This is a genomic window from Thermanaerothrix daxensis (assembly GCF_001306145.1).
GTDB lineage: Bacteria > Chloroflexota > Anaerolineae > Anaerolineales > Anaerolineaceae > Thermanaerothrix > Thermanaerothrix daxensis.
Genome location: NZ_LGKO01000005.1, coordinates 227,576 through 285,246 on the forward strand (window position 1 = coordinate 227,576; position 57,671 = coordinate 285,246).

Here is a 57,671-nt window from a genome sequence, read left to right on the forward strand (position 1 = left end):
GCCCATGGTACTTGGATGAGTATTACCCCTGGTAAAGAATCCCATTATTTTCAAGGAGGCCTTTATGGATCTGCTTAACCTGTTCTGGCTCTTTCTGATGATTTCCTCGATCGCACCGTTGTTTCGCCAAAAGATCATCGAAACCAGTCGCCTGCAGTTAATGCGTAAACTAGAGGAAAAGCGCGGCTCACGCGTGATTGCCCTGATTCACCGCCAGGAAAGCATGTCGTTTTTGGGCTTTCCCATTGCGCGCTACATTGATATTCAGGATTCAGAGCAGATCCTGCGCGCGATAAAGATGACCGATGATAATGTACCGATTGACCTGATTCTGCATACACCGGGCGGGCTGGTGCTGGCGGCTGAACAAATTGCCAATGCGCTGGCCAAGCACCCGGCTAAGGTAACCGTTTTTGTCCCCCACTACGCCATGTCGGGCGGAACGTTGCTGGCGCTGGCAGCCGATGAGATCGTGATGGACGAAAACGCCGTTCTAGGGCCGGTAGATCCGCAATTGGGGAATTACCCCGCGGCTTCCATTCTTAAAGTCCTGGAAACCAAGGATCGCAACCAGATTGATGATGAAACCCTGATCCTGGCGGATATTTCGCAAAAGGCCATTCAGCAGGTGAAGGCCACCGTCAAGCGCATTGCCTGCTGCCACTATCCGGCAGAGGTGGCGGAGCGTCTGGCGGAGGAACTGGCAACCGGGCGCTGGACGCATGATTACCCGATCACGGTAGAAGAGGCGCGCGAACTGGGGCTAAAGGTGAGCACGGACATGCCGGCTGAGATTTATCAACTAATGAATCTCTATCCTCAAGCCGCCCAGCGTCGCCCTTCGGTGGAATATATTCCCATGCCCTATCCGACACGGCCGGGGGTACCGGGGCGTGCCCCACAGGGCAATCAGCACGGCTAGAAGATATTGATTTGGCTTTTGGAAGGAGGTCAGGATGAGCGAGGAGCAAGTTGCGGGAGTAGTGGACCTGAACCGGGCTCCGCCGGAGGTACTGGAACAATTGCCGGGGATTGGCCCGGCGCTGGCCAAGCGCATTGTGCAAGCGCGGCCATTTACGACGCCGGAGGACCTGGTGCGGGTCAGCGGCATCGGGTCGGTTTTGCTGGAGCGCCTGCGCCCCTATTTCACCGTCTCGCCCCCTGAAGCGGTGGGGGAAGGAGGTGAGGAGGAAGAGCCCCCTGCACCTCTGACGATGCCATCTGAGCGTGAAGTGGCCGTGAGTGAAGCGTCTGTGTCACCCTCCGAAGAGATTGCGGCGGATTTGGTGGGGCCTGGTGTTCAGGCCGAGGCGGCCGCTGGCCTCACTGAGCCTGAAAGCCCGCTGGAATCCGCGGAGATTGCCTCACCCGCTGTGCCGTCAGATGCGGGCGGGGGCGATGAAGGCATCCCTGCAGGCGCTGCCTCTCAGGAGACCAAACCAGAGGCGGCTTCACTTGCAAAACCCGAGGCTGAAAAACTGGTGACCCGCCGAGATCTGATTGCCTGGGTGGTGGGAGGCAATCTGATCACGCTGTTCCTGGCGCTGCTGCTGGCTTTGCTCTTTTTAGGCCTGGTCAACGGGACACTGCGTTTTGCCTCAATGGCGCAGTTTCGTCAGTTTCGGGCCGAGGTGGCAGTTTTGAGCGAGCGCGTGGACCGCCTGGAGGGTGATTTGGAGACGGTGCGCACGCGTGTAGAAGCGCTGGAAGGATTGAACGGCCGGGTTAGCGGGTTAGAGCGTGAAACGGCAGCCTTGAAGAGCACCCTTGACCAGGCACAGGCAGATATCCAGGCCATTCAGACGCTGGTTAAGGGGTTTGACCAGCGCCTGGCAGCGGTAGAGGCTACCAGCGCTCGTTTTGGGCGCTTTCTGGAGGGCTTGCGGCAATTGCTGAGCGAGACCCAGGCCCCAACGGAGGGAGGACCATGAGCGCAACGACCTCCCCTTCTCCGAATGGCGCCGGACGGGCTATTCGCGCGTTCTTGAAAGCCGTTTTGCGCTTGTTGCTGGTCATCTTGCTGGGGCTCATCCTGGGTGCCGGACTCTATGCAGGTGGAGTGCTGCTCTATCAGCGCGCCATTCTTCCAGCCGAGGAAAATACTGCCCGTTTGAACGCCTTGGAGACGGAACAGGCGGGCCGCTTTGCCCTGATCAGAGATCAACTGGCCACCCATGAGGCCAGGTTGCAGACCCAGCACGCAGTCGCTTATCAGATGGTCATGACAGCCACTCTCCAACTGGCCACCCAGTCCGCGCGTCTGGATGCCCTGGAAAAGCAGGCGGATTACACCGGGGAGTTGATCGGCGAACTGGAAGAGGATGTGGGTTGGCTACATACCCAGGTGGCGGCTCTAAACACGCCTCTGGCGACGTGGGAAGGGCGTCTGAGCACCCTGGAAGCCCAGGTTGCGCAAAGCCGTTCGCTGGTCTACGAGGTGCAGGCAATGCGCGCGGCTTTTCACGTACTGCGTGCTCGCCAATACCTGACCGCTGGTAATTACGGCCTGGCCCGGAGTGAGATCGTCCAGGCACGTGAATGGCTGGTCCGTTTGTGGGAGCAGGTGCCGGCGGAGCAACAAACCACCGTCCAGACCTGGCTCGAGCGATTGCAATTGGCCGAGGCCAACCTGCCCGACCTACCGGTGCTGGCAGCCGAGGACCTGGATATTGCCTGGCAGCTCCTCCTGGTGGGTTTACCGCCGCTGTATGCCACCCCCACACCCCTACACACATTTGCAGTCACCCCCGAGGCGATGCAGCCTTTGGGGACCGTCACTGCTGTGCCCACGACGATGACTCCAACGCCTTCAACGACACCAACACCCACCTCTGGCGCTGGGGCAACCCCGAGTCCCACCCCTTCACCTTCTCTTACACCTTCCCCGCGAGCACCTTGAGCACAAACCCATCCCCGGAGGTTCTCCGATGAACACAAATTCAGAGTCATTTGAAGAAGTTCCCACCACCCCAACTGAAGGGGTGCCCGGAGCCACCGCAGGCGGTGAAATTCCTGAGCCGGTGGCAGAAAAGCCGCAGCGCCGCTGGTGGCAAAAGGCGCTAACCTGGTTGTTAATCGTCTTGCTGGCTTTTGGGGCCGGTTTTGGTGTGGCTTTCTTTGCCCTGTATTTTCCCCTCCAACGCGAGGCGGCCAGCATGCGCAGTGAACTCAACACTCTGCGCCAGGATTACGAAAAGGCCAGTGCTGAGTTAGAGACCCTGCGCGCAGATTACCAGCGGGCGGAAGAAGCCTTGACGAGCGGGCAATTGGATATGGTGCTAAGCCGTTTGATCAGCAACGTCAGTTACGCCCGCCTGGCTCTGATTACCAAAGACAACCTGACCGCCCAGCAGGAATTGAGCGCTGCGGAGGCGCGTTTGAAGGACCTGGAACCGCTCCTGAACGATCCTCAAACGTTTCAGGCATTGCAGGAGCGCTTCAAAGTCATTCGCAACTCTCTTACCAGCAACCCGAATAAGGCATTGGAAGAACTCCGGTTGTTGAGCGAAAACCTGGCGCGCATTCGAATGCGCTAAAGCCTTGCCGCTCCATAGGACTCAATTGACCTAATCGGATGACCCTGGCTTGGCCAGGGTCATCCGCGTTTTCAGAAGGATTGTCAGGATTAAGGGGTTAATAGCGCAGGAAAGCGCCGATCATCCCTGCTTTTTCCAGTTCGGAGTTGCGGTGCACCACTTCTACATCTCCCCCGCCACGCATGACCCGGCTAACGGCGAAATCCACTGCATCCGCAATTTCATGCATTTCACCCCCACAGGCAGGGCAGGTGGTTTGCTGACGCGAGGTCAGATAGCCACATTGGCCACACCGGTAGGCAGACTGCCCAAAACCCTCTAAGATGACCAAGGTGCTCACACGGTCCTCGTTAACCGCCTGGAGGGTGTTTTCCAAACCGATCACCGCACCGCTGTTTTTAGCGGCTGCCGTGATAAGGTCTTTGATTAACTGGTTTTCACGCTTGGTTTCGAACTCCTGCCCAACTTGCATGGCTTTCGCCAGCACCTCTGCGTGGCTGGCTGTCATGTTCATGGGAAACGTCCCAACGATCAGGCTCTGCCAGGCCTTAGGGAGCAGGGAGCGAAAGAGCGCTACGTTATCCTCGGTTCCTCCAATGAGGATGCGGCGGACGCGATTTTGCTCAAAGAATGAGACAGCAAAATCCACCGCTTCCTTCATGTTGCGTTCTATCACCTCATCAACGTGCTTGGTGCGTCCGGCAACGCCCCCACGTGCACCGGGCAGGCTGGAAGCGCCGCCATGCTTGGTACGTTTGACCATTTCACCAACGATGCCCTCTTGCTCGCGCAATTCGCCCAGATGAAAGTGGAAGAGGCGGGCGCCTTGCTTATCCACCAGCACCACCCCGTAGCCACCGTAGGAATCCAGCAGGTCGGCCAGCACACGCACACTGGGACGGTCGCCAACGTGCACCAGGTCCCGCACGGGGACGGCCAGCGAGTAGGCGCGGAAGAATCCCTGCGGTTGACACGAAAAAACCACCACACCACGGCCGCTCCAGTCGTATTCCTGCATGATGTAGCGCTCTACGGCTTCCTCATCTTGCGGGAGGTTCACTTTCTTAAGCATGTTGCGCAGGCGCAACCGGTACGAGTCTTTATTTCCCAGGGTGGGATCGGTGCTGAGATAGACGCTCAACACGGGATGGGGTGAGGTGAATTTAATTAACTCCCGCACATCCTGATCGGTTAACATGGCATCCTCCTCATTAATGGGATTGGCACAACCGACAGAGCCAGTCAAAAGCCCCACTTCTGCTAGGGGCGTTTACCCAGTGTGACGCTCACCTCCTTTTCTTGATTATCGCGAAGGATGGTCAGAATGACCGTATCGCCAGGGCTTTTGTGCTTCATCAGATAACTGAGCAGATCGCTGAAAGTCTGGACGGGTTGATCATCAATGGCGATGATTAAATCGCCCCCAGCCGGAAGACCGGGAAAACGAGTGGCTTTGCTACCGCCCCGTAGCCCGGCACGGTCAGCCGGACCGCCGGGGGTAACCGAGACAATGTAGGCGCCGGTTTGGCGCGGCAAGCCCAGGGCTTCAATTTGCTCCAGGGTTAGCATCTCGCGGCTGGAGATGCCGAGATAGGGGTAATCGTAAGTCCCCTTTGCGATCAGCACCGGTACGACGCGCCGTACAATGTTGCTGGAGACGGCAAAACCAATTCCGCTGTTGACTAGCTCACCGGTGATGGTGGTGCCGGTGGTACGGATGGCGCGGTTGACGCCAATGACCTCGCCGGCCAGGTTCAACAAGGGACCTCCGGAATTGCCCGGGTTAATGGAGGCATCCGTCTGGATTACATCGCCGGCGCTGAAAAATGTCCCTCCTTCGGCCTGGCGCAGTGATTCCAGGGTACGCCCCTTAGCCGACACAATACCCAGTGTCATTGTACCGGTCAATCCAAAGGGATTGCCGATGGCCACGGCTGTTTGCCCAACGCGTACCTGGTCCGAATCCCCCAACGGCAGGGGGACCAGTACATCAGGTGGAACGTCCACTTTAATAACGGCTAAATCGGAGTCCAGATCTTCTCCAACGACTCGCGCCCGCACTTTCAGACCGGAAGCAAAGAAGACCTCCAGGCCGCTGGCGCCTTCGACCACGTGATAATTAGTGACAATATGCCCCTCACGGTCATAGACAAAGCCCGACCCCAGGCTTTCAATTTCACCATCGGTGGTGGTGGCAATAAAAACAACACCCGGCGCTACGCGTTCGTAGAGGTTGGCGAGGAGAACATCACGATCGGTAAGCGTCACGGGAAGTTCGGCCACCAGGGTTGGGGTGGCAATTGCGCCGGGTTGCGAAGGGGGGCGCACTTCGGTTGCCCGCGAGGCGGCTTGCAAGGTGGCGGTTGGGGCACCCGTGAGGCGCGGCAAGGTAGGGGTGAGGCTGCAGGCCAGCATGGCCAGCAGCATGATCCCAAGAATCGCTATCCAACCAAGTCGCTTCATTCTAATCATCGCTTTCCTCTCTACCCTCAGCCACCTCGGCGCAGTTGCTCGAATAGCGCGCGCTGCTGAGGGGTCAGGTTGCGTGGAATTTCTACCTTGACCTTGACGTAAAGATCGCCGCGTTTTTGGGGATTGCGCAGATTGGGCATGCCCCGGCCCGAGAGGCGGAATACCTGCCCGGGCTGCGTGCCCGGCGGGATGGTTAAGATCACATCGCCGCTCAGAGTGGGGACGGTGACCTGCCCGCCCAACACGGCAGTATAGAGGTCAATGGTCACCTCGGTGTAAAGGTCATCGTCCTTACGCTCAAAGCGCGGGTCGGGCAAGACCTCAATCACCAGGTAGAGGTCGGAGCGCTGACCATTCGGGCCAATGGGCCCCTGGCCAGCCAGACGCACTTTGGTGCCTGTGCGTGCACCGGGTGGGATCTTGCCTTCCAGGCGGCGGCCATCTACCTGAATAAGGCGGGTAGTGCCGTGGTACGCCTCTTCCAGAGTGATCTGCACTGGCTGCTCCACCGCTGGGGTGGTCTGGCGAGCACGCCGACCGGTGGTGCGGGTGGCTGTACCCGGCATCCCACCGAAGATGGCGCTGAAGAAATCTGAGAATCCACCCAGATCGCCAAAGAGATCGTCAAGGTCAATGCGCACTGTACGCGTGCCCACCGGACCCTGAGCGAACCACTCTTCCCAGTTGAAATCACCGGGAGCGCCGCTTTGTTGCCAGCGGAAATAGGATTCGCCCAGCGCGTCGTAGCGTTTGCGCTTCTCGGGATCGCCGAGGACCTCGTAGGCCTCGTTGATCTCTTTGAATTTCTCCTCCGCCGATTTATCACCCGGATTGCGATCCGGGTGGTATTTCATGGCCAGACGGCGGTAGGCTTTTTTGATTTCTTCTTCAGTGGCGTTGCGGTCAACACCGAGGATTTTGTAGTAGTCTTTGTACTCCATACCTTCATTTTATGTCCGCGAACTCCTGAAAGTCAAGGCTGCGCCAGTGGCCTCTTATAAAACGTTTATACGATTACATAACTAAATTGTAAAGCACTCGTAAGTTCGTGAGAGGTTAAGAGGCTCTCCTTTAGATTAATAATCATGCTATATTAAAAGCATGGCCCAGCCACGGGAATATCTGCTGGTTGTTGAACCCGACCCCCTGATTTGTGAGGTTGTCGGACGCCAGTCGCTGGAAGCAGCGGGCTATCGTGTTCAGTGTGTGCCGGAGGTCTCGGCGGCGATTGCTAAGGCTGTTCAGACGCTTCCGGATGTGATCTTGTGTGATCTGGTGCTGGAGGGGTTGAGCAGCAAGGATCTGCTGGTGGCACTGCACGCTCAGGGGTTAGATATCCCGGTGGTGCTGATTGCGCCTAAAGGAGCAGAAGGGGATTTGATTCAGAATTTTCGGTTGGGGGCTGTGGACTATTTGCTCTGGCCAGCCCGTGAGCCAGAGGTTCTGGCCGTAGTTGAACGGGTGCTCAAGCAGGTCCGTGAACGCCGTGCCCGAGAACAACTGGCGCAGGCCCTGCAGCGTACCAACCAGGAACTTCAGCAGCGCCTGGATGAACTCAACACGATTTTCAACATCGCCAGGGTGTTAACTTCACTGACCCATCAGGGCGTGTTATTTGAGCAGTTGTTGGAGCAATTGATCAAAGTGACTCGTTCAGACCTGGGGTGGGTCTTACTGAAGGATGAGGGGCGCAAGACATTGGTGCTGGCGGCAGGAAAACATCTGCCCGCTTCACTTATGGCGCAGCGCAACCATCCCTGGGAAGATGGGGTCAGCGGGTTGGTGGCCCTTTCAGGTGAATCGCTGATGCTTGCCGGTGAGCCGCTCAAGCGCTTTCGAATATCCACGTTGGGGCAGGCCGCCTTGATTGTGCCGATCAAGGCATCGCAGCAGGTTATTGGGATTGTGGTCCTGATGCGCAAGAAGGACGCGCCCTACCAGCCCGGCCAACAGCGCCTGGTGGAAGCCGTAGCCGATTTTGCCTCGATTTCGCTGGCAAATGTCCGCCTCTTTCGCACCCTGGAAGAACGGGTGCGTGTCCAGCAGGCTTTGATGGAGAATGCCGCTTTGCGCGTCCAGGTGATGAATCAGGCCCTGCAGCAGGTTCACCTGCAAATCCGAGAGCATGCCGAAGCGCAGAATCATGCCCTGGAGCAGTTGACCAAAGACCCGACGGCGCGTTGGAGTCCGACCCAACGCCAGGTTCTGACGGCCTGGCGTGAGAGCGTGGAGAGGTTATACCTCTTGGCAGATCTCATTCCCACCGGCCCGGAAGGGGCGCCCCCAGGATCTGCTCAACCCAAGGATTTCAATGGGCTGGTTGGTGAAGCCGTGCGTCACCTTAATCCGCTGGCTCAGCATCGCCATCAGGAGATCGCACTGGCGTATTCGACGCAACCCCTGCCGGTAGAAGGGGATGAAACCCTGTTACGATACATCCTGCACAGCCTGCTGGGGCTGGTAATGGGGTTGAGCGAAGATGGTCAGATTCGAGGGCGCACATATTTGCAAGATGAAATGGCTCATTTGGAACTGGAATGTCGGGCTGATCTGGATGAGGATCAGCGCCGGGTGCTCCAGAAGCAACCCTTTGAAGGGGTCTCCACGGCAAGACGTCGGTTTCCGGAAGAATTGGAGGCAGATTGGCGCCTGGTTTTGCAGATCTTAACCCAATGTCGGGGTAAAATGTGGTTAGAGTTTGTTACCCCGGAACAGTTGCGCTGGCATTTGACCTTTCCGCTTGTTCGAATTCAGGCGGTTTCGTCATTATCTCCCGCAAAGGCGACTGAGACATCATGACCCAGGTGAAGGATATCAACATTCTGGTAGCCACCTCCGACTCACAGGTTAACTACCTGCTGGAGCGGGTCTTGCAGGCTGCTGGTTATTCGGTGGCGATTTTCCAGGAGGAGGATAAGGTTTTTAACTACCTCAGCACCCATCCTACGGGGTTGGTGATTTTGTCTGACACCTTCAGGGGGAACAATCATCTGGATTTTGCGCGCAAATTGAGCCGGGACCATCCAGAAGTCCCCATCCTGCTCCTGGTAAAGAAGGATACGCCTGAACTGCTCAAAGAAGCCCTGCGCCTGGGAGTGAGCGATTATCTCAGTCTGCCCCTCAAATCGGAGGAAGTGCTGCGCGCGGTTGAAAACAACCTTTCACGGTCACAGCGACTGCGCGAATGGATGATGCTTGAGGCGCGCCGTTATACCGACCGGTTGCAGCGGCGCGTGGATGAGCTGGAGACTCTGGCCCGTTTGAGCCAGAGTATCACGGCTTCTTTGGATCCCGAGAGTGTGCTCTCGGCCATCGTGGAGGCAGCGGTTGAACTGACCGGTGCGGAAGAAGGTGCGCTCCTGCTGGTAGATGAGGAGACCGGCGAACTCTACATGCGTGCTTCCAAGAATTTCCAGGAAGATTTTGTGCGCACCTTCCGCCTCCCGATCCAGGATACTCTGGCGGGCTCGGTTGTACGCACTGGCCAGCCGGTGCTCCTGGATGAGAGCACACCCCAGAAAATAAAGACGGCTTACCTGGTCCATGGGCTGGTGTACGTGCCTCTTCAGTATAAGGGCCAGGTTTTTGGCGTCCTGGGAGTAGATAACCGACACAGCCGTTTCCAGTTTCAGAAACGGGATGTGCAACTGCTGACCACCCTAGCGGACTATGCCGCCATTGCCATTCAGAACGCGCGGCTCTACAACGATACTCGTCTGGAACGCAACAAATTGGAGACCATCTTGCGGCGCATCCAGGATGGGGTTATCGTGGTAGATCAAGGGGGACGTATCTTACTCATTAATCAGGCAGCCATCTCGGCTCTCAACCTGGATGAGTCTGACTTGATTGGAAAACTTGCCCGTCAGGTGATTGCCTATCCTGACCTGGTGGAGTTGCTGGAACTCTCCACGCGCAGCCTTTCCAGCCGTCTGGAACTTACAGTGGAAGATGGGCGGGTCTTTGATGTGCAACGCACCCCGATCCCGGATGTGGGCACGGCAGTGACCTTACATGATATTACCCAGTTGAAGAAGATAGATCGGATTAAGAGCGAATTTGTCAGCACGGTTTCGCACGATTTACGTTCGCCGTTGACGGCCATTCTGGGGTATGTGGAATTAATCGAACGTGCCGGGCCAGTGAACGAATTGCAGCAAGAGTTCATTCGCCGGGTGCAGGCCAGCGTTCAGAATATCACTCACCTGGTGGATGATTTGGTGAATTTGGGGCGCATTGAAGCGGGCTTTGATACGCGCAAAGAGTCCTTTAGCCTGAAGCAGGTCCTAGATCATGCCATCGAAAACTTCAAGAAAGCCCTGGAGCGTAAGGGGCACCGCCTGGTTATGGAACTGCCTGAAGATCTGCCGCTTTTCCTGGGCAACCCGGTTCAGATTCGCCAGATGTTTGAGCACCTGCTGGATAATGCCATCAAATACACCCCGCCAGGTGGGAAAATTACCATCCATGGTCAGGTGGAGCAGGAACAGATCATTTTGCAATTTTGCGATACCGGGATCGGGATTCCGGTGTCGGATTTGCCCTTTATTTTTGACAAGTTCTACCGCGCCAGTAACGCTGGCGCAGAGGTTTCCGGAAGTGGTTTGGGGCTGGCAATTGTGAAGTCAATCGTTGAGAGCCATCAAGGACGCATCTGGGTAGAGTCAACGCTGGGGCAAGGCACCACATTTACGGTTGTACTGCCCATTATAGAAGCCTGATTTGGGTAACAGTCTGGAAGTGCGGTATAAGTGGTCAGTTAAAAGAAGCCTCCGCCGGAGGCGTTGCTCGTTTCCGGCGGAGGCTCTTGCCAAAGGAGGAGACAGCGATGAGCTTGTCTGGAGGTGTCCGGATGACCACGTTGTCGCTACTGATAATACTACACCTGAGATTGGATGGCTATGGTTGGAAGTCACGAGGGGAGAATGATGTTCATCTGGACTCTCTGTGACATCTGCGCCGGAAAAGATATGAGTTTCATCCAGGTAGCGGGGTTGTAAGGAGGATGTAAAGCGAACGGAGTGACACTTAATATAAAAATAATAACAAGTTTGTCGGGGGTAAAAATTCCCATGTCTGGTGTTCTTGACGCAGGGTTAGCGATATGCTACTATGGATTGAAGTCACCCCCAAAGTGATGACTCGGGCGCTATTTTTGAGTGAGCAATTGGAGGAGAGCCTTTATGAAAAAGCAAATGCCTTTTATCATTGCGTTTGTGGTGTTGGTCGCACTGATGGCTTCCGGGTGCACCCGTTCGGCTTCCACGTCGCCGACTGCCCTGGCCACCCCAACCTCGGAGGAACTCCCCTTCCCGGTGGATGTGGCGCAGCGCATGACTGAAGTGGCCCAGCAGACCCAGATGGCCATGCCCACCCCAGCCGAGCCGCTGGCAACGCCGGTCGGGGTTGAAACTCCAACTCCGGAACCGACCAGCACACCGGTGATCATCCCCACGCCCACCCGTCCGGCCACTTATACGCTGCAGTCGGGTGAGTGGCCCCTTTGCATTGCCCGCCGCTACAACCTGGACATCAACGCGTTCTTTGAGGCTAATGGACTGACTATGAATTCGCGGCCTGCGGCTGGCACAGTGCTGAAAATCCCGCAGGGGGGTGCCTGGAGCGCGGGCGAACGCGCTCTTAAGCCTCACCCCACGCAGTACACGGTGAAGGCTGGAGACACGGTGTACTCCATCGCTTGCGAATTTGGGGATGTTTTCCCCGAATCAATCATCGCCGCCAACAATCTTCAGAGCCCCTACACGCTAACGCCGGGGCAAGTACTGCAAATTCCCTGATTCCCGGTCAGGGGGCAGTGAGATTAAGTGAGCGCGGGTGAAGACTCTGACCCGCGCTTATATTGTTTCTTCTATATCCATTGTGTTTTGAGGTGGTCCATGGCGTTTGAGATACTCGGTTATGAACCCCAGTACCGGGGGCATGCTTTCGACGTTGTCAAGGTGCAGGTGCGTCTCCCGGATGGTCGGGTGCGCCCGTATGACCTGGTTGAGCACCGCGATTCGATCAGTATTGTGCCGGTGAACGCACAGGGGCACATTTTGTTCGTAGCGCAATATCGCATTGGAGCCGGTCGGGAATTGCTCGAACTGCCAGCCGGGGTGATGGAGGAAGAGGAAGAAGCACGTGCCTGTGCCGAGCGCGAAATTCGTGAGGAAACCGGGTACGCCGCCCGGGAGTGGATCGAACTGGGGCAGTTTTATCTCGCCCCGGGTTATTGTACCGAGCGCATGGTGGTTTTCCTGGCTCGCGAGTTGTACCCTGCTCCCCTACGTCCAGATGCGGATGAGTTCCTGCACCTGCGGGCACTGAGTATTGAGGAAGCCTATGCCATGGCACAGCGGGGTGAGATTCATGATTCCAAAACGCTGGCAGCGTTGTTTTTAGCGCGCCCTTACCTGGTTTCGGGCTGATTCCGGGCCCGAATCGGAGAGAAAGAGGGGGGATTAGTTGAATTGTGACAGGACGCACACAAATAAGGTGACCTATATAACTTTTGCTTGTTTCTAATTGGGGATAAACTTGAGTGAACGAATTGTGTCTAGACCACGCGTATTGGCGTGGTGATGAAATTGGAATATGCAATAACCCAGGTTTACAGGGAGTGTGTCCTATGAGTCGTAACGTGATCACGATTGATGCGAATGAGGCGGTTGCCCATGTTGCCTATCGCCTCAACGAAGTGATCGCCATTTACCCCATTACACCCTCTTCAGGGATGGGGGAATTGGCTGATGAATGGTCGGCCAAGCGCATCCCCAATATTTGGGGGACGGTGCCGTTGGTCGTGGAGATGCAGTCCGAGGGCGGTGCGGCTGGTGCGGTCCATGGCGCTTTGCAGACCGGTTCGCTCAGCACCACCTTCACGGCGTCGCAGGGTCTGCTGCTGATGATCCCGAATATGTACAAGATTGCGGGTGAACTAACGCCGACCGTCTTTCACGTCTCGGCGCGCACGGTGGCCACTCATGCGCTTTCTATCTTCGGCGATCATTCCGATGTGATGGCCACCCGTCAGACCGGATGGGCACTGTTAGCTTCGCGCTCGGTGCAGGAGGCCCATGACAATGCCCTGATCGCCCAGGCGGCCACCCTCGAATCCCGCGTACCGTTCCTGCACTTCTTCGATGGCTTCCGCACATCTCACGAGATTAACAAGATCGAGTTTCTCAGTGAAGACGACTTGCGCGCGATGATTAACTACGAATTGGTCAGTCAGCACCGCGCGCGTGCGCTCAGCCCCGATCATCCAGTGATCCGTGGTACAGCGCAGAACCCGGATGTCTTCTTCCAGTCTCGTGAGCGCTGCAACCCTTACTACCAGGCCTGCCCGGAGATTGTTCAAAAGGTGATGGACCGCTTTGCGCAACTGACCGGGCGCCAATACCACCTCTTTGACTATGCGGGCGCCCCAGATGCTGAGCGGGTGATCATCCTGATGGGATCCGGCGCCGAGACCGCCGAAGAAACAGCCCGCTATTTGATGGAACGGGGCGAGAAAGTCGGTGTGGTTACCGTCCATCTTTATCGGCCCTTCTCGGCGCGTCACCTGCTTGGCGTTCTGCCGGCGACGGTGCGTAAGATTGCGGTGTTGGATCGTACCAAAGAGCCCGGTGCAGCGGGTGAACCTCTTTACGAGGATGTGGTAGCGGCAGTTTACGAGGGCCTGAACCAGGGCTTTGCTCCCTTCAGCCAGGCACCGGTCATCGTGGGCGGTCGTTATGGCCTTTCCTCCAAGGAATTCACCCCGGCCATGGTGAAGGCGGTCTTTGATGAATTAAAGCAGGACTTGCCGCGCAATCATTTCACCGTGGGCATTGAAGATGATGTGACCCACCTGAGCCTGGCCTATGATCCCTCCTTCTCAATCGAGGATCCTCAGACGGTGCGCTGTGTGTTCTTCGGTTTAGGGGCGGATGGGACGGTCAGTGCCAACAAGAACTCCATTAAGATCATCGGTGAGGAGACTGACAACTACGCGCAGGGTTATTTCGTGTATGACTCCAAGAAGTCGGGGTCGGTGACGATCTCTCATTTGCGCTTTGGCCCCAAGCCCATCCGTGCACCGTACCTGATCGGCGAAGGTGACGCTAATTTTGTCGCGTGTCACCAGTTCTCCTTCCTCGAGCGCCTGGATGTGCTTAAGTACGCCAAGCCGGGCGGGGTTTTCTTGCTCAACAGCATTTACCCGGCAGATAAAGTGTGGGATGAACTTCCGCGCGAAGTGCAAGAGGCCATCATTGCCAAGAAACTGCGCTTCTATGTGATTGATGCCTACGAAGTGGCGAATAAAACCGGCATGGGCGGTCGCATCAACACCATCATGCAAACCTGCTTCTTCGCCATCAGCGGTGTACTCCCGCAGGAAGAGGCGATCGCTCAGATCAAGAAGAGCATTCAGAAGACTTACGGCAAGCGTGGTGAGGCGGTGGTGCAGCGCAACTTTGCCGCGGTGGACCAGGCGCTGGCGCATTTGCAAGAAGTGAAGGTGCCGGACAAAGTGACGGCCAACCGCACCCGCCGTAAACCGGTGGCGGATGAGGCGCCTGAATTTGTACGCGAGACCCTGGCTCCGATGATGATCTTCGAGGGTGATCGGTTGCCGGTCAGCAAATTGCCTGCGGATGGTACCTTCCCCACCGGCACGGCAAAGTGGGAAAAGCGCAACATTGCCCTGGAAATCCCGGTGTGGGATCCGGAGGTGTGCATCCAGTGTGGTAAGTGTGTCATGGTTTGTCCGCATGCGGTCATCCGCATGAAGGTCTACGACCCCAAGTATCTGGAAAACGCCCCGGCCACGTTTAAGTCCACGGATGCACGCTTCAAAGAGTTTCCGGGGATGAAGTACACATTGCAGGTTTCGCCAGAAGACTGCACTGGCTGTGCGCTGTGTGTGGAAGCCTGCCCGGCCAAGAATAAGAGCCAAGTGGGCCTGAAGGCCATCAACATGGCGCCGCAACCGCCTTTGCGAGAACAGGAGCGCGAGAATTGGGAGTTCTTCCTCTCCCTGCCCGAAGTGGATCGCACTGCAATCAGCGTCTCTACGGTTAAGAATTCACAACTGCTGGAGCCGCTCTTTGAGTTCTCGGGGGCTTGCGCAGGCTGTGGTGAGACGCCCTATCTCAAGTTGATGTCTCAGTTGTTTGGAGATCGGGTGGTGATCGCCAATGCTACGGGATGCTCCTCAATTTATGGCGGTAACCTGCCGACTACACCCTGGACCTTCAATCGTGAAGGACGCGGGCCAGCCTGGAGCAATAGCCTGTTTGAGGATAATGCTGAATTCGGCCTGGGCATGCGCCTGACCATTGACAAACAAACCGAATTTGCACGCGAATTGCTGCAAAGCCTGGCTGCTGAAGTGGGTGAGTCGCTGGTGGATGCCATTCTGAATGCCGACCAGCGTAGTGAGGCGGGCATTCGCGAACAGCGTCAGCGTGTGGCCTTGCTCAAAGAGCGCCTGGCGGGAATTAAGGATTTCCGTGCCCGGCTTTTGATGGATGTGGCGGATTTCCTGGTGCGCAAGAGCGTGTGGATTGTTGGTGGCGATGGCTGGGCGTATGATATCGGTTATGGCGGCCTGGATCATGTGCTGGCCTCGGGGCGGGATGTCAACATCCTAGTGCTCGATACCGAGGTGTATTCCAACACCGGTGGTCAGGCCTCCAAAGCCACTCCGCGTGCAGCAGTCGCCAAATTCGCCGCCAACGGGAAAGGCTTGCCCAAGAAAGACCTGGGGCTGATCGCGATGACCTACGGTTACGTATACGTGGCCAAGGTTGCCATGGGCGCCAACGACCAGCATACGCTGCGCGCCTTCCTGGAGGCAGATGCGTACGAGGGGCCCTCGCTGATTATTGCTTACAGTCACTGCATTGCCCACGGCATTGATATGCGCAAGGGCCTCGATCAGCAGAAACTGGCGGTGCAGGCGGGTGTGTGGCCACTCTTCCGCTACAACCCGATGCTTCTGGAAGAGGGCAAAAACCCGCTGGTGCTGGATAGCAAGGAACCCAGTATCCCGGTGTCTGAGTACGCCTACAATGAAACGCGTTATCGTATGCTGACCCAGAGCGACGAACAGCGCGCGGAGATGCTGCTCAAGGCAGCGCAGGAAGATGTAAAGCGCCGCTGGCTGCAGTACAAACAAATGGCCGAGATGATCATGCGAATCAACGGGAACGGTCACGAAGGCGTTCCGGCGCAAGACTGAACGTGATATGGCGAGGGTTCTGGGGAGAGAAAGCCCGGAACCCTCGCTTAATCTTGGGAGGTGAGTATGGTGGATCTGAGCACACGTTACCTGGGCTTGGAGTTGAAGAATCCGTTAGTAGCCTCAGCCTCGCCGCTGTCGAAGAAACTGGATGGCATTCGTCGTCTGGAAGACGCGGGCGTAAGTGCTGTGGTAATGTATTCGCTCTTTGAGGAGCAAATCGTTCATGAGAGCCTGGCACTGGACCACTACCTGACCCGCGGTAGCGATTCGTTTGCCGAAGCACTTACCTACTTTCCGGATCTTGGGCGGTACAACGTTGGACCGGAAGGCTATCTGGAATTGATACGCAAAGCGAAGGAAAGCGTCGGCATTCCGATTATCGGCAGCCTAAACGGCGTTTCCAGCGGCGGCTGGATTGAATATGCCCGTTTGATCCAGGAGGCTGGAGCGGATGCGTTGGAACTTAATCTCTACTATCTGCCCACCGATCCGGCGCTGACAGCGGCGGAACTGGAAGCCAATTACGTGGGGCTGGTGGCAGACATTCACAAGCAAATTCGCATTCCTCTGGCTGTCAAACTCAGCCCGTTTTTCACCGCGCTGCCCCATTTTGCGCAGCAAATGGTTCAGGCGGGCGCGAAGGGGCTGGTGCTGTTCAATCGCTTTTATCAGCCGGATTTTGATATCGAAACTTTGGAAGTGGTGCCCAGCTTGGTGCTGAGCACATCCGAGGAATTGCGCCTGCCCCTACGCTGGATTGCGATTTTATACGGACGGGTGGCCGCAGATATGGCGCTGAGCAGCGGGGTGCACACCGGTCAAGATGTGATTAAGGCCCTGATGGCGGGGGCAAAGGTGGCGATGACGACCTCGGCGTTGCTCAAACATGGCCTGAAGCGGGCTGGTGAAATCCTTCAGGAGATGCAAGCGTGGATGGAGACCTTTGAGTATCAGTCAGTGCAGCAAATGATTGGAAGCATGAGCCAGCAGGCCGTGGCCGAACCTGCGGCGTTTGAGCGAGCCAATTACATGAAAGCCCTCCTGACATATGATAACCGTCTGATTTACTAACCCTGTTAATCCAAGGTGGTCAGGCCCCTCCCTGGCAATTGGGGAGGGGTTTTTTGTTTCTATAGACTCTACAAAAACATTATACATAATTGAAAAAATATTTGACAATCCATATGCAAATCGCGTACATTATGTCTACTGTAACAAACACATAAATCTTAACCTTACGAGGAGAGAAAACATGAAACGCTTACTGTTGTTGGTTGTATCGATGTTGGTTTTAGCGGCTTGTGCACCAATGGCAACTCCCCAGCCTACTTCACCTCCCATGCCGACCGCAACGCCAATTCCTCCAACGGCAACTCCAGCCCCTCAAACAATCGTTGACATTGCTGTTGCAGATGGACGGTTTACTACTCTGGTGAAAGCTGTTCAAGCGGCGGGTCTGGTGGAGACGCTCAAGAGCGAGGGCCCCTTTACAGTCTTTGCTCCCACGGATGAAGCCTTCGCAAAGTTGCCCAAAGAAACTCTTGAGAGCCTGCTTAAGCCTGAAAATAAGGATCAACTGATCAAAGTCTTAACCTATCACGTGGTTGCGGGCAAGGTTTTGGCTGCAGATGTAATCGGTCTGAGCGAGGCTCAAACAGTGGCTGGTGAACCCATTGCCATAAAGGTCGAGGGTGACAAGGTTTTTATTAACGACGCGCAGGTGATCCTCACAGATATCGAGGCCTCCAATGGGGTAATTCATGTGATTGATGCTGTTATCCTGCCCCCCAGCATGATGGCGGAAGCCAAGAAGGATATTGTGGACATCGCGGTGGAGGATGGGCGCTTTACCACCCTGGTGGCAGCGGTCCAGGCGGCAGGTTTGGTTGAAACGCTAAAAAGTGAGGGTCCGTTCACTGTTTTTGCTCCGACAGACGAGGCTTTTGCTAAATTGCCTGAGGGCACACTCGAGGCTTTGCTCAAGCCTGAGAACAAACAACAATTGACCGACATCCTGCTCTATCATGTTCTGCCGGGCAAAGTGATGGCTTCGGAGGTGAAGGATGGTCTAATTGCGGACACAGCCCTGGGAACTTCGGTGTTCTTCAAAGTTGATATGGGTAAGGCGTACATCAACGAGGCACAGATCATTATTACCGATATCGAAGCCAGCAACGGGGTGATTCATGTGATTGATGCGGTGATCTTGCCAAAAGACATTGTTGATGCGGCCGTTTTCAATAAATTCAACACGCTTGTTGCAGCAGTGCAGGCGGCAGGTCTGGTGGAGACGCTCAAGAGTGAGGGCCCCTTTACGGTCTTTGCTCCCACGGATGAAGCCTTCGCAAAGTTGCCAGCAGGCACTCTGGAAAGCCTGCTCAAACCGGCCAATAAGAGGCAGTTAACCGACATCTTGCTCTATCACGTGGTTCCTGGTCGGGTGTTGGCAGAGGATGTGGTGAAACTGGAGCGCGCCGAAACCGTATTAGGAAAGCCTATCACGATCAAAGTTCAGGATGGCAAGGTATTTGTCAATGAGGCGCAAGTTGTCTTGACTGATATCAAGACTACCAATGGGGTTATTCACGTGATTGATACCGTGATTTTGCCTCCGCGCTGAGGCGATTGTGTGGGTGGGTTACATTTACTGGTAGGAGTGGGAAGGGAGAATGAGGGCCGTTGTCATCAACGGTCCTCATTCGCTATAAAAAAGAACGGGCAACCGAAAGATGAAGGGGTTGCCCGTTTTTCTAGCCGAGAGGATGTGGAATAAGTCCAGGTGGGAGTTTATTCTTCCTCGAGCGCCGGTTCGCCGGCCTTCTTTTGGCGATAGACAATACGGCCACGGGTGAGATCATAGGGTGACATTTCCACCCGCACCCGGTCGCCGAGGAGAATACGGATATAGTACTTACGCATCCGCCCGGAGAGGTAGGCCAGGATTTCATGCCCGTTATCCAGGCGCACGCGGAATTGCGTCCCCGGCAGTGCCTCTACAATTGTGCCTTCCACCTGAATCTTCTCTTCTTCTTTGGCCATCGAGAACCTCCAGACCGTTTCACCAACCCGATGAGCGAAGGCTTACTCCGAAGCGCGTGACATCTGGCGGCGTTTCATGCGGCGAATGGCCTTTTTCTGTTCCAGGCGACGCAGTTCGCTCTTTGAGATGAACCAACGCTTCCGGCGTACGGTGCTCAGCACACCGCTCTTGACGACCTTCTTGCGGAAGCGCTTGAGCAGTTGCTCCTGGCTTTCGTTGGGCCGCAAGATCACAATTGTCAACGCACTCACCTCCTTTCGGGTTAAGAATTTTTGAGTAGCACGCTGCGCGCGGGCAAAAAACTCGGCTGCATACCGCACTTGCAGCCGAGGGCGAACTCAAACGGGTTGCTTACTCATCTTGCCCACTTGCCCAGCGCGATATGACCTCCATTCCAGGAAATCATGCCAATCAATTGGTAAAACTGCCTGAAGGTTGCCCGCAGGCTTTCTTATTATACACGACAAGCCGTCAGGCGTCAAACAAGGCTTGAAAATTAAAAAATCACGGGCGCCTGGTGCCACCCAAGCGCCTCGTGCTGTGTGACATTGCAATCAGAAGCCTCTAAATCCAGCCGCGCAGTTCCATGGCCTTAACCACGCGATTGATCGCCACCATGTAAGCGGCGTCGCGCATGAAGACCCCTTCTTTCAACGAAAGATCTAGCACTGCGTGGAATGCCTGGGTCATCTTGGTATCCAGACGCTGAAGCACTTCTTCCTTGGTCCAGTAGAAGTTCATATCATTCTGGACGCTTTCAAAGTACGAGACGGTCACGCCACCTGCATTGCACAGGAAATCGGGGATCAGGAAGATACCGCGTTGGCGGATGGCTTCGTCGGCCTCAGGAGTGGTGGGCCCGTTGGCACCTTCGGCGATCAGTTTGACCCGCTCATGAATGTGCTGCACAGTGTCGGCGTTGATTTGTCCCTCGAGCGCGGCCGGGATGAGTACATCGGCCTCCTTGCTCAGCCAGGCATTGCCATCCTCAATGCTATAGCCGGCGGCACGGGCTTTGTTTTTGTCAATGGTGCCGTATTGATCGGTGATGCTCATAAGGAAGCGTGGGTCAATTCCATCTGCTTTGCTCACAGTGTAGGCGGTGCGGTCTTCGCGATCCCAATATGAGACGCAGACCACTTTACCGCCGAGGATCTCAGTGAAGCCCACTGCGGCGTACTGGGCTACGTTGCCGAAGCCCTGGATGGCGGCCACGCACTGAGAGGGTTCCAGGTTAAGGTGCTTGAGAGCTTCGCGGACGGTGTAGATGACACCGAATCCGGTCGCTTCGGTGCGTCCCAGCGAACCACCGCCTCCCACGGGCTTGCCGGTGATGACCCCAGGGGTGTACTGCCCAACCAGTTTGGAGTACTCGTCCATCATCCAGCCCATCATTTGCGGGTTGGTGCCCACATCCGGCGCGGGGACGTCCTGACGTGGGCCAATGTTGCGCCAGATCTGCTGGATGTAGCCGCGGGCCAGGCGCTCTTTCTCGCCTTCTGAAAGGGTTGCCGGGTCCACAATAACGCCGCCCTTGCCACCGCCGAGCGGCAGATCTACCACGGCGCATTTCCAGGTCATCCAGGTGGCCAGAGCACGCACTGTATCAATGGTTTCAGCAGGGTGAAAGCGAATGCCACCTTTGCACGGCCCGCGGGCGTCATTGTGCTGAACGCGGAAGCCCTGGAACACGCGGATGGTGCCATCGTCCATGCGCACCGGGATGCGGAAGTGGTACTCTCGCATCGGCCAGCGCAGGATCTCGCGCACCTGGGGGTCGAGTTGGAGCAGTTCGGCTACATGATCGAATTGACGCTGAGCCATTTCGAAGGCATTGGTCGTACCCGTCATAAGCATCTCTCCTGAGGGGGTGGGGTTTGGGGTGAGGAATTTTAAGGCGCGGAAGCATTGACGCCTGGGAGAAACTAATAGCGGGCATCCCGGTCGTATGCCCGCTACAAGTTGCCCCTATGTATGGCCAAAATTGGCACGTTGGCGCCTCCGCTTGTTTCGATCCATTTACAAGGTTAATGGATTATCGCGCTTGCGTCAATAGGATGAACGTCTTCAATCCTGGATGATCTCTTTCACTCCATACAGCTCTGACAAGCCTGCTGCGGAGCCGTTTGGAGGAAATAAGCCCGCCTCTGGTATAATCAAAAGGCTAACGGACTTATCTGATCAGGAGTTTGGTCAACCTATGAGAGACCCATTGGATTTTCAATCCATTATCATGAAGTTACAACAGTTTTGGGCCGAGCAAGGGTGCTTGATCTGGCAGCCCTATTACACCCAGGTGGGTGCCGGGACGATGAACCCGGCTACCTTCTTGCGTGTTTTGGGGCCGGAACCCTGGAATGTGGCTTACGTGGAGCCCTCGATTCGCCCGGACGATGGTCGCTACGGCGAAAATCCTAATCGTCTGCAACAGCACTATCAATTTCAGGTCATTCTCAAGCCCGATCCAGGTAACCCGCAGGAGATTTACCTGCGCTCGCTGGAAGCCCTGGGCATTGACCCGCGCGAGCACGACATTCGCTTTGTTGAAGATAACTGGGAATCGCCCGCACTGGGGGCCTGGGGGCTAGGCTGGGAGGTCTGGCTGGATGGATTGGAGATCACCCAATTCACCTATTTCCAGCAGGCAGGCGGGATGGTGCTGGAACCGGTCTCCGTGGAGATAACCTACGGGCTGGAACGCATTGCCATGGCCCTGCAGCGTGTCAGCAACTTTCGGGATATCCGTTGGAACGCCGAACGCACCTATGGGGATGTCAACCTGCAGGGGGAACGCGAGCACAGCACGTACTATTTTGAGGTCGCCGATGTAGAGCGACTGCGCCAGATGTTTGCCCTCTTTGAGGCTGAGGCCGAGGCGGCGCTGGCGCGCGGATTGGTCTTGCCGGCACACGATTATGTTTTGAAGTGCTCACACACCTTCAATGTGTTGGACACGCGTGGCGCAGTGGGAGTAACTGAGCGTCAGGTGCTTTTCGCACGCATGCGGGATATGGCACGGCGCGTGGCCGAAGCCTATGTGGCTCAGCGCCAGGCGCTGGGCTTCCCCTGGCTCAAACCCACAGCCCAGGTGAGCGAGGCCCCAGCCGTGAGGGAAGCGCCCCGTTCCATCCCAGAGCAGGAGACTCTGCTGATCGAAATCGGCACTGAAGAACTTCCTCCCGCAGACCTGGAGGCCGCCCTGGCGCAGTTACGTCAGCGAGTGCCGGCGTTGCTGGATGAATTGCATCTGCCCCATGGAGATGTTCAGGTCTGGGGGACACCCCGGCGCCTGGTGGTATGGGTGGAAGATTTAGCGGGGCGGCAGCCCGACCGAGAATTGATCATCAAGGGCCCGCCGGCTAACCGCGCTTTTGATGCCGAAGGACGCCCGACTGCGGCGGCGGAGGGCTTTGCCCGGAGCAAGGGGGTGCCGGTGGAAGCGCTCACGGTTGCCGAAATGGACGGAGGCCGTTACGTGGTGGCTCACGTGCGTGAGACCGGACGCCCGGCGGTGGAAGTGCTGGCCGAGGTCCTGCCGGGAGTGATTGCCGACCTGCGCTTCGAACGTTCGATGCGCTGGAACAGTAGCGGGGTGGCTTTCTCGCGCCCAATCCGCTGGCTGGTAGCACTGCATGGTGAGACTGTTATTCCCTTCACCTATGCCGGGCTGACCTCCGGGCGGGTGACGCGGGGGCTGCGTTTTGCCGAGCCGGCCACCTTTGCACTCTCTCACCCGCGCGATTACCGCATATTCCTGGAACGGCAGGGCGTGGTTGTAGAGCCGGAGATTCGGCGGGCCCGAATTGCCGAGCAGGCGCGTACCCTGATCGCTGACGTGGGGGGGGACCCGGAACACCTGGATGAGGCGGTGCTCAATGAGGTCACACACCTGGTTGAAGCCCCGACCGCCCTGCGCGGCAGGTTTGAAGACGAGTATCTGCGCTTGCCGGAAGAAGTGCTGGTCTCGGTAATGAAGAAGCACCAGCGCTACTTCCCGGTTTACACCCGCGAGGGGCAGCTCCTACCCTACTTCATTGCCGTGCGCAACGGTGGGAAAGAAGGGCTGGACGTGGTAACGGACGGGAACGAACAGGTGATTCGGGCGCGTTTCGCAGATGCGGCCTACTTTATCCGTGAGGATCTGAAGCACCCGTTGGAGTACTATTTGCCCCGCTTGAGCACCCTCACTTTTCAGGCCAAATTGGGTTCAATGCTGGATAAAACCCATCGCATTGAAGTGCTGGTGGAGCGTTTGATTCCCATGGTGGGGCTGGAGGCAGAAGATGCCGCCGCAGTGCGTCGGGCGGCTCATTTGTGCAAAGCGGATTTAGTAACCCACATGGTGGTGGAAATGACCTCTTTACAGGGGGTGATGGGACGCTATTATGCCCTGCAAAGCGGTGAGCCCCGGGCTGTAGCGGAAGCCATTTTCGAGGCCTATCTGCCTCGTTTTGCAGGCGATCGCTATCCTGAGACCCCGGCTGGTCTGGTGCTGGGTCTGGCGGACCGCCTGGACACACTGATGGGACTGTTTGCAGTGGGGTTAGCCCCGACCGGCACCAAAGATCCTTTTGCTTTGCGCCGGGCGGCGCTGGGGCTGGTGCAGAATTTGATTCATTGGAATCTGGATTTCGACCTGCGCCAGGGTCTGGAGGCCGCCGCGCAAGGTCTGCCGGTGCCGGTAAGCCCCGAAGCCAAAATGGAGTGTTTGGAGTTCATTGTGGGGCGCTTGCAGAACGAACTGCTGGAGCAGGGTTATCGTTATGATGTGGTGGCCGCGGTGCTGGCTGCTCAGGGGCATAACCCGGCGGCGACGGCGCGTGGTGTGCGGGAACTGAGTGCGTGGGTGAGCCGGTCGGATTGGAATACCATTCTGCCTGCCTACGCCCGCTGTGTGCGGATCACCCGCGACCAGACCGAGCGTTTCGCAATTGATCCCGCGCGTCTGGTTGAGCCGGCAGAGAAGCACTTGCTCTCAGCGCTCCTTCAGGCGGAGGTCACTCCCCGCCGGCCCGGGAGCGTGGAGGATTTCTTCCAGGTCTTCCTGCCCATGATCCCGGTGATCAACCGCTTCTTTGACGAGGTCCTGGTCATGGCGGAGGATGCTGGTTTACGCGCCAATCGCCTTGGCCTGCTTCAGCGTATTGTGGCCCTGGCAGATGGAGTGGCCGATTTCTCGAAACTGGAAGGGTTCTAAATCCTCTGGTTTCGGATTAGATAAAGGTTCAACCACTGTTCGTCGGATCATTTTCCCAGCACGCCGGGAGAGATAGTGGTGGAAAACCGGGGATCTTGGAGTGGTCACCATTCCTAGATCCCCAATCATTTTGGGCCGGGTTGCTGAGAGCAGTGTCGAGATAGTGAAAACGCAACTGCCGGTCGGATGACCGGCAGCGTCTTATCGGGATTTGACCTGACAGCGTCAGGGTAGGATGTTGCTCTGTGCCCAATCGTTACCCAACGCAACGGCAAGATCCACCGCGGCGTTAGGGTCGTAGCGATTGTAAATGCGCGGGTTTTGCAGTTGCATGACGGTAATGAGGTAATTCAGCGTATAGGGTTTGGGGCTGTAAAGGAAAATGGTGGTTTGGCTGTAAAGGTTGTCGGCATTGGTCTCTTGAACCACGTTAAAGCCCTTGCCGCGCAGAAATTCGGCCGTGCGTCCGGCCAGTCCCGCCACGCTGGTACCGTTTTGCACGACAATGCGTGCATTTTCTGCTTCCATCAGGGCTTTGGGGTCTTCTGCCACCGCAGCCGGCCCAACTGCGCCGTTGGTGGAGAAAACTTCGTCTCGGATCAGACGGATCTGATCCGGGATGGGGATGAGGATGTCCAAACCGTCCGGGGAGGTGGCCATTTCAACGGCATTCGGGCCGATTACCCCGCGCTTAATGTTCTCCGCCGGAATCTGCACGGCCAGCCAGGCCAGTTGAATGGCTTCTTGCAGAGTCATGTTGGTACGAATGCCTGCCGACAACTCGTTATATAGCACGGGGGCTTTTGCAATCAATTTGGGGATTTGATCATACTGCAAGATGCGGTCACGGATGGCCAGAATGACCTCTTGCTGCCGCCGGGCACGGTCAAAGTCACCGCCTTCGGTGTAGCGGTTACGCGCGTAGGCCAGTGCCAGATCTCCTCCCACAGCATAGACACCTGGTTCCAGATGCACCTTGGGGCGGTTACCGGTGGGGTAGAGGGTAATCGGCTCTTGGACGCGAATTTTGATGCCCCCGATTTCGTCAATAAATCTCTCGAAGGCGTAGAAGTCAATCTGGGCGTAGTAGTTGATCGGGACTCCTAGGAATTGGCGTACCGTTTCGACTGCCAGCCCTGGCCCGCCGCCGGGCAGTTTATATGTCTCCCCTAGGAAGTAGGCGGTGTTAATTTTCCCGTAGTCAAAGCCGGGGATGTTGACCCACATATCGCGGGGGATCGAAAGAATCCCCGCCGTGCGGGTCAGTGGATCCAGAGTCAGGAGCATCATGGTGTCCGTCCGTGGCGTCTCCCCGGCTTCCCAATCGCGGTAGTCCAGGCCCATGACCAGGACGGTCACACGGCTTTTGCCATCCCAGGGTTCGGGCGCGGGCCCATTTTCCTGAAGAGGCTGGTTGAGGGGGACATTGGTGGCGGAAAGTCCGGCTGGGTTTGTCGTATTGGGCCCTACCGGAACGCCGCCCAGGCTGGTCATGCTCCACGAGCGGAAGAAGTTGCGTGCCAGCGAAAAAGCGGCCCATCCAGTCACCAAGGCCAGGAGAATGAATACGATCAAAACAACCAGTGTCAGGCGATCTAAATGGAGACGCCGGGGAATCATGCGGGTGCGCAGTTGCGACATAAAGCTTTCAACCCTTTGGAATCAGAAATTTCATGCTCAAGGGTAAGGTGCAAGATGGATGCCATTTCAAGCAGGGGGTGGGGGTGGCACCGGTAGGTCGTCTACCGGGGTCTCCATCCATTTGCTGCCTTCATCAATCAGCATCACCGGGATGTCTTCCACAATCGGGTACTTGCGTCCGCAGTCACGGCAGACCAGCCAGGTCTCGCGAACCAGGTCTAGAAGTCCCTCGCGTTCGCGCACACAGGCCGGGCAGCGTAAGATTTCTAACAAGTCCTGGCTTACCATATGGCCTCCTTACCAGTTTCTTGGCCTCTATTGTACCACCAAGGGGAAGAGGGTGTAAAATTCGCTGCGGATGCCTGCATGCGGGTGTTGGTTTGTCCGGAGATTCTAATTTGCGCGACCCATCGGAGAGATCAACGATGCAATCTTTATGGCGTGCTTTCAAGACCCCTTATCCCCGCCAGTTCTGGTTGATGTTTGTGGGGATGTTCATCAGCACGGTGGGGGCCAGCATGATCTGGCCTTTCCTGATGATTTACATCAGTGAACGCTTGCAGTTGCCGCTGACCTCAGCCGCAGGCCTGATCACCTTGAACGCCGCGGTAGGCCTGGGGGCTTCGTTCCTGGCAGGCCCAATTGTGGATTACCTGGGGCGAAAGTGGGTAATGGTGATCAGCCTGATGGTCAACGGAATGGGGTTTGTGTTGATGCGCCAGGCTCACACGTATTCCGCCTTTGCCGGATTGATGGCGCTGCAGGGGTTCTTTAACCCGCTCTACCGCATTGGCGCAGATGCCATGATGGCGGATCTGATCCCCGCTGAGCAGCGGGCAGAAGCCTATTCGATGCTGCGGTTGAGCAACAACCTAGGGGTGGCAATCGGCCCGGCGGTAGGTGGGTTCATCGCTAGCATCTCCTATGAGATTGCCTTTCTGTGTGCCGCAACGGGCATGAGCCTATATGGATTGCTGATCGCCCTGCGCGCTCGTGAAACGCTACCGCGCCGTAGGAGAATGGAATCGGGCGGCAAGTCCTCCCATCCACGCGAGCGTTTTGGGGGGTACGGGCGGGTCCTGCGTGATCGTCCGTTCCTGGCCTTCACGTTGACCTTCACGTTGACTCAGGTTTGTGCGGCCATTTTATGGGTGTTGCTTTCGGTTTATACCAAGCAGAATTTCGGTTTACCAGAAAGCCGTTATGGCTGGATTCCGACCACCAACGCGCTCATGGTGGTGCTCTTTCAGATTCCGGTCACGCTGGTGACCAAGCGCTTCCCGCCCCTGCTGGTGCTGGCAGTGGGCTCGCTGTTTTATGCCTCGGCGGTGACCAGCGTGGCCTGGGGACGCGATTTTTGGGCTTTCTGGCTGAGCATGGTGGTCATGACCATCGGGGAGTTGATTTTGATCCCCACCTCCACCACTTATGTGGCCGGGCGGGCACCAGAGGATATGCGAGGGCGTTACATGAGCATTTATGGGTTGACCTGGGGAGTGGCCTCTGGGATTGGCCCGGTGCTGGGCGGGTTGTTAAACGATCATCTGGGGCCGCGTTTTATCTGGTACGGAGGTGGTGCGGTTGGATTGGTCAGCGTGGTGCTCTTCCTGGTATTGAGCCGGGTGCAACCATCTGCTGTGCCAGGGGGTGGTGTGCCCGAGGCAGCATCTGCGGCGCAACCAGAGGTAGTGCTTGAGCGCGAGGTTCGGTAGGCGGGGCTAATTTGGCCGGCAGGTAGTGAGCGAGGCCATGGGGGATGTTTCACCGGGTTGCGCAGCGGGGAGCGGCGCGTTCCGATGTGCCGGAGGCAGTGGGTAAATCAGCCGGGCAGCACGCTCATAGCGGAAGTACTCCCAGGCCCAGTTAATCAGCACGACCAGCCGGTTGCGAAAGCCCACCAGCTGCATCAAGTGGACAAAAAGCCAGATCAGCCAGGCTACCCAACCCTTGAGGTGTAAGCCAAAAAGCGCGGCCACTGCCTGGTTGCGGCCAATGGTGGCCATGCTCCCCCAATCGCGATAGCGAAACACCTGAAGAGGTTGTCCTTGCAAGGCACGCAGGATGTTGCGGGCCGCATGCTCGCCTTGTTGCATGGCCACCGGTGCTACCATGGGCAGGGGGTGACCGTTTTCATCTTCGAGGTACGCGGCGTCGCCGATGACGAAAACCCGGGGGTAACCCGGTAGTTGCAGGGTCGGCAGGACGCGCACACGTTTCTGAGTTCCCAGGGCGGCCGGCAAATTTTGAACCAGGTCAGCAGCCTGGACACCCGCGGCCCAGATCAGGGTCTGAGTGGGCAAGGTGCGCCCATCGGCCAGGTTCACACACTGCCCGTCGTAATCCCGAACCTGGGCCTTTAACCAGACTTCCACGCCTTTCTGACGCAAGGCTTCCTGAGCGGCTTGGCCCAAATTGGGTGGCAGGTGGCTCAGCAGGCGGTCGGTGGCCTCCAGTAAAATCACACGGGCTCGGCTCAGGTTGAGGTTGGGGTAATCTTTACGCAAGACCAGGCGAATCAGTTCGGCCAGGGCGCCCGCGCATTCTACACCGGTCGGGCCACCCCCCACAACCACAAAGGTCAGCATGGCGCGCTGCACGTCGGGATCAGTTTGCTGGGTGGCCAGTTCAAAGCGGCTTAATACGTGATTTCGGATAGCGAGGGCTTCATCAATGTCTTTGAGCCCGAAGGCATGTTGAGCAATGGAGGAAAGACCAAAAGTGTTGGTGACACTACCGACAGCAAGGATCAGATAGTCATAGGGAATTGGGCCGGCGGTGGTGAACAGATAGCGGCCTTCCAGGTCAATCCGCTGCACGTCTGCCTGCACAAAGGTCAAGTTTTTCTGCTGCCGCAGGATGCCGCGCACCGGGTAGGCGATTTCCTCCGGGGCCAAACCAGCGCTGGCTACCTGGTAGAGGAGGGGTTGAAAGAGATGGTAGTTGCGCCGGTCAATGAGCGTCACGCGCACGGGGGCGTTTGCCAGTGCGCGTGCTGCGCGCAATCCGCCGAATCCGGCTCCCACAATTGCAACATGAGGTTGGGTCACACTCGAAGGTTTCATCAGGTCGTCTCCCTGGATACGTACCAAGCCGGAATTGTGATAAATGTAACTAATACTATTATAGTCTAATTTATCACATAATACAACGGGCTGTGTAAACCCACACCTGCCCCATCATGAAAGTGCTTGAAGAAGTCCTCCTTGTCGCCCAGAGCGAAGGCTGGAGCGTGGTTTTGTGGTTGCCCTGCAACTCTCTTCTGGTCTAATCGGGGTTGATGGCTTCCAGACGCGCAATGGAGGCGATGACCCGCTTAAAGCCGACGCTTTCAAAGAACACGTCTACGGTTTCCTCGCCGTCTTCCTGAATGCGGCTGTCTACCACCATGCCCTCGCCCCAGGCGGGATGGCGCACACGCTGACCGGGGCGGTAACGGGGTTGCAGGATGGCAGCATGGGCGGGGGAGGGCGGTACGCGCGAAGATGGCGAGCGTTCTGCTGCCCAGGTCGTGGCAGATGAGCGGGTGCGCCGATACCCCTGGCGCTGAAGCAAACGCTCGTCAATATCCGCAAGGAAACGCGAGGGCTCTTGTTCAACCGCAACGCCGTAGGCACTGCGGCGCAAGGCCCGCACCAGGTAAACCCGGTCTTTGGCCCGTGTTAGGCCCACATAGAAGAGGCGGCGTTCTTCTGCCATCTCCTCCGGATCGTCTCGTGATCGGCTGTGGGGCAGGAGCCCCTCGTCCAGCCCAATGATGAAAACTTGAGGAAATTCCAACCCTTTGGCGGCATGCAGGGTGAGCAGGGTAGGGGCATTTTGATCCTGGGGCAGTGTATCCTGGTCGGAAACCAGTGCCAGGTCTTCTAGGAAGGCGCTCAATCCGCGCTCGCGATATTCAAAAGCCAAACGGCGCAATTCTTGTACGTTTTCCCAACGATCCTGACCCTCTTCACTGCCGTCGTTGATGTAGGCTTCGTAGCCCACATCGGCCAGGATGCGGTCAAATAATTCAATCAGGCTCAGGGTATCACGTGCTCGTTGCCAGTTGGCAAGTAGTCCCCCGAAATCGGCCAGGAGCATGGCGCTGCGCCCCGGAAAACGCGCCCAATAAGGAGAATCATGCCCTTTTTCACCCAGTTCAAGCAGAAGGTGGCCTGGGGATTGGTGGGTCTCGCGGGCCAGCAGTTGTAAAGCAACCAGAGACTTCTCGCCGATCCCGCGCGGCGGGACGTTGATCACGCGCAGCAGGCTGATTTCGTCATCCGGATTTTGGGCCAGACGCAGGAAGGCAATTACGTCCTTGACCTCACGCCGGCCGTAAAAGCGCTGGGCTCCGACCAGGTGATAGGGAATGCCTGCACGTAAGAAGGCCTCTTCCAGTAGGCGAGATTGAGCATTGGTGCGATACATTACTGCAAAATCGCTGCCGCGAGCCTTACCGCTTTCTATCCACTGGCGGATGGTATCCACGACGAAGGTGGCCTCTGCAAATTCGTCCACGGCCTCATAAAGGACAATCGGCTCACCCCGCCCGCGATCAGAGAAGAGGCGCTTGGGCGTGCGCTGGTGGTTGCGGTTGATGACCCCCTGGGCCGCATCCAGTACGGTTTGGGTGGAGCGGTAGTTTTGCTGCAAAAGGATCTTCTGAACATCCGGAAATTCCGATTCAAAACGCAGCACGTTGCGGTAATCCGCCCCGCGCCACCGGTAAATGGATTGATCCTCATCGCCTACCACGAAGACGTTCTGGTGTACGGAGGTCAATAATTTGAGCAGTTCGTATTGCACCAGATTGGTATCTTGAAACTCATCCACCAGCACGTGTTCGAAACGCCCCGCGTAGCGCTCCAAAACCGGTGGGTTTTCGCGAAACAGACGCACGGTTTCAATCAGCAGGTCATCAAAGTCAACGGCGTTGTTATTGCGCAGGAAGGTCTGGTACTGCTGGTAAACGCGCTTGACAACCTCATCGCGGTAAGTGCGGGGAGTGAACTCCTCGGGGGTGATGAGGTTATTTTTCGCCATGGAGATGGTGGCGTGAATACCGGCTGGGCGGTAAAGCTTTTCATCAAGGTTTAGTGCTTTAAGGGCCTGGCGTACCAGAGCAATCTGGTCATCTGCATCCATGATCACGAAGTTTTGATCGAAGGGTAGATAGGCTGCTTCGCGCCGTAAAATGCGAGCACAGACGGCATGAAAGGTACCCAACCAGATGGACTGGCTTTGTTCACCCAGGAGGGTCTCGAGGCGATGTTGCATCTCGCGGGCGGCTTTGTTGGTAAATGTGACGGCCAGGATGTGGTGAGGGCGTACTCCCATGGCCTTGACCAGATAAGCGATGCGCTGGGTGAGAACGCGCGTTTTGCCCGACCCCGGTCCGGCCAGCACCAAAATGGGCCCTTCCCCGGCGGTCACCGCGCGGTATTGTTCGGGATTGAGGTGTTTCAGAAAGTCCAGCGGTTGATTTTCGAACATCCTGCCGTCCATTGAATAAAATCCGTGCCCAAAGAAAAGCAAGGCGCTTAGCATTATAATTCATCTCAACGTCGAAACCGGTAACATGGGAGGCGAGGATTGCGAGCGCGACGGGCTTTGCTGTATGTGCCAGCCGATGACTGGCGGAAACTCCAGAAGGCAACTACGCTGGGGGTAGATTGTGTGTGTCTGGACCTGGAAGATGGGGTGGCGCAGAATCGCAAAGAAGAGGCGCGGCGTAACATGGTGCAGGCTCTCCAAACACTGGATTTTGGGAAAGCGGAGCGCCTGGTGCGCATCAACGGGGTGGAGAGCGGTCTGGCCGAGGACGACTTAGAGGCGGCGCTCTCCGGCAGCCCGGATGGCATTGTGGTGCCCAAGGTGCGCTCCGCAGAGGACTTGCGCTGGGTAGCGGCTCACCTGGAAGTTGCCGAACCGCGTCTGGCCCGGCCGGCGGGTAGCCTGATTATGATGGTCATTATCGAGCGGGCGCAGGCGTTTCTCAACCTGGCCGAGATTTGCCAGGCCACGCCACGCTTAGAGGCTTTGATCTTCGGTGCAGAGGACTTGGCAGCCGAGTTAGGTGTCAAGCGCACCCGCGAGGGCTGGGAGCTCTTTCATGCGCGCAGCACGCTGGTGCTTCATGCGGCGGCTTTTGGCCTACAGGCCATTGATTGGGTCACAGTGGATTTCCAGGACGTGGAATGGGTGCGCCAGGAAGCGGAGCGTGGCGCGACTTTAGGATTTTCGGGAAAGCAAATCATCCATCCCAACCAGGTGGCCCCGGTGCAGGCGGCTTTCACGCCTTCACCCGAAGAGATTGCCTGGGCTCGTGAACTGATGGCGGCTTTTGCGAGTTATCAGGCGCAGGGTAGAGGGGCATTTGCCTGGCAGGGGCAGATGGTAGATCGCCCGGTGATCCGGCGTGCCGAGGGCATTTTGGCGCGGGCGCGTGCGGCGGGGGTGCTGGCAGAAGCCGATTAGGGAATGCCAATGAGGATGAGAGTGATATTGTCGTGCCCTCCGCGCTGATTTGCCAAGTCCACCAGGATTTTGGCGGCCTGTTCCATGGGGTGTAAGTTGAGCAGGTGGGCCATTTCCTCGTCATTCACCAGGTCGCTCAATCCATCGCTGCACAAAAGCACGAAATCTCCAGGGTTCAAATGTAGCCCCTGATTGGCGCGAGCCTGTAGATCACTTTCCTGGGCTGAAAGGCGCAGGCGCAGGTCCACTTCGGGGGGAGTGGCCGAGCCGAGGAACTGCCGGATCATGTGCGCCTGAGGGTGGTGGAGGGCTTCCTCCCGGGTGATCCAGCCGTTATCCAGGGCTTCCTGGACCCAGGTGTGGTCCACGCTCAAGCGTTGAGGTTGCCCGCGGCGAATCAGGTACACCCGCGAATCGCCCACATTGGCAATGTAGAGCCGCCCTTTTTGGATCCAGGCACAGGCGCAGGTTGCTCCCATGCCGGTTTGATCGGGGTTGCGCTGCGCCTGCTCGTAGATGACCTGACTGGCATGGCGAAGGGCTTCAAAAAGGAGGGAGGGCGGAGAGAGGCTGTCCCCATGTTCAAGCACAAACGCCTCCACCATTGTCACTGCCAGTTCAGCAGCAACCTCGCCTGCCTGGTGCCCACCCATTCCATCGGCCAGAATCGCCAGAAGCACGGGGGCCTCGGGGGCGCGGGGGTCGGCCAGGGCGCAGACGCGGAAGCGATCTTCGTTGTTGCGGCGCTGGCGCCCGCAGTCGGAAAGGGCGATGACGGGGAGGTGAGGTTGGGGCAAGCGGATCATGCGGCATCCTCATAGGGTAGCAATAGGGGATGAGGGGGAGGTGATGGGTGAGGGAACTCAAATCGGAGAGCCACGCTTCCCAGGTGGAGAATATCGCCGTGGCTCAACCAGGTCCCTTCAGGTGGGAGGGGGGCTGCGTTCAACCAGGTACCCGCGATGGACCCCGCATCTACCAGTTTAAACCCCTCCGGGCCAGGTATAATGCGCGCGTGCACGCTTTCCACGCTGGGGTGAGGAAGGTGCAGGGTGGCTCGGCGGGGATCGCTGCCCAGGGTAACCTCGGCCTGGGAGAGGGCAAAAAAGCGCCTTTCATCCTCGGGGTCAGCGCTTGCATCCTGAATGAAATCGAACGGCACTTCGTCACTACGCAGCCAAACCAGCCAGGCGGGAGCCCCTTGAGGAGGGGCAGCGGTGGGAAATGGGCCGGGGATGGGGCGTCCGGAAGGGAGCGTTTCTTTTACTTTTCTGGGGGCAAGGCGGGCGTAAAGCGGTTGGGTCAGGCGCCGATAGGCACGCCAGCGCCAGAGGATCAGCCCCAATGTGGCTGCACTCATCAGCACGGCCCATAGGGGCAGAACCTGTGGGGTGGTGAGACGCGCCCAGGCCTGCTCCGGCAGACTGCGCGGTGGCTCGGGGACGATAACCTCCAGAGGCCATTCCCGGCTTTGGCCTTTCAATCCCAGGCTATCCTCTACTTCCACGCGGATCCGAAAGCGTTCGCTGGTAGTGATGTCTTCAAGGGACCACTCCAATGTCTCAAACGGTGCACTCAGACGTTCGGCGACCAGGGAGTCATTAACGAAAAGGCGGGCAGCGCGCAGAGGACGGGGGTGCTGGTCGGGAAATTCGGTGATGAAGGCAAAGGCGTAGGTGCTTGGGGAAAGGCGCCGCGCGAGTTGATCTGTGGAATCATGCCAGGTGCGAGCAATCTCAGCCGGGGGAGCCAGAAGAATAGGGTTGGGAGGAAGTATGGTGAGGTCAACAGTGAGCGGTTCAGAGTCCAGGGGCACCCCATTCTGGATCACCCTTACCACCAGTTCGTGGCTTCCGCTGGTAGTGAGGGCGGAGGTGTAGGTGGCGCGGTAGCCATAGCGCAGGGGCTGAAGCAGGGGCTCAGGATCGGGTAGCGCTTCGGGCCCGCTGAAGAGGAGAAACTGCCCCCCACTCTGAGTAGCCAGGTCATTCAGAGCGGCGTAGTTCTGGGGCAGGCGGGTTGGGGCCCGGGCATTAGCCACCAGCCAGACATGCACGGGCACCCCTTGGTTTTGGGCACGTTGACGGAGATCGGCCAGGGCAGGGAGCGCCGAACCCGGCAGTGGTGCGGTGAGAAAGAAGATGATCGGGCGTTGGGGATTCGTGGGGTCTATGCTGCTGGCCAGGTCAAGCGCGCGGGTCAGCCCGTTAAGCGAGGCCGTCTCCCGTTGCAGGTCGGGGCGTGCGGTCTCCAGCCAATCGGCCCAGCGCGCTGGGTCGTTGTTACGCACCAGTTGGAGGCCGCTGTTGGTGATGAGGCTAAGACGGTCCGGGGTCGGGGAAGGTTGAGCCTGCGCCCAGGCCAGCCAGTGCTGGCGTAGATACTGGAAGCGGGAGCGCTGAGCATATCCCACGCTCCACTCCGGTCCGTAATTGAGAACCAGGATGATATGGGCGCCGGGATTGAGAAGAGTCACTCCCAGCGGGGAGCGCGGCTGATCGTCTTCTAAAATTTGGAGGGCCTCGCTTTGCAGATTGGTGAGAAATTGTCCCTCGGCGTTGTAGACCTCAAAATAAAGGCTCAGGGTGGGAAAGTGGGTGCTCTCCACCCGGCGGAGAAGCACCCTTTCTGCTGCCTGGGCATGGGTCACTGCATCCACCCCCTGGAGGAGCAGGCCAGCATAAATCAGGCTTATCAGGGTCGCAATCTTACGCCCAGGCAGGCGAGGGGGTATCATCAATCATCACAGGGCGGAGCACAGGTTGGGAAGTCATTCCCATTCAATCGTTGCAGGTGGTTTACTAGTAATATCATACACAACACGGTTAATTCCGTCCACTTCGTTGACGATGCGGTTTGCGATCCGTTCCAGCAGATCATCGGGCAAACGTGCCCAGTGAGCGGTCATGAAATCCTGAGTGGTCACTGCTCGCAGAGCGACGACGTCCTGGTAAGTGCGTTGATCCCCCATGACGCCCACGGATTGCACCGGCAGTAGCACCGCAAAAGCCTGGGCCACGGCAGACTCGCCTTCACTTCCGGGGCGCTGTTGCAGGAGGCCGGCGTGTTCCAGTTCGCTGGTGAAGATTGCGTCGGCGGCGCGCAGGCGGGCCAGGCGCTCGGCCGTAACCTCACCCAGACAGCGCACAGCCAGCCCCGGTCCGGGGAAAGGCTGGCGCCACACCAACGCCGGGGGTAGCCCTAACGCTTCGCCTACCAGGCGCACTTCATCCTTGAAGAGGTAGCGCAGGGGCTCAACCAATTCGAAACTCAGGTCAGCTGGCAGCCCACCCACGTTGTGGTGGGTTTTGATGCGCTGGGCACGTGAGCGGTCGGGGGCGCTGGATTCAACCACATCCGGGTAAATGGTTCCCTGCACCAGGAAGCGAATCGTGCCCAGACGACGTGCCTCTTGTTCGAAGACACGGATGAAGGTTTCCCCAATAATGCGTCGCTTCTGTTCAGGGTCGGTCACTCCTTTTAGCGCGTTAAGGAAGGTTTCTGCAGCATCCACAACGATCAGGTTGGCGCCCAGAGTTTTTCGGAAGGTGGTTTCCACCTGTTCCCGTTCGCCCTGGCGGAGCAGACCAGTATCCACGAAGACGGCCACCAACTGGTCGCCGATGGCACGCTGCACCAGAGCAGCCGCTACGCTGGAATCCACGCCGCCACTCACGGCGGCCAGGGCGCGTTCTGAACCCACCTGAGCACGGATGCGCTCCACGGCCTGGGTGATGATGGAGGTCGGGGTCCAATCCGGTGTGGCACCACATATATCCACCACGAAGCGGCGCAAGATGTCCTTTCCCCCTGGGGTGTGATGCACTTCGGGATGGAACTGAACGCCGTAGTAGTGACGGGTCAGGTCGCCCATGGCGGCGATGGGGCTATTGGGACTGCGAGCCAGCACCTCAAACCCTGGGGGCAGGGCTTCAATGCGATCTCCATGGGACATCCAGACGCGTTGCCGGCCCATGGGAAGCAGGGGATTGGGCAACTGGGTTTCGATCTCCGCTGGTCCGTACTCGCGCTCAGGTGCCGGAGCAACCTTTCCACCCAGGGCGTGAGCCAGGGCTTGCATGCCATAGCAAATGCCCAAGATGGGGCGTCCCGACCCCAAAACGTAGTCGGGGATTTGAGGAGCGCCCGGTGCGTAGACTGAGGCGGGTCCCCCGGAGAGAATGAATCCTTGGGGACGGAGTGCCATTACCTGCTCGGCGGGGGCGTCCCAGGGGAAAAGTTCGCAGTACACCTGAAGTTCGCGTACCCGCCGGGCGATTAACTGGCTGTATTGGGAGCCAAAATCGAGAATAGCAATACCTGTGTTCATGGTGCCAGGATAATTTGTCCATTTTCCATGGAAGTGATGACGGCCAGTGACTCAATAGGCACCCCCAAATGTTCCAGGGCTTTGCGCCCTCCCTCAAACGTCTTTTCGATTAATGTGCCAATCCCCACCACGGTTGCCCCTGCGGCTTCGGTCAGGCGCACCAATCCCAGGATGGTTTGACCGGTTGCGAGGAAGTCATCAATGATAAGCACGCGCTCGCCGGGTTTTAGGTATTCGGGTGAGACGATTAATTCCACCATCTGGCCCTTGGTGTGAGAGGGGGCAATGGTGAGGTAAACCTGGTTGGGCATGGTGATGGGCTTGCTCTTGCGTGCGTAGACCACCGGGATCCCCAGGTGCATGGCCGTTGTCAGGGCTGGCGCGATTCCAGAGATCTCAGCGGTGAGGACGCGGGTAGGGTTGACATGGGCAAACCGACGGGCCAGTTCTGCCCCGCAGGCGTCCATGAGCAATGGGTCCACTTGGTGGTTGATGAAATTGTCGACTTTTAAGATACCTCCCCCCAGATTTTTACCTTCTCTGAGGATACGCTCTTTCAGGGCTTGCATGCCGTTCCCTCCTGAAGTGGTGATTGTGTGGACATTTTAAGACGAAACGGCGGGCTTGGGTAGAGGAACGGGAGAAGACCATTCTGATGTGACATTCGTCACATATTTTGTCTGACATATTGACTCGCGGCGCAATTTCCTTATAATGAAATTATCCCCGGTAGATTCTCCCTTGAATAGAATGCAACAATCTGGAGCATAACGTGCTGAGGTATTTCATTCGCAGAGCGCTGGCTCTGGTACCGGTATTTTTCTTGATGACCGTGATCGTCTTCTTGTTGATTCGCATGGTGCCCGGCGATCCGGTGGATGTCATGTACGGGGCAGAGGGACTGGATCCAGCACGGCGGGCGGTGCTGGAGCGCAGCCTGGGCCTGGACCAACCGCTTGTAGTGCAGTATGTCAAATGGTTGGGGCGCGCCCTGACCGGTGACCTGGGGCGCTCCTACCGGGCGCAAATGCCGGTCTTGGATTTGATTTTGCAACGGCTGCCAGCGACGCTCTACCTCTCGCTGGCGGCTTTGTTATTTTCGGTCGTGCTCGCCATTCCCTTGGGAATTATCTCGGCGGTTAAGCGCAATTCTTGGGCCGACCTAGGAGCCATTGGCTTTGCCATTCTGGGCATCTCGTTACCGCAATTCTGGTCAGGCATCATGCTGGTCCTGCTCTTTGCAATCGTGCTCGGTTGGTTGCCTTCCATTGGCTATGTACCTCCGCAGGAGAATTTTGGCCGATTTCTCCGGCATATTATCCTGCCGGCCGTGACCCTTGGCTGGTCGCTGGCGGGCACCACGACGCGCCTGACCCGTTCCAGCCTTCTGGAGGAGTTGGGCAAGGACTACGTACGCACGGCCCGCGGAATGGGCTTGCCTGAGCGTAAGGTTTTGTGGGAGCATGCCCTGCGCAATGCCCTGATCCCGACGGTGACCATGATTGGCTTGCAACTGGCGTTCTTAATTGGAGGCGCGGTGATTGTGGAAACCGTCTTTGCCTGGCCAGGGATCGGTCTGCTGATCGTGGATAGCATCTTTGCGCGCGATTACCCGGTGGTCCAGGGGGTGATTATGGCAGTGGCGGTGATGGTGGTGTTGGTGAATCTCCTGGTGGATTTCATCTACACGCTCTTGGACCCGCGCATTCGCTTGGAGTAAAGAGCCCGGGTGGACTCTTCTCAAAACCTGAACCAGAGGAGAAGGAGGTTGACAATGAAAACCAAATACCTGAAGTGGCTCACTTTACTGATTGCACTGGTGCTGGTGGTGAGCGCCTGCCAGCCGGCGGCTACACCCGCACCCACGCTTGCTCCGACGACGCCCCCTGAGCAGCCGCCAGCAGCAACTGAGCCCCAGCCCGCGGCTACCACCGAAGCGCCTCCGGCGGGGCCAAAGTACGGTGGGGTGATCACCTTTGCGATGAAAGAAGATGTTACTACCTTGGACCCGCTCAAAGCCATTCAATACGGGGATATTCGCTTGAATGGGCTGGTGGTGCAACAACTGGTGGCGCCAGATCGCAGCGGCAAATTTGTTGGCGTGCTGGCAGAGAGCTGGGAAACCTCACCGGATGGTAAGGAGTGGATCTTCCACCTGCGCCCAGGGGTGAAGTTCCACAACGGTGCGGAGTTGACCGCCGATGATGTCAAGTGGATCTTCGACCGCATCCTGGATGAAAAATCGGGCGCGGTCATGCGCAACACTTACCTTAACATTGGCCTCCAGGTTGAGGTGGTAGACCCACGCACGGTGAAGATGACCATTGAAAAAGGAGCGGGGCCGTTCCTGTCTTACTTGGCACTGCTCAATCGCTCCGGGATCATTCACCGCGATAGTTACGATGCGGAAGGAAACGTGACCAAACTCATCGGTACAGGGCCCTTCATGCTGGATTCTTACAAACCGGGGGAATCCTACACCCTCAAGCGCTTCGATCAGTACTGGAAAGAGGGTGAGCCCTATCTGGATGGGGTGGTGCTGAAGGTCATTACCGATCCCGTGGTGCGGCTGAATGCGCTGCGCACGGGTGAGGTGGATATGACTGAGGAACTGCCTCTTGCCGATGTCAAGCGCCTGCTAGATAACCCCGATCCCAACTTTACCGTGGTGGTGTACTACTTCAACTCGGGGGCCCGCCTGGTCATGAATCACACACGCCCGCCGTTCAATGATCTCAATGCCCGCATGGCGGTGCAATATGCCTTTGACCGCGAAGCCTACAACGAGGCGGTGTATTTTGGGCTTGGCCAGGTGCACAATCAGCCCTTCGTGCCGGAAGATATGTGGTACCTGGATGTGCCCATGATTAAGCCCGATCTGCAAAAGGCCAAGGAGTACTTCCAGAAGGCGGGCCTCAGGGAAGGTACCGAGATCACTATGTTGCTGATGCCCAACCAGAAGGATGCCGCCGAAATCATTGATGCCATGCTCTCTCAGGTGGGTTTCAAGGTCAAGTTTGACATTGTGGATGCGGCAGCCTGGAACTCACGGGGTCGGGCGCTGGATTACGACCTGCTCATGGGGACCATGACCGGCATCTTCGATCCTGACCGGCCGTATGGCTACCTGACTCCCAAGAGCAGTGGTAACTGGCTGGTAGGGGGATACAGCAATCCCAAGATGGATGAATTGCTGGAGCAAGGAATTGCCGAGGTGGATGTCGCAAAACGCAAAGAGATCTACAAGCAGGTCTTGCAACTGGTGCAGGACGATGCGGCAACCATGTACGTGTTGGGCCTGCCCTGGGTGGAGGGTTGGCGCAATTTCGTCAAGGGATACCGCCCGGGCAATGCTCCCATGTTGATGATGATGGATGCCTCCGAAGGATTGAACACAACCTGGTTAGATAAATAAAGAGGTGTTGAGGTGGGGCGCCTTGCCCTGCCTGGACGGGCGCCTCACCTCCTTTTATTGACCTATGGCAACGACACAAGCCCGTGTGATTGCTTCCATGGAACCCGCACTACGGCAGCGACGCCTGAGTGAACGGGTCTTCTTCCGATTACTGCGGCACCGCCTGGCACTGGTGGGAATGATCCTGACAGCGCTGGTAGTGTTCACCGCCATCTTTGCGGATGTGATTGCTCCCTATGATCCGCTGGAGATACGGCTCAAGGATCGCCTGCAGCCACCCAGTCCGCAACATTTAATGGGTACAGACCACCTGGGGCGAGATGTTTTCTCGCGGGTCGTGTACGGCTCGCGCATTTCATTGCAGGTAGGCGTGGTATCTGTGGCGCTGGGCACCATTGTGGGGCTCTTTGTGGGGATGGCAGCCGGGTATCTGGGTAAGTCGGTGGATACCGTGCTGATGAGCGTCATGGATGCTATTTATGCCTTTCCGGCCATCCTACTGGCGCTGGCGCTGGTCGCAGCCTTCGGTCAGGGGCTGGTGACCGTCATGACCGCCATTGCCATCGTACGTATTCCCATTTTTGCACGTACCGTGCGTTCTTCGATCATGGCCGAGAAAGAAAAGGAATATGTCGAGGCAGCGCGCTGCATTGGCCAGCGGGAGTGGCTCATTCTTTTCCGACATATTTTGCCCAACATCATGGCCCCCATTATTGTGGTGACCACCACATACTTTGCCGCGGCCATTGTGGTGGAGGCTTCATTGAGTTTCTTGGGGCTGGGGGTGCCGCCCCCTCAGGCCAGTTGGGGGGTCATGCTTTACGATGGACGGAAGTATATGGAGCAGGCCCCTTATGTGGTGGTTTACCCCGGTTTGGCAATCTCGCTGGCAGTCCTGGGCTTTAACCTCCTGGGGGATGGCCTGCGGGATGTGCTGGACCCGCGGCTACGGAATGTGACATGAGCGCTGTGCTCCCTTTTGAGGTGGCCACCAGCGAGGCGCTGCGGTTGGTGGTGGATTTAGTGCGCATTCCGGCTCCCTCAAGCGGAGAGCAGGCGGCGGCAGATTTTACCCAGGTCCAGATGGAATGTCTGGGCTTTGAGGGGGTGCACCGAGATATCTGCGGTAATGTGATTGGGTACTGGCAGGGGGCGAGGCCGGGCCCCACCTTGCTGCTTGAAGCCCATTTGGACGTTGTGCCGCCAGGGGATGAGTCGGCCTGGCATTATCCCCCTTATGGGGGCGTGGTAAGTGCGGGGCGGGTGTGGGGACGGGGTGCCGCTGATACGCATGCCTCACTGGCCGCGATGCTGGCGGCAGTGGCTTCTCTCCCCCGCTCCGATCTGTGCGGACGGGTGGTGGTGGCGGCTACTGTGATGGAAGAATCGCTGACCGCGGGTGCGGTTGAAGGATTACTCGCAGTTGAGCGTCCGGATGTATTTGTCACGGGCGAACCCACTGCCCTGCGCCTGGGGGTGGCCCAAAAGGGGCGGGCGACTCTGGAGATCCGAACTGTTGGGCGGGCGGCGCACACCTCGCATCCGGAGCAGGGGATCAACGCGATTAGGCGCATGATGCACACTCTGACGCGCATTGAGAACCTGCCGCGGCGATGGGAAGAGGTTCTGGGTGGTGAGGTGTTTGAAGTGACCGAGATCGTCTCGCATCCCTATCCGAATATCAATGTAGTACCACCGGGATGTCAAGCGCGCCTGGTGGCTCGCTTATTGCCAGATGAGACCCCCCAGTCCTTGCGGGTTCGTCTGACCCAGGCCATGGCGGGTCTGGATGGGGTGGAAATCACCCTGGCCAGGCTATGTCAGACCTGCTACACCGGGCACGTGCTGGAGCGCGAAGATTTTCTGGTGGGCTGGAGGATGCCCGCTGAGCACATCTGGCGGGTTCGCATGCTGGATGCTCTGCGCTCCCGGGGCCTACCAGCAGAGACGCTGGCGGCGGGCTTTGGCACAAATGCGTCTGCGGCAGCAGCGATTGGAATCCCCTGCTTTATTTATGGACCGGGAGACCTGGCACAAGCCCATACGGTGGACGAGTGGGTGGCCATTGAGCAGGTAGAACAGGCCGTGGCGGGGTATCGGGCGTTGGTTCAGGCTTGTTTGGGGTCCCCTTGCGGGTTTTAATAAAGAAACAGTACTTATGAATTTGCTTGAGCAGGGCGAATCGGCACCTCTGGGGGACCTATCAGGTGTGATAAAATCATAAGCAACATGAGTGTTCCCCTTATTTTGCTGGCATCGAATTCACCCCGACGGCGGGTCTTGCTTTCATGGACGGGCTGGGCGTTTGAAGTCCGTCCGGTCAACCTGGATGAAACTCAGGCGCTTGATGAATCACCGCGTGATTATGTGATGCGCCTAGCCCAGGAAAAAGCCCTGGCGGCGGCCGAGTTTGAAACGGAAGCGACCGTTATCCTGGCGGCAGATACGGTGGTCGCCCTGGAGGACGAAGTACTGGGGAAGCCAGAATCGCCGGAACAGGCCGCGGAATTTTTACGCCGGTTGCGCGGGCGGGTGCACGAGGTTTATACGGCCATTGCTCTCGTTGATCGTCGTAGTGGCGAATTGCTCACCGACATATGCCGCTCCCTTGTGCCCATGCGGACCTATAGCGAGGCGGAAATTGACGCCTACGTGGCCAGCGGCGATCCAATGGACAAGGCTGGTGCCTATGCCATTCAGAGTCCTGATTTTCATCCGGTGACGGATTTTGAGGGCTGTTATGCCAGTGTGATGGGACTCCCATTGTGCCATCTGGTGCGCACGATGGCAATCCTGGGTTTTGAACCGCCTGCGGATGTGCCTGAAGAGTGCCAGAGGCACTTGAATTATGCCTGCCCGGTGTATCGGGCCATCCTGGAAGGTGAAGATGAGGGCTAACCCGATGCACAGAGCCTTGTGAGGGGTAGGGTGCAATGACGAAACCACGTGCATGGATCTTGCTTATACTCATCGCGATATGGCTCTTAGGGGCTTGCCGGCCTGACCTGGGGGCACCGGCGAGCACGCCCACTCTGCCGAACCTGGGTGACCCGGTGGTTAATATCACCTCGGTACCGGACGTGCGGGCAGCGGCGGAAGCCTTTTTGGCGGCGTGGAAGGCTGAGGATTATGCTGGCATGTACGCGCTGCTCACCCGCCTTAGTCAGGATGCCATGAGCGAGGAGGCATTTGCTCAGCGCTACCGCGATGTGGCCGCGACCATGAGTCTGAGCGGGTTGGATTACGCCATCCTTTCCACCTTAACCAACCCCACAAATGCGCAGGTGGCCTATCAGGTCACCTTCCACACGGTCTTGTTGGGAGATCTGAGCCGCGAGATGGTGATGAATCTGGTGCTTCAGGACGGGGCCTGGAGAGTGCAGTGGGAAGATGGCATGATCCTGCCCGAACTGCGAGGGGGCAACCGTCTGATGATGGATATCACCATCCCGGCGCGGGGTAATATTTACGATAGCCGGGGGAACGCGCTGGCCGCTCAAACAGATGCTGTGGCCTTGGGGATCATCCCCGGTCAGATTGACCCCGAACAAGAGGGCACTCTGCTGACCGAACTGGCTAGCCTGACCGGCTTAAATCCAGATTATATTCGCTCGCTCTATCAGTATGCCGCACCCGATTGGTACATTCCGGTGGGGGATGTTTCCGCCCAGGCGGTGCAGCGACGCTACAGCGTGCTTTCCAACCTTAGCGGGCTGGTGATGCGCACTTACAATACGCGTTACTACTTTGATAGCGCGGCCCCGCATGTGACGGGATACGTTCAGCCTATTCCGGCTGAGGCGTTGGAGGAGTACAAACGGAAGGGCTATCGAGGCGATGAGCGGGTGGGTATGGCCGGCCTGGAACAATGGGGAGAAGCCTACCTGGCGGGTCAGCGCGGCGCGGCGCTGTATGTGGTGGATGCACAGGGGAATATCCTGACCCGGTTGGGGCAGCGGGATGCACAACCTGCCTATTCGATTTACACCACGCTGGATAAGGATTTTCAGGTGCAGGTGCAGAAAGCCATTGAAGGCTTTCGAGGCGCCATCGTGGTGTTAGAGCGGGATACCGGGCGCATTCTCGCTCTGGCCTCATCACCGAGTTTTGACCCCAATTTGTTTGATCCGAATAACTACAACAGTGGCTGGTTGTTGAATCAGGTCTTTGATGCGAACACCACGCCTCTGCTCAATCGAGCCACTCAGAGCGCCTATCCCTTGGGCTCGGTTTTCAAGATCATTACCATGGCAGCGGCGCTGGAAAGCGGTCTCTTTACCGCGGACTCTATCTACGAATGTGGCCATACCTTCACCGAGATCCCGGGGTTGACCCTTTATGATTGGACCTATGAGAAGGAGAAACCCCCCAGCGGTACGCTGACCCTGCCGGAAGGCCTGATGCGCTCTTGCAATCCCTGGTTCTATCATATTGGCCTGGAACTCTACCGCCAGAATCGCCCCCAGGACGTCAGCAATATGGCGCGGGCCTTTGGTTTGGGACGTCCTACTGGCATTGAACAACTCCCCGAAGTGGCGGGGAACATCCCCGACCCGACCGGCGAGAATGACGCAGTCCAATTAGCCATTGGGCAGGGAGCCATGCTGGTCACTCCTTTGCAGGTGGCAGATTTCATTGCGGCGGTTGGGAACGGAGGTACGCTCTACCGCCCGCAGGTGGTGGAAAAAATCACCAACCCGGATGGGGAATCGGTGTATGCTTTTAAACCCGAAGTGCGCGGGCAATTGCCCGTTTCCCCTGAGAATCTCAAAATTATCCAGGATGCGATGCGCAGCGTGGTCAGTAACCCCCGCGGCACAGCCCACTACGCAATGATCGGTTTGCAGATCCCGATTTACGGCAAAACAGGCACTGCGACGAACCCGGCGGGCAAACCGCATGCTTGGTTTGCCGGTTACACGGATGCCAAGCGCAGTGATAAACCGGACATTGCCGTGGTGGTTCTGGTCGAAAATGGGGGCGAGGGTTCTGAAGTAGCGGCACCGATTTTCCGCCGGGTGATCGAGGATTATTTCTACGGGCGTCCTTTGCGTCTCTACCCGTGGGAAGCCTCCCTTTACGTAACGCGTACCCCCACACCGCTCTACACGCAGACGCCTACGCCCACGCCGGTACCAACTGAAACCCCGCTTCCTCCGGAGGAAACCCCGACGCCATGAGTTCCTTCTCCGCCACAACGGATTCCTCTTGGGGGCAAGTTGTGCGTGCCCAATCGGGTTTTTATACCGTGCGCATGCGCGGTGGGCAGAGTGTTGTTTGCCGTTTGCGCGGCCGTTTGAAGAAGATGCATCGTCAGGGGGATGTGGTGGCTGTGGGGGATTGGGTGCGAGTGACCCTGCTCTCGGACGGCAGTGGTGTGATTGAGGCGGTTGCACCGCGTCAGCGTGCCCTGGAACGCCGCGCCCCTACGGCACGGGGCACCTACCAGCAGGTGTTGCTGGCTAATCCGGATCAACTGGTCCTGGTTTTCGCCTGTGCCCAACCCGAGCCGCGATTGCGCATGCTGGATCGTTTCCTGGTCATTGCCGAGAAACAACAAATCCCTGCGCTGATCGTGGCAAATAAAGTAGATCTGGTGGGGCTGGAGCGTGCACAGGAAATTTTTTCCATCTATCCCCCTCTGGGCTATCCGGTGTTGTATACCTCGGCGAAAACCGGCTACAGGGTGGCAGAATTGAAAGCCCATCTCCTGGGTAAACTCTCGGCCCTAGCTGGGCCTTCCGGGGTGGGCAAAAGCAGTTTGCTCAACGCCATCCAGCCGGAATTGGGTTTGGCAGTGGGCAGTGTGCGTGAGAAGGGTGGTAAAGGTCGCCACACCACAGTGGTGCGTCAATTGTTTCCCTTAGAGGGGGGCGGTTATGTGGCAGATATGCCGGGATTGCGCACGCTAGCCCTGTGGGATACGCAACCCGAGGAATTGGATGGCTATTTTCCGGAGATCCGCGATTTGGTGTCCCAATGCCAATTCAACGACTGTACCCACACGACCGAACCGGGCTGTGCGGTGCGTGAGGCGGTGGCGCAAGGTAAGATCCACCCCCACCGTTATGAATCTTATTTGCGCCTGCGCCAAGGCGAAGAAGACGACGAGTAATGGGTAATTCCCTCCCAAGCAGGAGGTTTAATGTCCTCAAATCTTTCACTTCAATGGGAGTGCCTGACGCTGGTGTTAAGGCACCCGTTTCGTCTATCTTATGGGGTGAGTGAGACGCGTCGGACCTACTGGGTGCGCCTGGGGGATGACGTGGGGTGGGGTGAAGCGACTCTCCCACCTTACTACGGGGTGCCGCTGACCGATTTCGAAGCCTACTGGGAGATGCGCCGCCAGCGTGGACTGCGCTGGCCGGAGAGCCTGGAGGATCTACCTGCCTGGGTGGGGGTGGAAGGCCCAGCAGCGGCGCGATGTGCGCTGGAGATGGCGGCCTGCGACTACTTGGCCCGTCGAGCGGGGCAACCGCTGTACCAATTTTTGGGTCTCCCCGAGCCCCCAGCCCTGCCCACTTCGCTGACCATTGCCATTGATACGCCAGCGGCTATGGCCGAGGTAGCCGCCCGCATGAGTGCCTACCCGGTGCTGAAACTTAAACTGGGAGGTGCTGAGGATCTGGAACGCCTGGAAGCCGTCCGGGCGGCGCGACCGGAAGCCGAAATCCGCATTGATGCAAATGCCGGCTGGACGCTGGAAGAGGCCAGGGCCTATCTGCCCCGCCTGGAGGCGCTGCGGGTGTCTATGATTGAACAACCTTTGCCGAAAACGGCGCTGGCTGAAATGGGGCAGTTACAGCAAATGACCCTCATTCCGGTGGTCGCGGATGAATCGCTGCAGACATATGCCGATGTGGAGCGGCTGGCTACCGCAGGGGTGCGCGGGATCAATGTCAAACTCATGAAGACCGGCGGGCTCCTTGAAGCGCTGCGCATCATCCGCCGCGCTCGCGAACTGGGCCTGCAGGTCCTGCTGGGGTGCATGATTGAGACCTCGCTGGGGACGACAGCCATGGCTCACCTGGCGGCTCTGGCCGATTGGCTTGACCTGGATGCCCCCCTCTTGATTGCCAACGACCCGTTTGAAGGAGTGAGCTACGATCCCAATGGGCGCATTCGGGTGCCTGCGCGCCCGGGCATTGGCGTCATCAAACGCATTTCACATTACTAGGAGGTTGTATATGTCCGATCTTACCGGGCGAGCCCAGGAGGTTTTACAGCGTTTAGCCCGCGAGCGCGCCGATGAGCGACTGCATGTGTTTGAGGTGAAAATCGAGACCGTGGATGAATGGCGCCTGCGCTTAAGTGGCCGGGTGTTGGAGGAGGCCGATCGCCAGGCTTTGCGAGCGGCCTTCCGGGCTGAAGACGAGCGTTGGGTGATAGAGGATAGCGCCTTGCAGGTCTTGCGCCATCCGCATAACCCCATCCTGGCGGTTGCGACCCATCTCACCAGCCTGCATCGCGAACCTTCCTTCCTCGCCGAAATGCTGACTCAATTGCTTTGGGGAACTGCGGTAGAGGTGTTGGAAGAAAGAGAGCGCTGGGTGTTCGTGCGCTGCCCGGATGGTTACCTGGGATGGACGTATCGCCCCTACCTGGGCGAGGCTCTGCCTGCGGTTCCCACGCACATGGTGGCGGCACCGGTAGCCCTGGTGCGCGCTCAACCTGAAGCCGCGGCTCCTCTTGTCAGCCGGATCTTTGCCGGCACTTATCTTGGAGTGGGGGAAGTGGTCGGTAAGTGGGCAAAGGTACAGGCTCACGTGCAGGGTTGGGTGCCCACTGAGGCATTACGGTCGCTAGAGGCGCTCCCGCGCACCCCAGCGGTGCAACGTGCCCAAATGCTTGAGGATGCCTTTCGCCTGATTGGTGTACCCTATTTATGGGGTGGCACCACGGTCAATGGCATTGATTGCTCGGGTTTTGTGCAACTGGTGCACCGACTCAGCGGGATTAATCTGCCTCGGGATGCAGACATGCAGCAGGCGGCCAGTCGGCCTTGTGACCCTGTCGCTCTGCGCCCTGGCGATCTGCTCTTCTTTGGTGAAAAGGGGGAGTCTCGCGCCGTCACACATGTGGCGCTGAGCCTGGGGGGATGGCGCATTTTGCATTCTTCACGCTCACGGAATGGCGTATATGAGGATGATGTGCAGCAAGTGGCTCATTTACGCGAGTCGCTGGTTGCTACCGGCACCTTCCTGGAGGTGGACTAGGCAATGGCGGAAGGGCTGACCTCGCCAGTTGGGCCGCGGGTGATGGTGGCTGGCCGGGAATGCGATTATTTTTCCGGCACCGGTTACCTGGGCTTGCAGAGCGACCCACGGGTTCTGGCCGCAGCCCAGGCGGCCCTGGCCCGTTTCGGCTTGAGCACGGCTACTTCGCGTGGCGGTTATGGGGAGCACCCTCTATATGTAGACCTGGAACGAGCCATTTGTGCCTATTTTAGCACCGAGCAGGCGCTCTACCTGCCCACGGGCTATCTGGGGATGAGTCTGTTGGTGCAGGGGTTACACGGTCTTTATGAACGTCTCTTTGTAGACGAGGCCGCTCATTTCAGCATTTGGGATGCGGCGCGAGGGACCAACCTGCCGGTGGTGTCCTTCCATCATCTCGATGTTGAGGATTTGGCGCGTCAGTTGCGTGCTCACCTGCGCCCGGGGGAGCGTCCTCTGGTGCTCAGTGATGGGGTGTTTCCCATTTCCGGGGAGATTGCCCCCCTGCCCGCGTATGTGCGCCTGGTAGCAGAGTATAACGGATGGGTGGCTATAGACGATGCCCACGGGGTGGGCGTACTAGGGGTGCATGGCCGCGGAACGTTGGATTACTGGGGGGTGAGCGATCTGCATTGCTTTTCCACGGCCACTTTAAGTAAAGCCCTGGGGGGTTACGGGGGGATCATCGCCGATCGGGCAGAACGAATCCAGCGCTTGCTGGCGCATTCTGCGGTCTATGTGGCGACCAGCCCACCTCCGCTACCAGTGGCTGCTGCCTCGGCTACGGCGCTGCGCATCGCGCTGGAGGAGCCTCAACGCCGCGAGCGCTTATGGCAGAACGTGGCGCTGGTGCGGGCGGGGGTGCGCAGGTTGGGGTGGGATTTACCGGAAACACCGGTACCCATCCTTTGCTTGCGTTCCCGACCAGGGCTGGATTTGAGCGACTTACAACGTCGTTTGTTCGAAGCGGGTATCTGCGTGGCGCATGTGACGCGCTATTCCAGCACGCCTCCGGGTGGGGCGCTTCGCATTGCCATTTTTGCCACGCACACCGAAGCCCAAATTCAGCGTCTGATCGAAGCGCTTGGGGAGTTGCTCTAGCCGGGCCCGCCGTTAGCGCGGTTTTCGATGCGGCGCAGGGGCTCGCCGTACTTGACTTGATATACATCGAAATCGCGCGCGACAAATACATTGGGAAAAACCGCCTGTGCCTCGTGCAGGATGTCTTTCTCGCGGTAGCGCCGTGAAAGGTGGGTCAGAATCAGAGCACCGACATCGGCTCGACGGGCCAGTTCGGCGGCGCGGCGGGCGGTCAGATGCCCAAAATGGCGGGCCATCTCGGCCTCTTCTTCCAAGTAGGTGGCTTCAATCACCAGAGCATCTGCCTGGTAGCACGGCTCTACCAGATTGTCAATCTCGCCGGCATCGCCAACGATTACCAGGTGGGTGCCGCGGCGGTACTCACCGAGCACCATATCGGGGGTAATTAGGCGTCCATCGGAGAGGGTGATGGTTTGGCCTTCGACCAGTTGCCGACGCAGCGGGCCGTTAGGAACACCCAGCGCCTCGGCTTTTTCGGGAAGGAAGGGACGGCGTCCCTTCTCTTCAAAGCGGAACCCCAGACTATCGGCACCGCGATGCTGGACGGGAAAAGCCGTGATGGTGAAATCATCGGCTTCAAAGAAGGTGCCGTTGCTGATCGGACGCAGATTGAGCGGCATGGGTGGGGTGGCACCCCGCAGGACCACCCCGAAGAGCAGGTCGTGGATGCGTTCCAATGCCCCGCGGCTACCGAAAATTTCTAATTCGTCAATGGTCTCCCAGCGCATGAACGTGGAGAGCAATCCTGCGAGCCCTAAAATGTGGTCCAGGTGCCCGTGGGTGATTAAAATGCGGTTGAGGCGCTTGAAACCAATTCCGGCTTGCAGGATCTGCCGCTGGGTGCCTTCGCCGCAATCTACCAGGAAACGGTGCTCGTCATGCTTAACAACAATTGCCGGCAGGTTACGCCGGATGGAAGGAGCAGATGCGGAGGTGCCGAGGAAGATGAGTTCAAACAAGGGAGGTCACCTGATTAAGTGGTGTGCCTTATTTTAATGCAACTTGGCAGGAAGCAGTAAAATTATCGGAAGGAGCGACACCATTTGGGTGAGAAAAAATCACAGGAGGTGACCCCATGGAAATTAAAATTGTGCCGATTGAAAAACCGGAAGCCGTGAATGTCATCTTGGGGCAGTCGCATTTCATCAAGACGGTGGAGGATATTCATGAAGCGCTGGTGACCAGCGTGCCGGGTATCAAGTTTGGGCTGGCCTTCTGCGAGGCTTCGGGTGCCTGCCTGGTGCGCTGGAGCGGGACAGACCCCGACCTGATTACCATGGCGCAGAAAAATGCCCTGGCGGTGGGTGCGGGCCATACTTTCTTCGTTTTCTTGGGCGAGGGTTTTTATCCCATCAATGTTCTCAAAGCCATTCAGGCGGTTCCCGAGGTGTGCCGAATATTCTGCGCCACAGCCAACCCGCTCCAGGTCATTGTGGCTGAAACCGATCAGGGACGCGGTATCCTGGGGGTGGTGGATGGGAGCAGCCCTAAGGGGATTGAAGATGAGGAGGGGATTGCCTGGCGCAAAGGCTTCCTGCGACGCATTGGCTACAAGGCATGAGGCCCGGAACTTGCAACAGGCTTTTTGCGTCTAAGAAATATCCTCTCTTCCTCGAATCTCAAGAGTGACTCATGAAAAGGAGTTGATGATGAAAGTACGATGGATCGGTGCCCTTATCCTGGCTGTGATGCTGGGAGGATGTGGACTTTTAGGACAGCGGCCTACCCCTTCGGATGCCGAGATGGCAACCCAGGTGGCTCAAATCCTGACGGCCATGCCAACCCCAACGTCGCCGCCCCTTGAACCTACCCCAACTCAGCCGTTACCTACCGTGGCGTTCACGGAGCCTCCCACGGTTCTTCCGCCGACCGAGACACCCACCCCGCTCCCTCCTGAGCCGACGGCCACTACGCCGGCTTATCCGGCACCTGAAACACCTGCCCCTACTGCTACGGCCACGGTGACAACTCAACCAACGCCTACCTACGCCTTTACCCCTCCCGCAACGGACCCGGTGCTCAAACTGGGTAATGCCACGTGGACCGATTCGATGGACAACGACCGCAATTGGCCCACTGGCCCGGATCAATATACCAGCATTGAATTTCGGGATGGGGTGATGCGGCTGACCGGTCTGACCTCTACGGATGGCTGGCGGATGACCTGGCCGAAGGTAGCCGATTTTTACCTGGAGGCGACCTTCCGTACGGGTGAGTGTAAGGGCAGTGATCGCTACGGTCTTTTCTTCCGCGTGCCGATCCTAAGCAATCCCGACCGGGGTTACCTGTTCGGTTTAACCTGCGATGGTAAATATGCTCTGCGCCGTTGGGATGCTTCGGTTGGGACCCGGGGCGAGATGATCACCCTGGTGAATTGGAAGTCGGATGCCGCCATTAACGCAGGACCCAATCAGGTTAACCGCCTGGGGGTGATGGGTATCGGTGATCGTTATGCCCTCTATGCCAATGGTGTGTTGCTCACTGAGGTGCGCGATGATCGCTTCTTAGAGGGCTATTTCGGTGTCTTCGTAGGCGCCCGTGAGACCGAAAACTTCACCATCCAGGTGGATCAGATTCGCTACTGGGAGAATCCACGCCCGTAATGATTTAACTTACACCAGAGAGCGGGTTCTACACCCCCGCTCTCTTTCTTTTGGTAGGGGTAAAATAGGGTATTGTTGATCACGAAAAGAGAGTTTTCAGGAAATGACCACACTTAAAGGCCACCAGTTGCTCCCCTACCTGCCGCGGATTCGTAAGGATACCCCCGGTTTTCTGCTGGATTGTGCCCGGCGCTATGGGGATTGGGTGCACTTTGATATGGGAGTTACTCAGGCATTCTTCATCAACCATCCGGATGCCGTGCGTCACATTCTGCAGGAGAATCACCGCCATTACACGAAAGATACCCTTCAATACCGCACTCTGGCGCTGATTACTGGCCAGGGGCTGCTGACGGCGGATGGCGAGATGTGGTTGGAGCATCGGCGCTTGCTTCAACCGGCTTTTGCGCGTCCGCACTTAATGGCTCTGGATGAAGTGGTTCTACCAGTGGTGGAGCGGATGCTTCAGCGCTGGGAGCACCTGGTGGCCCGTCAGGCGGTTGTGGACGTGGATCACGAGATGCTGGAAACAGCGCTGGAGGTGGTGGGCCTGGCTCTTTTCGGTTTGGATCTCAGCCGGGAGGCTCCTCAACTGGTCAGGGCGGTGCTCACGGCTCTGGATTATGTCATTTACCGCGCTCAGAATCTGGTGGTTCCGCCCTTGAACTGGCCGACACCGCGTAATCGTGCCTTTAAGCGTGCTCTGGGTGAGTTGGAGCGCGCGGTGGACGCGATCCTGGACACACAGCGTGATAAGGACGCGCGAGGAGAAAATCTGCTGAGCCTGCTGGTGCAGGCCGAGCAGGCGGGCCGTATGTCTCGGCAGCAAGTGCGCGATGAATTGGTTACCATGATCGTGGCGGGGCATGAAACTGTCGCCACCGCCCTGACCTGGACCTGGTATCTTTTGACGCAGCACCCCGAGGTGGAGGCTGCTCTGCTTGACGAGATTGATACGGTTCTGGATGGACGCCCACCAACACGGGAAGATTTACCGAAATTAACCACCACCGCGCACGTGTTTGCGGAAGCCTTGCGCCTTTACCCGCCTGCGTGGTTGATCACGCGGCGAGCCATTGCTGAGGATGTGTGGATGGGGCACCCCATTCCACCAGGGGCACTGATTATCATGAGCCCTTATGTGCTGCACCGCCACCCTGCGTTCTGGGATGAGCCCGAAGCCTTCCGGCCCGAGCGGTTTGCTGACGAAAAGGCGCGGACTTACCACCGGTTCGCCTATATTCCTTTTGGGGGTGGACCGCGCCTGTGCATTGGCAATCATTTTGCGCTGGTTGAAGCGCAACTTATCTTGAGTCGGGTATTGCAGCGATTCCGTCTTGTCTTTGCGGGCGCAGGGCCCGTGCAAGCCGAGCCGTTGGTCACCCTGCGCCCGAAAGGTGGAATGCCCATGCGTCTAATCGCACGCGAAGGGCGCTGATCAGACGATTTTCTCAACCACCTCGATGCCGTTGAGGGCCATGTGATAGAGGAAAACGGCGTGCAGCAAGTCACCGGGGTGTGGGAAACCACCTTCTCTTTCGGCCACCTCGATGGGGCGGTCATAGGTTTCCACACCATCCGTTGGAACAATCACTCTGCGTTGCAACTGGCGCGCATTGGCGTCCAGACGCAGGTGCATGGCCAGTTGATAGGTGCATAAGTCGGTGCAATCGCCCACCACAATGAATGTATTAACCTCGGGATGCTGAGCCAGCCAGTCGTTCAGTCCTGTGTTCAGACCCGAGGAAATGGAGTTTTTCTCCAAAATCACCATCTGGTTGAAAAAGGGCAGGCGTTTGAAGGCGTCTACGGGTTCGGCTTCGGTAGTGCCACGTACGCAGTGGGGGGGCCAGGCGGAAAATTCGACAGCATCTGGCTCGTGGCTGTCCTGAGTCAAGAGGATGTGACGGATGCCGTAATCCCAGGCGTGCTGGAAAAGCGAAGCAATGGGTTCTACGATGCGTCCCACGCGCTCACTGGCCAGAGGCCCGCTCACACAAAAGCCATTAATCACATCCACCGAGAGGATAGCCGCTCGCGCGGGGTCAGGAGCGATCTCCTTCAAGCCAACGACCGGTAATTGGGCCAGCCACTGTTCCAGATAGCGCAGGAAGGGCACGCTTTGGTCTTGCAGATTGAGACGAGGCATAAACCACCTCCTGGGTTATAAAGGGGATCTGATCACTTTGTGTCATATTTACACTAAATCAATTTTAGCAGGAAGGAGGGGGTTGTCAAGCACATCCCTCAGGAGGTGAGTGATAAATGGACTCTACCAACGCTTCTGCAAGCGAATGCGCAGGATGATAGCCGTGGTATTGAGCAGGAGCAATACCGCCAGCAGGACAATGATGCCAGCCGCGGCCAGTTTTTGAAACTCCTTTTGGGGCAGCGAGATCCAGTTAAAAATCTGAATGGGCAGCACGGTGAAGAGGTCCAATGGCCCGCGCAAGTCGAAACGAATGTAGGTGAGAGCGCCGATGGTGATTAATGGGGCGGTTTCACCAATGGCACGCGACATGGCCAGGATGGTACCGGTGAGAATGCCTGGCATAGCATAGGGCAGAACATGGTCGCGCACGGTTTGCCAGGGCGTGGCTCCCAATCCAAAAGCGGCCAGGCGCACACTGCGTGGCACGGCGCGGATGGCTTCGCGCGAGGAGACGATTACCGTGGGCAGAACCAGCAGGGTCATGGTCAGGGCACCTGCCAGCAGACTGCGCCCCAGGTTTAACCCGTACACGAACAGACCCAGCCCCAGCAGGCCATAGATGATGGAGGGTACACCGGCCAGGTTGGAGATGTTGATCTCGATGAAGCGGGTGAACCAGTTGTCACGGGCATATTCTTCAAGGTAAATGGCTGCTGCAACGCCAATGGGAAAGGAAAGCACGGCAGTGATTACGGCCAACCAGAGAGTGCCCTGCAGGGCGGAGCGCAGCCCCGATTTATCTGGGAACCGTGAAGGAAATTGGGTGAAAAATTCGGGGCGCAGCCAGGGCAGTCCATCCAAGAAAACGTCAATCAGCAGGATGAGCAGCACCACAATACCGATCAGAACCGCCAGCAAGGCAAGAAGTTCGAACCATCGTCCGCGCTGTTTGCGCCGTTGGAGGCGTTGAAGTTCGTTAGGGCTGAGGAAGGCGCTCGTGTTCATTCGTACACCTCGCGGAAGCGACGGGTCAGGAAGTGGCTGAGGACGTTCATCACCAGGGTCATCAAGAAGAGCATCATTCCCACCGCAAAGATGGTCAGGTAGGCAAGGCTCTGTTGAGGCGTATCACCCAGGCTGACCTGAACAATGTAGGCGGTCATCGTTTCAATGGACTCAAGGGGGTTAAGGGTTAGTTTGGGTTGCTGGCCGGCGGCAATGGCCACGATCATTGTTTCGCCGATAGCGCGGGAGACAGCCAGGATGAAAGCGGCGCTGATGCCCGAAAGTGCCGCCGGGACCACGATTTGAGTCGAAACCTCAAGTTTGGTGGCGCCCAGGGCATAGGCGGCATCCCGGAGGGAGCGAGGCACGGCTGAAAGTGCGTCTTCGGAAATGGAGGCTACCATGGGTAAGATCATGAATCCCATCACAATGCTGGCGCTAGCGGCGTTGAAGGTCTGAGTCTGAGGGAAGATGGATTTGAGCAGGGGGGTGACGAAGAGCAGTGCAAAGTAGCCATACACCACGGTGGGAATGCCCGCCAGTACCTCCAGAACCGGTTTGAGGATACGCCGCGCGTTGTCAGAAGCGTATTCACTCATGTAGATGGCGGCCAGCAATCCCAGGGGCAGGGCGATGATCATGGCCCCGGCGGCAACCAAAACAGTGCCGTTTACCAATGGCCAAATGCCAAATTTTTTAGAGGCGAAAAGGGGGGTCCAGCGCGTTTCGGTGAAGAATTCGACGATGGAAACTTGTTGGAAGAAAAGAACCGTCTCACGCAGCAGGGTGAAAACGATGCCCAAGGTAGTCAGAATAGAGATGGCCGCGCAGACCAGCAGCCCCGTCTGAATCAGCCGTTCGCCAGTACGGGGACGACGCTTGAGCATCTGAGGAATGGAGGTGGAAGAGGAAGGTGCGAGTAGGGAGGTGGTTCGAGATGTCTCCATGCAGGGGATCTCCATGACAGCCTGGGAAGGGTGGGGTTTCCCTTCCCAGGTAGATTCTACATGAATTTTTGGAGGAAATCGGCGATTCTCATTGCTCCTTGGCCAACAAGTCAGCCAGGCTGACGCCCACGGTAGACCCTTGCCCCTCAAAGATTGAGCCCGTCACGCGGTTTTCAAAACGCTTTTGGACAAGTTCGTAGATCTCCGGCGTGAGCGGGATGTAGCCCACTTCTGTGACAATTGTGGTTGCGTTCTTCAAGTAGAAGGAAATGAAGGCGTTGATCTCATCTTTCTGGTCCACCCGGGCGCGGTTGACGTAGATGAACAGCGGGCGGGAAAGCGGCCGGTAAGTGCCGTTAGAGACAGTTTCCAGCGAAGGCAGAACGCAGCCGTTTCCACTGTCAATGGCAACCAGTTTTAGTTTATCCTTATTTTCCTCGTAGTACGCCAGGCCGAAGAAGCCCAGGGCGTTTTCATCTCCCGCGATGCCCTGCACGAGCACATTGTCGTCCTCACTGGGGAGGAAATCGCCACGGCTGGCGCCCTCCTTGCCCACGATGGCCTCGGTGAAGTAGTCATAAGTCCCCGAGTCCACCCCTGGCCCATATAGGGTCAAAGGACGATTGGGGAAGCCCTCCCGAACCTGGTTCCAATTGGTGATCTTCCCCTCTGCTTCGGGCTCCCAAATCTTCTTGAGTTCGGCCACTGTGAGGCACTCCACAAAGTCATTCTTGGGATTGACCATCACCGCCAGGCCGTCAAACGCGATGGGCAACTCAATGTAGTCGATACCGTTCTGCTTGCACAGTTCGGTTTCGGATTCCTTGATGGGGCGGGAAGCATCAGAGATGTCGGTTTCGTCATTGCAGAATTTCTTGAAGCCTCCGCCGGTGCCGGAAATGCCAACCGGGACGCGCACGTTGGGGTACTCGCTCTGGAACTCCTCCGCAATGGCAGCCGTGATGGGCGCAACAGTGCTGGAACCATCTACCAGAATGGTGCCTTCAATATCAGCGGAGGTTGTGGGTGCAGGGGTGGCGGTAATCACCTGTGGAGTTCCTGCAACGATACGGGTGATTTCAATCACGGTGGGTTCTGCGGGTGGTGGTGTGGCCGGTGCACAGGCGCTGATCACGATGGCGGTCACAAATAGCAGACTTATTAGACGGAACAAATTACGCATGGGTCTTCTCCTCTCGTTTCTTAAAGTGAGATGGCTTCACATATGAGTATATATGGGGCGTGTTAAGGGTGCTCAAAAGAGGGTTTAAGAATGGGTTAAGGATTGAAGAAAAACGACTTCACATTTGTGAATCGTATTCA

Annotated in this window: 47 protein-coding genes (1 of these 47 cut by a window edge); 28 read left to right on the forward strand and 19 right to left on the reverse strand. The window is 57.6% G+C overall.

Annotation, left to right across the window (positions count from 1 at the left end; translation table 11 throughout):
* The 5 genes in view from SE15_RS09750 to SE15_RS14985 are tightly spaced (at most 34 nt apart) and all read left to right on the forward strand, a layout consistent with a single transcriptional unit that may run on beyond the window.
* A protein-coding gene (locus SE15_RS09750; protein WP_054521932.1) for a rhomboid family intramembrane serine protease crosses the window boundary here: on the forward strand, positions 1 to 35 show its 3' portion. It extends 667 nt beyond the left edge of the window; only the last 35 of its 702 coding nucleotides appear in the window; its start codon lies off the left edge, out of view; the stop codon is at positions 33 to 35.
* Between the two features lie 29 nt (positions 36 to 64).
* On the forward strand, positions 65 to 922 hold the full coding sequence (locus SE15_RS09755; protein ID WP_054521933.1) for an SDH family Clp fold serine proteinase: 858 nt from the start codon (positions 65 to 67) through the stop codon (positions 920 to 922).
* A gap of 34 nt (positions 923 to 956) precedes the next feature.
* A complete protein-coding gene (locus tag SE15_RS14205; protein ID WP_083461863.1) occupies positions 957 to 1,931 on the forward strand; it encodes a ComEA family DNA-binding protein in 975 nt (324 codons plus the stop codon).
* Entirely contained in the window at positions 1,928 to 2,899 is a 972-nt protein-coding gene (locus SE15_RS09765; protein ID WP_054521934.1) for a hypothetical protein, read from the forward strand. The genes SE15_RS14205 and SE15_RS09765 overlap by 4 nt, the downstream gene beginning before the upstream one ends.
* Positions 2,900 to 2,927: 28 nt before the next feature.
* The gene (locus tag SE15_RS14985; protein ID WP_054521935.1) at positions 2,928 to 3,536 is read left to right on the forward strand and encodes a hypothetical protein; all 609 of its coding nucleotides are present in this window, start codon (positions 2,928 to 2,930) and stop codon (positions 3,534 to 3,536) included.
* Between the two features lie 97 nt (positions 3,537 to 3,633).
* On the opposite strand, the gene SE15_RS09775 is transcribed toward SE15_RS14985, so the two are convergent.
* The 3 genes from SE15_RS09775 to SE15_RS09785 form a co-directional block, all read right to left on the reverse strand.
* The gene (locus tag SE15_RS09775) at positions 3,634 to 4,734 is read right to left on the reverse strand and encodes a baeRF10 domain-containing protein (protein ID WP_054521936.1); all 1,101 of its coding nucleotides are present in this window, start codon (positions 4,732 to 4,734) and stop codon (positions 3,634 to 3,636) included.
* A 62-nt stretch (positions 4,735 to 4,796) separates the two neighbouring features.
* Positions 4,797 to 5,999, reverse strand: a complete 1,203-nt coding sequence (locus SE15_RS09780) for a trypsin-like peptidase domain-containing protein (protein WP_054521937.1) — start codon at positions 5,997 to 5,999, stop codon at positions 4,797 to 4,799.
* 26 nt (positions 6,000 to 6,025) lie between these two features.
* Positions 6,026 to 6,949 (reverse strand): DnaJ C-terminal domain-containing protein, encoded by a 924-nt coding sequence (locus tag SE15_RS09785; protein ID WP_054521938.1) that lies wholly within the window; start codon positions 6,947 to 6,949, stop codon positions 6,026 to 6,028.
* A gap of 160 nt (positions 6,950 to 7,109) precedes the next feature.
* Between SE15_RS09785 and SE15_RS09790 the strand changes: the two genes are divergently transcribed.
* The 7 genes from SE15_RS09790 (at position 7,110) to SE15_RS09820 (ending at position 18,862) form a co-directional block, all read left to right on the forward strand.
* Positions 7,110 to 8,807 carry a response regulator gene (locus SE15_RS09790; protein ID WP_054521939.1) on the forward strand — a complete coding sequence of 566 codons (1,698 nt, stop codon included), beginning with the start codon at positions 7,110 to 7,112 and terminating at the stop codon, positions 8,805 to 8,807.
* The gene (locus tag SE15_RS09795) at positions 8,804 to 10,729 is read left to right on the forward strand and encodes an ATP-binding protein (RefSeq protein ID WP_054521940.1); all 1,926 of its coding nucleotides are present in this window, start codon (positions 8,804 to 8,806) and stop codon (positions 10,727 to 10,729) included. The genes SE15_RS09790 and SE15_RS09795 overlap by 4 nt, the downstream gene beginning before the upstream one ends.
* Positions 10,730 to 11,191: 462 nt before the next feature.
* Entirely contained in the window at positions 11,192 to 11,806 is a 615-nt protein-coding gene (locus SE15_RS09800; RefSeq protein WP_054521941.1) for a LysM peptidoglycan-binding domain-containing protein, read from the forward strand.
* Positions 11,807 to 11,905: 99 nt separating this feature from the next.
* Complete coding sequence (locus SE15_RS09805; RefSeq protein WP_054521942.1) at positions 11,906 to 12,439, forward strand: NUDIX hydrolase; 534 nt, start codon at positions 11,906 to 11,908, stop codon at positions 12,437 to 12,439.
* A 200-nt stretch (positions 12,440 to 12,639) separates the two neighbouring features.
* On the forward strand, positions 12,640 to 16,239 hold the full coding sequence (nifJ, locus tag SE15_RS09810) for a pyruvate:ferredoxin (flavodoxin) oxidoreductase (protein WP_054521943.1): 3,600 nt from the start codon (positions 12,640 to 12,642) through the stop codon (positions 16,237 to 16,239).
* 66 nt (positions 16,240 to 16,305) lie between these two features.
* The gene (locus SE15_RS09815) at positions 16,306 to 17,313 is read left to right on the forward strand and encodes a dihydroorotate dehydrogenase-like protein (protein ID WP_054521944.1); all 1,008 of its coding nucleotides are present in this window, start codon (positions 16,306 to 16,308) and stop codon (positions 17,311 to 17,313) included.
* Positions 17,314 to 17,494: 181 nt separating this feature from the next.
* Positions 17,495 to 18,862 carry a fasciclin domain-containing protein gene (locus SE15_RS09820; protein WP_152965589.1) on the forward strand — a complete coding sequence of 456 codons (1,368 nt, stop codon included), beginning with the start codon at positions 17,495 to 17,497 and terminating at the stop codon, positions 18,860 to 18,862.
* 167 nt (positions 18,863 to 19,029) lie between these two features.
* On the opposite strand, the gene infA is transcribed toward SE15_RS09820, so the two are convergent.
* From infA to SE15_RS09835, 3 genes are all read right to left on the reverse strand, one after another.
* A complete protein-coding gene (infA, locus tag SE15_RS09825; RefSeq protein ID WP_054521945.1) occupies positions 19,030 to 19,281 on the reverse strand; it encodes a translation initiation factor IF-1 in 252 nt (83 codons plus the stop codon).
* Between the two features lie 42 nt (positions 19,282 to 19,323).
* Positions 19,324 to 19,533 carry a 30S ribosomal protein S21 gene (rpsU, locus tag SE15_RS09830; RefSeq protein ID WP_236690018.1) on the reverse strand — a complete coding sequence of 70 codons (210 nt, stop codon included), beginning with the start codon at positions 19,531 to 19,533 and terminating at the stop codon, positions 19,324 to 19,326.
* Positions 19,534 to 19,846: 313 nt separating this feature from the next.
* Positions 19,847 to 21,133 (reverse strand): Glu/Leu/Phe/Val family dehydrogenase, encoded by a 1,287-nt coding sequence (locus SE15_RS09835; RefSeq protein WP_054521946.1) that lies wholly within the window; start codon positions 21,131 to 21,133, stop codon positions 19,847 to 19,849.
* 349 nt (positions 21,134 to 21,482) lie between these two features.
* On the opposite strand from SE15_RS09835, the gene glyS reads away from it, so the two are divergent.
* Positions 21,483 to 24,479: a glycine--tRNA ligase subunit beta gene (gene glyS / locus SE15_RS09840; RefSeq protein WP_054521947.1), complete on the forward strand. Its 2,997-nt coding sequence runs from the start codon at positions 21,483 to 21,485 to the stop codon at positions 24,477 to 24,479.
* A 225-nt stretch (positions 24,480 to 24,704) separates the two neighbouring features.
* Here the strand turns inward: glyS and SE15_RS09845 are convergent, their stop codons facing one another.
* Positions 24,705 to 26,120: an LCP family protein gene (locus tag SE15_RS09845; protein WP_054521948.1), complete on the reverse strand. Its 1,416-nt coding sequence runs from the start codon at positions 26,118 to 26,120 to the stop codon at positions 24,705 to 24,707.
* A gap of 66 nt (positions 26,121 to 26,186) precedes the next feature.
* The gene (locus SE15_RS09850) at positions 26,187 to 26,408 is read right to left on the reverse strand and encodes a Trm112 family protein (RefSeq protein ID WP_054521949.1); all 222 of its coding nucleotides are present in this window, start codon (positions 26,406 to 26,408) and stop codon (positions 26,187 to 26,189) included.
* Positions 26,409 to 26,545: 137 nt separating this feature from the next.
* On the opposite strand from SE15_RS09850, the gene SE15_RS09855 reads away from it, so the two are divergent.
* Positions 26,546 to 27,832 carry an MDR family MFS transporter gene (locus SE15_RS09855; RefSeq protein WP_054521950.1) on the forward strand — a complete coding sequence of 429 codons (1,287 nt, stop codon included), beginning with the start codon at positions 26,546 to 26,548 and terminating at the stop codon, positions 27,830 to 27,832.
* 6 nt (positions 27,833 to 27,838) lie between these two features.
* On the opposite strand, the gene SE15_RS09860 is transcribed toward SE15_RS09855, so the two are convergent.
* The gene (locus SE15_RS09860) at positions 27,839 to 29,182 is read right to left on the reverse strand and encodes an NAD(P)/FAD-dependent oxidoreductase (RefSeq protein WP_083461865.1); all 1,344 of its coding nucleotides are present in this window, start codon (positions 29,180 to 29,182) and stop codon (positions 27,839 to 27,841) included.
* 202 nt (positions 29,183 to 29,384) lie between these two features.
* On the reverse strand, positions 29,385 to 31,595 hold the full coding sequence (locus SE15_RS09865; protein ID WP_054522475.1) for an ATP-dependent helicase: 2,211 nt from the start codon (positions 31,593 to 31,595) through the stop codon (positions 29,385 to 29,387).
* A gap of 99 nt (positions 31,596 to 31,694) precedes the next feature.
* Here SE15_RS09865 and SE15_RS09870 point away from each other — a divergent pair, with 99 nt between their 5' ends.
* On the forward strand, positions 31,695 to 32,579 hold the full coding sequence (locus SE15_RS09870; protein ID WP_054521951.1) for an HpcH/HpaI aldolase/citrate lyase family protein: 885 nt from the start codon (positions 31,695 to 31,697) through the stop codon (positions 32,577 to 32,579).
* On the opposite strand, the gene SE15_RS09875 is transcribed toward SE15_RS09870, so the two are convergent.
* From SE15_RS09875 to xpt, 4 genes are read right to left on the reverse strand one after another with little or no spacing between them, the layout of a single operon-like run.
* Positions 32,576 to 33,385 carry a protein phosphatase 2C domain-containing protein gene (locus SE15_RS09875; RefSeq protein ID WP_054521952.1) on the reverse strand — a complete coding sequence of 270 codons (810 nt, stop codon included), beginning with the start codon at positions 33,383 to 33,385 and terminating at the stop codon, positions 32,576 to 32,578. The two genes, SE15_RS09870 and SE15_RS09875, sit on opposite strands and share 4 nt — an antisense overlap.
* Positions 33,382 to 35,316 (reverse strand): FHA domain-containing protein, encoded by a 1,935-nt coding sequence (locus SE15_RS09880; protein ID WP_054521953.1) that lies wholly within the window; start codon positions 35,314 to 35,316, stop codon positions 33,382 to 33,384. Before SE15_RS09880 ends, SE15_RS09875 begins: the two co-directional genes overlap by 4 nt.
* A gap of 33 nt (positions 35,317 to 35,349) precedes the next feature.
* Entirely contained in the window at positions 35,350 to 36,909 is a 1,560-nt protein-coding gene (gene guaA / locus SE15_RS09885) for a glutamine-hydrolyzing GMP synthase (protein ID WP_054521954.1), read from the reverse strand.
* Positions 36,906 to 37,478 carry a xanthine phosphoribosyltransferase gene (xpt, locus tag SE15_RS09890; protein ID WP_054521955.1) on the reverse strand — a complete coding sequence of 191 codons (573 nt, stop codon included), beginning with the start codon at positions 37,476 to 37,478 and terminating at the stop codon, positions 36,906 to 36,908. Before xpt ends, guaA begins: the two co-directional genes overlap by 4 nt.
* 203 nt (positions 37,479 to 37,681) lie before the next feature.
* On the opposite strand from xpt, the gene nikB reads away from it, so the two are divergent.
* The 10 genes from nikB to SE15_RS09940 all read left to right on the forward strand — a co-directional run bounded on the left by nikB (position 37,682) and on the right by SE15_RS09940 (position 49,641).
* Positions 37,682 to 38,629 carry a nickel ABC transporter permease gene (gene nikB / locus SE15_RS09895; RefSeq protein WP_054521956.1) on the forward strand — a complete coding sequence of 316 codons (948 nt, stop codon included), beginning with the start codon at positions 37,682 to 37,684 and terminating at the stop codon, positions 38,627 to 38,629.
* Positions 38,630 to 38,683: 54 nt separating this feature from the next.
* A complete protein-coding gene (locus SE15_RS09900) occupies positions 38,684 to 40,324 on the forward strand; it encodes an ABC transporter substrate-binding protein (RefSeq protein WP_054521957.1) in 1,641 nt (546 codons plus the stop codon).
* Positions 40,325 to 40,388: 64 nt separating this feature from the next.
* Positions 40,389 to 41,288 carry an ABC transporter permease gene (locus SE15_RS09905; protein WP_201778087.1) on the forward strand — a complete coding sequence of 300 codons (900 nt, stop codon included), beginning with the start codon at positions 40,389 to 40,391 and terminating at the stop codon, positions 41,286 to 41,288.
* A complete protein-coding gene (locus SE15_RS09910) occupies positions 41,285 to 42,466 on the forward strand; it encodes a M20/M25/M40 family metallo-hydrolase (protein WP_054521959.1) in 1,182 nt (393 codons plus the stop codon). The genes SE15_RS09905 and SE15_RS09910 overlap by 4 nt, the downstream gene beginning before the upstream one ends.
* A gap of 87 nt (positions 42,467 to 42,553) precedes the next feature.
* Positions 42,554 to 43,222: a Maf family protein gene (locus tag SE15_RS09915; protein ID WP_054521960.1), complete on the forward strand. Its 669-nt coding sequence runs from the start codon at positions 42,554 to 42,556 to the stop codon at positions 43,220 to 43,222.
* A gap of 35 nt (positions 43,223 to 43,257) precedes the next feature.
* Positions 43,258 to 45,504: a penicillin-binding transpeptidase domain-containing protein gene (locus SE15_RS09920; protein ID WP_054521961.1), complete on the forward strand. Its 2,247-nt coding sequence runs from the start codon at positions 43,258 to 43,260 to the stop codon at positions 45,502 to 45,504.
* Positions 45,501 to 46,439 carry a ribosome small subunit-dependent GTPase A gene (rsgA, locus tag SE15_RS09925; RefSeq protein WP_054521962.1) on the forward strand — a complete coding sequence of 313 codons (939 nt, stop codon included), beginning with the start codon at positions 45,501 to 45,503 and terminating at the stop codon, positions 46,437 to 46,439. The genes SE15_RS09920 and rsgA overlap by 4 nt, the downstream gene beginning before the upstream one ends.
* Before the next feature lie 30 nt (positions 46,440 to 46,469).
* Positions 46,470 to 47,501: a dipeptide epimerase gene (locus SE15_RS09930; protein ID WP_054521963.1), complete on the forward strand. Its 1,032-nt coding sequence runs from the start codon at positions 46,470 to 46,472 to the stop codon at positions 47,499 to 47,501.
* A 10-nt stretch (positions 47,502 to 47,511) separates the two neighbouring features.
* Positions 47,512 to 48,540 carry a C40 family peptidase gene (locus tag SE15_RS09935; protein WP_054521964.1) on the forward strand — a complete coding sequence of 343 codons (1,029 nt, stop codon included), beginning with the start codon at positions 47,512 to 47,514 and terminating at the stop codon, positions 48,538 to 48,540.
* 3 nt (positions 48,541 to 48,543) lie between these two features.
* Positions 48,544 to 49,641 carry an aminotransferase class I/II-fold pyridoxal phosphate-dependent enzyme gene (locus SE15_RS09940; RefSeq protein ID WP_054521965.1) on the forward strand — a complete coding sequence of 366 codons (1,098 nt, stop codon included), beginning with the start codon at positions 48,544 to 48,546 and terminating at the stop codon, positions 49,639 to 49,641.
* Here SE15_RS09940 and rnz read toward each other — a convergent pair.
* Positions 49,638 to 50,600, reverse strand: a complete 963-nt coding sequence (gene rnz / locus SE15_RS09945; RefSeq protein ID WP_054521966.1) for a ribonuclease Z — start codon at positions 50,598 to 50,600, stop codon at positions 49,638 to 49,640. The two genes, SE15_RS09940 and rnz, sit on opposite strands and share 4 nt — an antisense overlap.
* 116 nt (positions 50,601 to 50,716) lie before the next feature.
* On the opposite strand from rnz, the gene SE15_RS09950 reads away from it, so the two are divergent.
* The 3 genes from SE15_RS09950 (at position 50,717) to SE15_RS09960 (ending at position 53,682) form a co-directional block, all read left to right on the forward strand.
* Complete coding sequence (locus tag SE15_RS09950) at positions 50,717 to 51,202, forward strand: adenosine-specific kinase (protein ID WP_054521967.1); 486 nt, start codon at positions 50,717 to 50,719, stop codon at positions 51,200 to 51,202.
* 85 nt (positions 51,203 to 51,287) lie between these two features.
* Positions 51,288 to 52,244 (forward strand): hypothetical protein, encoded by a 957-nt coding sequence (locus tag SE15_RS14825; RefSeq protein WP_152965590.1) that lies wholly within the window; start codon positions 51,288 to 51,290, stop codon positions 52,242 to 52,244.
* A 103-nt stretch (positions 52,245 to 52,347) separates the two neighbouring features.
* Positions 52,348 to 53,682 (forward strand): cytochrome P450, encoded by a 1,335-nt coding sequence (locus tag SE15_RS09960; RefSeq protein ID WP_054521969.1) that lies wholly within the window; start codon positions 52,348 to 52,350, stop codon positions 53,680 to 53,682.
* On the opposite strand, the gene SE15_RS09965 is transcribed toward SE15_RS09960, so the two are convergent.
* The 4 genes from SE15_RS09965 to SE15_RS09980 form a co-directional block, all read right to left on the reverse strand.
* Positions 53,683 to 54,393 (reverse strand): cysteine hydrolase family protein, encoded by a 711-nt coding sequence (locus SE15_RS09965; RefSeq protein ID WP_054521970.1) that lies wholly within the window; start codon positions 54,391 to 54,393, stop codon positions 53,683 to 53,685.
* Positions 54,394 to 54,516: 123 nt separating this feature from the next.
* Positions 54,517 to 55,401 (reverse strand): phosphate ABC transporter permease PstA, encoded by an 885-nt coding sequence (gene pstA / locus SE15_RS09970; RefSeq protein ID WP_054521971.1) that lies wholly within the window; start codon positions 55,399 to 55,401, stop codon positions 54,517 to 54,519.
* Positions 55,398 to 56,288, reverse strand: coding sequence for a phosphate ABC transporter permease subunit PstC (gene pstC, locus SE15_RS09975; RefSeq protein WP_054522476.1), 891 nt, complete (start codon positions 56,286 to 56,288; stop codon positions 55,398 to 55,400). Before pstC ends, pstA begins: the two co-directional genes overlap by 4 nt.
* Before the next feature lie 148 nt (positions 56,289 to 56,436).
* Entirely contained in the window at positions 56,437 to 57,531 is a 1,095-nt protein-coding gene (locus SE15_RS09980; RefSeq protein ID WP_083461867.1) for a PstS family phosphate ABC transporter substrate-binding protein, read from the reverse strand.
* Positions 57,532 to 57,671: the final 140 nt, after the last annotated feature.

Coding starts and splice junctions, on each gene's coding strand:
- SE15_RS09755 (WP_054521933.1), top strand. CDS start 65: ATGGATCTGCTTAACCTGTTCTGGCTCTTTCTGATGATTTCCTCGATC.
- SE15_RS14205 (WP_083461863.1), top strand. CDS start 957: ATGAGCGAGGAGCAAGTTGCGGGAGTAGTGGACCTGAACCGGGCTCCG.
- SE15_RS09765 (WP_054521934.1), top strand. CDS start 1,928: ATGAGCGCAACGACCTCCCCTTCTCCGAATGGCGCCGGACGGGCTATT.
- SE15_RS14985 (WP_054521935.1), top strand. CDS start 2,928: ATGAACACAAATTCAGAGTCATTTGAAGAAGTTCCCACCACCCCAACT.
- SE15_RS09775 (WP_054521936.1), bottom strand. CDS start 4,734: ATGTTAACCGATCAGGATGTGCGGGAGTTAATTAAATTCACCTCACCC.
- SE15_RS09780 (WP_054521937.1), bottom strand. CDS start 5,999: ATGAAGCGACTTGGTTGGATAGCGATTCTTGGGATCATGCTGCTGGCC.
- SE15_RS09785 (WP_054521938.1), bottom strand. CDS start 6,949: ATGGAGTACAAAGACTACTACAAAATCCTCGGTGTTGACCGCAACGCC.
- SE15_RS09790 (WP_054521939.1), top strand. CDS start 7,110: ATGGCCCAGCCACGGGAATATCTGCTGGTTGTTGAACCCGACCCCCTG.
- SE15_RS09795 (WP_054521940.1), top strand. CDS start 8,804: ATGACCCAGGTGAAGGATATCAACATTCTGGTAGCCACCTCCGACTCA.
- SE15_RS09800 (WP_054521941.1), top strand. CDS start 11,192: ATGAAAAAGCAAATGCCTTTTATCATTGCGTTTGTGGTGTTGGTCGCA.
- SE15_RS09805 (WP_054521942.1), top strand. CDS start 11,906: ATGGCGTTTGAGATACTCGGTTATGAACCCCAGTACCGGGGGCATGCT.
- nifJ (WP_054521943.1), top strand. CDS start 12,640: ATGAGTCGTAACGTGATCACGATTGATGCGAATGAGGCGGTTGCCCAT.
- SE15_RS09815 (WP_054521944.1), top strand. CDS start 16,306: ATGGTGGATCTGAGCACACGTTACCTGGGCTTGGAGTTGAAGAATCCG.
- SE15_RS09820 (WP_152965589.1), top strand. CDS start 17,495: ATGAAACGCTTACTGTTGTTGGTTGTATCGATGTTGGTTTTAGCGGCT.
- infA (WP_054521945.1), bottom strand. CDS start 19,281: ATGGCCAAAGAAGAAGAGAAGATTCAGGTGGAAGGCACAATTGTAGAG.
- SE15_RS09835 (WP_054521946.1), bottom strand. CDS start 21,133: ATGACGGGTACGACCAATGCCTTCGAAATGGCTCAGCGTCAATTCGAT.
- glyS (WP_054521947.1), top strand. CDS start 21,483: ATGAGAGACCCATTGGATTTTCAATCCATTATCATGAAGTTACAACAG.
- SE15_RS09845 (WP_054521948.1), bottom strand. CDS start 26,120: ATGTCGCAACTGCGCACCCGCATGATTCCCCGGCGTCTCCATTTAGAT.
- SE15_RS09850 (WP_054521949.1), bottom strand. CDS start 26,408: ATGGTAAGCCAGGACTTGTTAGAAATCTTACGCTGCCCGGCCTGTGTG.
- SE15_RS09855 (WP_054521950.1), top strand. CDS start 26,546: ATGCAATCTTTATGGCGTGCTTTCAAGACCCCTTATCCCCGCCAGTTC.
- SE15_RS09860 (WP_083461865.1), bottom strand. CDS start 29,182: ATGAAACCTTCGAGTGTGACCCAACCTCATGTTGCAATTGTGGGAGCC.
- SE15_RS09865 (WP_054522475.1), bottom strand. CDS start 31,595: ATGTTCGAAAATCAACCGCTGGACTTTCTGAAACACCTCAATCCCGAA.
- SE15_RS09875 (WP_054521952.1), bottom strand. CDS start 33,385: ATGATCCGCTTGCCCCAACCTCACCTCCCCGTCATCGCCCTTTCCGAC.
- SE15_RS09880 (WP_054521953.1), bottom strand. CDS start 35,316: ATGATACCCCCTCGCCTGCCTGGGCGTAAGATTGCGACCCTGATAAGC.
- guaA (WP_054521954.1), bottom strand. CDS start 36,909: ATGAACACAGGTATTGCTATTCTCGATTTTGGCTCCCAATACAGCCAG.
- xpt (WP_054521955.1), bottom strand. CDS start 37,478: ATGCAAGCCCTGAAAGAGCGTATCCTCAGAGAAGGTAAAAATCTGGGG.
- SE15_RS09900 (WP_054521957.1), top strand. CDS start 38,684: ATGAAAACCAAATACCTGAAGTGGCTCACTTTACTGATTGCACTGGTG.
- SE15_RS09905 (WP_201778087.1), top strand. CDS start 40,389: ATGGCAACGACACAAGCCCGTGTGATTGCTTCCATGGAACCCGCACTA.
- SE15_RS09910 (WP_054521959.1), top strand. CDS start 41,285: ATGAGCGCTGTGCTCCCTTTTGAGGTGGCCACCAGCGAGGCGCTGCGG.
- SE15_RS09915 (WP_054521960.1), top strand. CDS start 42,554: ATGAGTGTTCCCCTTATTTTGCTGGCATCGAATTCACCCCGACGGCGG.
- SE15_RS09920 (WP_054521961.1), top strand. CDS start 43,258: ATGACGAAACCACGTGCATGGATCTTGCTTATACTCATCGCGATATGG.
- rsgA (WP_054521962.1), top strand. CDS start 45,501: ATGAGTTCCTTCTCCGCCACAACGGATTCCTCTTGGGGGCAAGTTGTG.
- SE15_RS09930 (WP_054521963.1), top strand. CDS start 46,470: ATGTCCTCAAATCTTTCACTTCAATGGGAGTGCCTGACGCTGGTGTTA.
- SE15_RS09935 (WP_054521964.1), top strand. CDS start 47,512: ATGTCCGATCTTACCGGGCGAGCCCAGGAGGTTTTACAGCGTTTAGCC.
- SE15_RS09940 (WP_054521965.1), top strand. CDS start 48,544: ATGGCGGAAGGGCTGACCTCGCCAGTTGGGCCGCGGGTGATGGTGGCT.
- SE15_RS09950 (WP_054521967.1), top strand. CDS start 50,717: ATGGAAATTAAAATTGTGCCGATTGAAAAACCGGAAGCCGTGAATGTC.
- SE15_RS14825 (WP_152965590.1), top strand. CDS start 51,288: ATGATGAAAGTACGATGGATCGGTGCCCTTATCCTGGCTGTGATGCTG.
- SE15_RS09960 (WP_054521969.1), top strand. CDS start 52,348: ATGACCACACTTAAAGGCCACCAGTTGCTCCCCTACCTGCCGCGGATT.
- SE15_RS09965 (WP_054521970.1), bottom strand. CDS start 54,393: ATGCCTCGTCTCAATCTGCAAGACCAAAGCGTGCCCTTCCTGCGCTAT.
- pstA (WP_054521971.1), bottom strand. CDS start 55,401: ATGAACACGAGCGCCTTCCTCAGCCCTAACGAACTTCAACGCCTCCAA.
- pstC (WP_054522476.1), bottom strand. CDS start 56,288: ATGCTCAAGCGTCGTCCCCGTACTGGCGAACGGCTGATTCAGACGGGG.
- SE15_RS09980 (WP_083461867.1), bottom strand. CDS start 57,531: ATGCGTAATTTGTTCCGTCTAATAAGTCTGCTATTTGTGACCGCCATC.